A 57,671-nucleotide genomic window follows, 5' to 3' on the forward strand; every position below is an offset into this window, starting at 1 on the left:
CACGTTAAACCTTCATCAATTGCAAAATGAATTGACATTCCCAAAATCAAAAATGTTGAAATTGCTAATGCTGTTCAAGTGTATTTACTTTGACGAGCACGGAAGAAAATTGCACTTCCAACCCCAGCTAAAATAACATTTAAGTTTAATAACAATCCAGGCACTGTTCCATCAGTTTGCCCAAGATGATTAATTGTTAATAACACTGATAACTGGAAAAATACCATCGCAACTGGTCCACCCAAAAATCCATATAAAACAACTAGTCATGTTTCTTTATGATGCAACATCTTAAAAAAATTAATAAAATTTTTTGTTTTATAAAAAATAAACATTACAAACATCGCCATTATTTCTTGGATTGTAACATAAAATGTTGTATTAATTGGTGATGCTAAGTTTCCATAAGGTCCTTGTTCAGGAATCATATATAACATTAGCGGTACAAATGAATATCCAACCGCTGAAATTAATCCATATACAATCCCTAAAATAATTCGGCGTTTTATCCGAATTAAATCTAAATCATTTTTTGTTTTCTCTAATTTTAACAAATGTTCTTCTGCATTATTGCTCTCTTTTGCTTTAATTTTGTCGAAAACTCTTGATATTTATAAAATATACCTAAAATTAGGTATATTTTTAATATATAGAGGTAAATAAATGATGAAAAAAATAATTACAGAATTAATAAATAGCTTAACAGATGATCAATTTTTAGAATTTTATGAAAAAATAAAACAACAAGCAGACTTAATTAAAAAACAAAAACGTTTAAATGAAATTGATCAAAAATTTAGAGATAAAGGCATTATATGTCCTAATTGCAAATCTTTTCATTGTGTTAAAAATGGTCATAATTCCGAAGGAAAACAAAAATATTTATGTAAAAAATGTCGTGCTAGTTTTGATGCATTTCGTCATCATTTTACTTATTGAAGTCATTTAAATTATGAACAGTGAAATTTATTAATTCAAATTTCATTGTTAGGACAATCTAGTAAAATAATTTCTCGTTTTATTAAAACAACCCCAAAAACCGCTTGATATAATCGACAAAAATTAATGCAATCAAAACAATTAGAAAATACACAGTTAAAATTTAAAAAATTAAATGGTCAAATCCAAATGGATGAAACATTTATTAAAGAAATTCATAAAGGCAATTTTAAAGATAAATTTGATAAACGAAAAACTCATCTCGATCCATTTTCAACTGATACCAAATGCTGTATTCAAATGGCAGTTGATAGCAATAATAATATTTTTGTTCAATCCACCAATACCAAAAGATTACAAAAACAATGGATTATTGAAAATATGAATAAGCAACTAATTAAAGAAAAATCAATAATTATTTCTGATATGCAACCACTATATTTATTAGTAGCAAAACAAACAAATTCTACTCTATATTCCACCAAAACTAGTACAAACCCTGATACTAGTTATCAAAAGTTAAATAAGATTAGTAAATTACAATCCAGTCTTAAAGAAGCCTTAATTCATTATCATGGTTTGGGTTTCACTAATATTCAAAATTATTTAAAGCTCTGAAAATGAAAATACCAACACAAAGGTTTAACACCAAACCAACAATCAACGGTATTATATTTTAACGTTTAAAAAATTTAAAGCAAAATCATAATCTTACACAAAATTAGTTTTCAAATTGTCATATTGATGATTTTTTTTATTTCATCAAGAGTTTTCGACAAAATTAAAGCTCTTTTGCATTCATCATTTTTATAACTACCTGATCCCATCTTTTTTACTACATATTATCACATAATTTATAATTTCCTTTAAAATTATTAGTTATATCTTACACCCAATAGCGCTAAATGTTAAATTTTTTCAACTTTTTTTTATTTTTTTTAAAGTAGGAATATAATAATAATGAAAATATATATGATATGGGAGATTCATAAATAATGAAAAATAAAAGACATAAAATTAGTAACTATGAAGAATATGAAATAATTAAAAAAAATATCAAACATGCAGAAAAATTATTAAAACATTATACACAACAAACACACGAATCACGACAACAATTATTAGCAAAATTAGAATGATTAAAAAAACACCCTGATCAAACCAAAGAATTTAAGTTAAAGTTACAATTAGAACAATTAAATTCAAAGGAAATAACAATGGTACATCGTTTTGTTAATAAAATTGTTGGATATGAAGAACAATTAATCAATATTGAAGACAAACTAGGTCTTGATGATGATGTTCGAATTACAAAAATTCGTAACATTAATAAAAAAGAAATAATTAAACAGGAAACTTCTTTAGAGCTTAGAAATTATTTGAAAAAAACACAAGTTAAAGGTTACATTTATCTTATTTTAGCTGGATTCATTTGTACAATTGCTTTTGATTATTTCTTATCACCATCAAAAGTTTTGCCACCCGGAATTGGAGCATTAGGAAGAATTTTTGCGCAATATATTTTTCAACCATTAAATAGCGATAATATTAATAATGCAAACTTAATGTATTATGTTTTTTACATTGTTAATAACATTCCTTTAATTATTTTTAGCTGATTTTTTGTCAGTCATCGTTTTACCATTAATACTATTATTTTTATGATTGCTCAAACAGTGTTTCATATTATTTTAAATGGGGTTGGATCTTATCATGGCATTCCTTATATTAATGCCAATGATTTTCATTTCTTACAAGACTTAAATAAAATTACCGATACAACAGTTCATGATTTATGGATTTTCTTCTTTGGATTAATTGCCGCAATTTTAAATGGAATTGCCTTTGGATTTCTATATACTGCTGATGCTTGTCCTGGTGGAACCGATTTTGTTAATAACTATATTTCACGCAAAAAGAAAAAACCAGTTGGTAATATTTCAATTATTGTTAATACAATTTTAATGCTTATTACTTGAGCAATGAGCTATGCAGTAAAAACACCAACACCAAATCCTTCTTTTGCAACCTACTACTTCTCAGCACCATTCTTTGCGGCCTTTATGGTAATTATTATTTGTGGTATTGTTTCAAATAAAGTTTTCCCTCGTTACAAAAACACATCATTATTAATTATTAGTGACAAACCAGAAGTCATTATTACTCGTTTGAAAGAAAATGGATTTGCTCATAATGCATTATGAAAAGTTACTACAAATTATAATGATAAATACAAAGACAATGCTTATATGGTAATGATTACCATCCCTTTGACAATGTTTAAACGGATTGCAGAAACGATTTTATTAGCTGATAATGATGCCATTATTCGTGCCCAAACAACTTATAAAATTAAACACATGCCGCATAATGATAATTAAATTATTTCTTAAAATAAAATATCACCCGTCTGGGTGATATTTTATTTACTTTAAAAATTACAATAATATTTTAACTATGATCCATAAATTTATAACGGTTAAATAAATAACACAATAATCCCGTTGCAAAAGCATTTACAACAAACAATGTTGTTAATGTTCCAATTAAACTTCTTTTATTATTGGGAGCCATTGTTTTAAAATCATATTCATAATAATTATTGTTTACTTTATGCACATCATATAAAACTTGAGTTGGAAAAGAACCCTGCGCAAATGTCCACAATGTATAAGGATCAATTAGTTGTTTCAATGTAATTTCAAAGTGATCAACAAAATAAACATTTCTAACAATTTTGCTAATATACCCTCCTCATGCATTTCAGGCGCTAGAACTAATATAAACATGTTCTTGTAAGTTTTTTTCTTGTAATTCCGGTTGTTTAGCAAACGCTTCATTTATAGTATTAAAAATATTTCTTAAAAAAGCTGAATGATTAATAATTAAATAGGAGAAATACTGTTCAAAAAATGAAGAATTGTTTTCAATAATTAAATTATTAATTTCTGAAAATTTTAATTTTAATTGTTCCCCTTTTTTAAAAAAATTATTTAACTGGTTAAATTCATTTTCTTTTTCAAAGATCTTTAATAATTGTTCTTTTATAGTGTTGACATAAGTGCTTTGATTTAAAACTAAATCATTATTAATGTAACCATTTCGATATAATGGAATTGATAATTGATTATTTCAGGGATTAATATTTAGTTTTATCCCAAAATCAAATGCTTTTAACCATCTACCTTTAATGAAAACAAAATTATAAATTTTGTTTTCATCACTATATTCTAAATTATTTTTAACATTTTGAACAAATGTATTAATAATATTTTCATTATTAATTAACGGTGAATTAATAATATAACTACTCATTTGATAAAATGCTTTAATATTTTTATCTAAATTATTTTGTTCTAAACTATCTAATAAATCCAAATAATATTTATTTTCTGAAACTAACAAATAATTAATATTAATATAACTTAAATCCAAAGTTTGGAATTCTATCTGTTCAGTCCCACGATAACGTTCTGTATATGGTCGATACTGTTTTAAGAAAATTAAATTACTATTAGTAACATATGGTATTAAAGGTAAAATTCATTATAAAGCAGTACAAAGTAAACTAAGAAAAGTAATAAAAGTTAAAGCAAAAAGTTTTGATGTAATAAAACAAAAGAGAAAAATTAATGGAACTAGCAATATTAAATATAATAAAATTACAAAATAAAATTTTAAATAAACAAAATAATCATAAGCACCAGTAGTCTGCAAAAATAAGGTTAAAACAGTACTCGGAAATAACATTAGAATTGTAAAAAATAAAGCACTAAAACAATAAAAAAAGGTTAGTTTAAAAAATATTAAATTACTTCGATATTTAAAATTAAGCACATAAGAATAAATAATTCCATTATTTTGTTCTTCTTTAAAATTAACAATAATTAAGTACGTAACAAAAATTGGAATAAAAATCAAATATATTATTCGAAAAAAGACCATAATGAGAGTTGCTGCCCCACTTTTGATGACCTCTTGATAATTTAAAAAGAAAAAAGTAAAAAAGTCATAGTGATAACAAAACCAAAAAGTAATCATAATCATATTATTTTTGATTTAAAATTTTTTTTAAATAAAAATAATCATAATCTCATTAAAAAACAACTCCTTTTTCTCATCTTATTTTTTAACTTCTTCAACTTGACTATAATATAATTGTTCAAGATTTTCTTGTTTATAATCAAAATTTTTATTATATAAAACTTTGCCCTTATTAAGAATAACAACATAATTAATTAAAGATTCTAATTCTGACAAAATATGGGAAGCAATAATAATTGTTATTTTAGGATTTCTTTGATGCAATTTAAAAATTAACTCATAAACTTGTTTTCTAGTATCAGGATCTAAATTAGCGGTTGGTTCATCTAAAATTAATAAATCCGGGTCATTAATTAAACTTAAAGCTAATAAAAACTTCTTTTTCATTCCACTTGAAAACTTAACAAAACTTTTGTGTGCATGTTCAGTCAAATGAAAATATTCTAGTACTTTTGGAATTAGTTCTTTTGCTTTTTGATAATTAATTTTTGTAATAAAAGCTTGATAAAATAAAATATCTTTTACGCTTGTATTACGATCAAAAGAACTATTGGCAGGGGCAAAACCAGTTTTTTTTGCATCAATAAAAAAATCATCATATTTTAAGGACTGATCTTTTTTAATCAGTCCTAAAATAATTTTAATTAAGGTTGTTTTTCCTGCTCCATTAGGGCCAACCAACCCAATAATTTGCCCATCATTAATATTTAAATTAATACCACTAAGAATTTCTTTATGTTTATATCCAAAAGATAATGCTTGGCATCTAACTTTAGTCATTTTTTAAAATTCCTTTCTTCTAAATTTTAATTTTCTAATAGTTTTATTTCATTTTCTAATTTGTTAATACCATCAAATACTTTTCTTAATTGCTCTTTTAAATTTGCTAATGTTTGTTCAGTATATTTTTTATTTAAATAAAATCATGTTTTAAAATTTTTAATTTCCAAATATTGATTTCCTCAAATACCAATATCATTTACATTTTCAATAGTAAATCCTTTAATTTCCTCTATTAAACCATTGTTATTTTTAAATTTAATACCGGCATCTTTATATACTCATCAACCACGAGAATTTTTCTCTGTTTCACCTAAATTAATTCAAATTGAACTATTAGTAAAATCATCACTAAGATCATTATAAAAACTTGGTAAATGTCAATAAGATATTGCATGAGAATTATTCATCATTATTTCTACTCATCAGGCTCAGCCATTTTGACCATGATAAACATTATAATAAAAAAATAATTTTTGCAGTTTTGGTTGATAGTATCGTAATCAATTAAAATTAGTTTTTCTCTTTGCATAAAAATCATCTCAATAATAGGACCCTGGTTCTGATACTCCAATTTGCGCAATAGCAATTTCGGCTTTTAAATCTTTAACTTTATTTTGTAAAATTTTAATTTGTTCCAATTTAATTTTAATAATATTATATTTTTCATCACTAGCAATATTAATTAAATTATTTATCATATTAGTTAATTGAATAATAACTGCATCCTTAAATTGAATTACTTCAAATAGAAAACTAATAATACTTTCCTTGTTATCAAGACTAAAACTACTCATGCGGTTAATTAACGTATGACAACGAGAAATTAAATGTGATATTTCTGCTGGGTCTCTTTTTCGCATTTTTTCTAATATCAAAATCATATTTTGCAAATTATTTTTAACTTTATCACGAATATCACTACTATACTTGTATAATGAATCAATCATCATTGCTTTATCATCAGTTCCTATTAACTAACTTTTTAATTCATATAAGCGTGTGATTAATCCAATATTCTTATAATCACCTTCTGTTAACACTTCATCAATCTTACTAATTAATTCTGTTTTAATAGACGTAGTATTAATATTATGATTTTGTAATTTCATAAATGTATTAATATATGTTTGAAAAAACCTAAATCATCATTTGTTAATGTTATCTGCTCCTTAGCGGTAATTATATTATTTAAATCATTATTTTGTTGAGATTGATAGTTCAAAGGAACTACATTCATTGATGTCACCATAATAATGGCTGTTAACAACATCTTTTTCATAATATTTATCCTTTCATTTACTTGTTAATATCGAATATATCTTCATAGTAATTTTTTTAAAGTTAATATTATTGTAAAATTATTTTTTTATTGTTAATTCTAAGCTACATTTAAATTCTTTAAATGGTAATTTAATCTTATCACAAAATTAATATTAGTACTGTTCTATTTAAAATTAGAAATAAAACTTGCCAGTATATTTTTGCTTATTTATTTATATTTAAAAGTTAAAACTAGGAACTTTTTAGTACAATGTTTATACATAAGGAGGTAATTATGCAAAAAAAGGGTTACTGTCATATTTATTATGGTGATGGAAAAGGAAAAACATCGATTTTAAATGGAATGACAATTCGTGCTTTAGGATATCAATGAAAAGTTAAATATTTGCGATTCTTAAAAAATCGTATTTCTGGAGAAATGTTATTTTTTCAAAAATTAAATGACCCTAATTTCGAGGTAATTAATTACTATTCATCAAACACAAAGTTTTTTTGAGAAATGGATGATCAAGAAAAAGAAGTTCTTCGTAAAGAAATGCGTGTTGGTTTTGAAGAACTTAAGAAACTAAGTCAAGATGGAACAGTTGATTTAATTATCGTTGATGAACTTCTTGGCTGTATTTATAACGAATTAATTACCGAAGCAGAATTAATTGAAGTTATTAAAAATAAAAACCCTAGTATTGAAATCGCTTTTTCCGGCCATCATATTACCGATAATTTAATTAATGCTGTTGATTTAGTAAGTCATGTTCAAGCAACAAAGCACTATTTTTATCAAAAAGTTCCGGCACGAAAAGGCATTGAATTTTAATTTAAATACTTATTAAACTAATGTTTTTATAATTAATAATGTTATAAAATAAAACAATTCGTTAAAAACGAATTGTTTTATTTTATCAAAAAGTCTTATACTTTAGCAAATAGTAGTTGTTCTAAATCATCAATCATTGCTGTTAACTTTGTGATTAAAGCACGATAAACATTTGAGTCAGTATAATCAATCCCAATATCTTTTAGAATTAATAATGGTTCTTTTTGGCCACCTTGTTTTAAGAATTTTAATAATTGTTCTGGTTCACCGTTGATAACATCATTATAAAGTTTAAAGGAAGCAACAATACATGTCGCATATTTATAAACATAATATGGTGAATTAAAGAAATGTAAAATTCGTAGTCACCCATATGTTTTTTTTGTTGGATCACGCTTGTCAAAAACAGTATAACCAAACTCATTTGCTTTTTGTTCAAAAAGAACAGCTAATTTATCAGCATCTAATGGCTCATTATTTTCAACCATCTTGTGTGCTGTTCATTCAAAATCAGCAAAATGAATTTGACGGAAAAAAGTAGCCATAATTTCATCAATACGATTTTGTAATAAATAAATTTTTTCTTCTTTACTTGTTGTATGCTTGTATAAGTAATCAAATAATAAATGTTCATTAACCGTTGACGCAACTTCTGCTAAAATAATTGGATAATTATTTAACGGATATTTGTTATTTAGATCTGCTAATAAAGTATGAACCGAATGTCCTGCTTCGTGGGCTAGTGTATTAACTGACCCAATTGTATCATCTCAATTCATTAAAATAATTGGGTCAACTCCCGAACCACCCGATGAGTAAGCACCGCTTCGTTTATTAGTATCTTCAAAATAATCAATTCGGTGATCACTTCATGCTACTTCTAATTGAGTCAAATACTCTGATCCTAACGGTTGTAATGATTCACGAATCATTGTTTTTGCTTTTTCAACAGTATATTTTTTGTCCAATGAAGCAACATTAGTCACTAATTTTAAACTACGATCTGTCGCATAAAATTTTTTAAACTTAAAATGTTTTTTTAACAATTCATTATAACGAACAAATAAGCGACTATTTTCGCGACCATATTTAATTAAACTTGCATAAATTTCTTCTGAAACATCATCACTGCTTAATGCTGCTTGTAAAGTATTTTGATAACCACGTAAACGAACTGCTTCAACACTATGTTGAATAATTCCCTCATAAACACGAGCAAAAGCGTGTTTCTTATCAGTTAAATGCTCGGTAAATAATTGTGCTGCTTTAATCCGAAACTCTTGTTCAGTTAACGGATCAGTTTTTTCCATAATTTCGCTATAAACAGCACTTGTTAATTCCGTATTTTTACCATGATAATCAATAAACACTGGTTTTTTATCAGCATATGCTAATAAATCATATAAATCATAAGCGACACCACGAGAACGAGTAACCAATGCTAATACTTCTTCATCACGTTCTCCTAAAATGTATTTAGCATTTTTAAAAAACTTACGATAACTATATTCATTTACCCTAAGGGTTGAATCATTCTTAATTCACATCATAATGGTTTCCTCACCAATTGCTTTTAACTCCGGGGCAATAAAAGCTAATTGACTTGAAATTTGATTTAAAGTATTTGAATAAATTCCGGCTAATTCTTGATATGATAAATCAGTTGTATCAATATCCCCCATATGCAAGTATTGTCCCATTTTACTAGCAATTAAATCAATTTCTTCGTCCAATAAGACATATTTTTTAAAAATAACTGGATCATTTAACTTTCCTTTAAAAGTAATAATTTCTTCTAATTTTTTTACAATTTTAGCTAAATCAGCTTTTCACGCTTTATTATCTTGATATAAATGGCTAAAATCTCATTTATATTGTGTTGGTGCATCTTTTCGCTTCATTATTTTTTCCTTCTCTCTATCAAAACTATACCTCATAATTATAACGGAAAAACAAAATATTTTTGTCATTATCCTAGTTAATGTTATAATATTACTTATATAATAATCTAAATAGAAAGAGGGAAATTTACAATGGTATTATTAAACGACAAAAAACAAGATTTAACATTAAAAGCAGTTTTTAAAGGGGCTGACATTAATCCATTAGTTATTCAAGAAAATGGTGTTACAACATTAATTTCAGATCAAAAAATCCTTTATGTTTATTTTGAAAAAGCATTAACTTTTAAAACCGCAGAAGATTTTATTAAAAAATTTATGAGCACAATAAAATATAATTTAAATATTGAGGTTGATACTTTTAAAAAAGGCGCTGAACCAAATAGTCATATTTTCAAAGCATTAGCAGAAGGAACATTATATGCTTTAAATGATAGTTATACTTTAAAAACAACCAAAAAAGCACAAAAAACTTATACAATTAACTTAATTCACAATTGTGATAAAGCAGCAACTGTTTTTGAAGAAATTAAAATTAAAATGGAATTTGTTAATTTTGCCCGTATGTTACAAGATACACCACCAAACTTAATGTATCCAGAAATTTTTGCCGAAAAAATTGCAAATGCTGCTAAGGGGATTGCTAATTTAAAAGTTACTATTTTAGATAAAAAAGAAATTGAAAAAGAAAAAATGGGTCTCCTATTGTCTGTCAATGCTGGTAGTTTCCTAGAACCACGAGTTGTTGTCTTAGAATATACTGGTAATAGTAGTAGTAAAGAAAAAGTTGGTTTAGTCGGAAAAGGAATTACTTTTGATAGTGGTGGGTATAATCTAAAACCGTCAACTGCTATGGCCGGAATGAAATTTGATATGTCCGGAGCAGCAATTGTTTGTTCAACAGTTTTAACTTTAGCAAAAGCACAAGTTAAAACAAATATTGCTGCGGTTGCTTGTTTAACTGAAAACCGTATTGGGGGAAAAGCAACCCTAACTGAATCAGTTATCACGTCAATGAACGGGAAAACCGTTCAAATTGACAATACTGATGCGGAGGGAAGATTAGTATTAGCTGATGGAATTACTTATGCAATTCGTAAATTAAATGTTGATAAACTAATTGAAGCGTCAACTTTGACTGGAGCAATTCTAGTTGCCTTAGGAAAATGGTTAACTGGGGTCTTTGCTAATAATGATGGTTGATATGATCAGTTCGCTAATGCTGCAGCAAATGCACATGAAGGAATCTGAAGAATGCCAATCTTAGAAGAACATACTGCTGTAATGCGAAAAACTCCAATTGCTGATTTAACTAATGCTGAGAGTTCACGCTTTGCAATAAGTTCCACTGCTGCTGCTTTTTTATGTGAATTTGTTGAAGAAAAACCATATATCCATTTAGACATTGCTGGAACAGCTGACACTACTGATGGTCGCGGAACTGGTGTTATGATTAAAACTTTATTTGAAATGTTTAAAGGTTAACACCTAACATCTTGCAACTGCAAGATGTTTTTTATTTTATAAAAAATAGATTTACTAATCGTAAATCTATAATCATCGTTTAAACATTTTAATATAAAATACTTTGACGCCTTGACTCATAAAACAGTAACCACCCACTAATAAGGCGAGTCAAGCAAAGTATATTGCTGGTAATGGCGCTAAACTTAATTGTGGTCCAACTGATGTGTATGGTAATGCAATTCCCACTGCAATCACGGCAGCCCCCGCCACCAATAATTGTCATGATGACATTGATTGAAATAATGGAATTTTTCTTGTTCGATATAGTTGAACAATTAAAGTTTGTGTTACTAATCCTTCAACAAATCATCCTGTTTGGAATAAAGTCACTTGTTCGGCAGTAATATGTTGTGGATTGCTTAACACTCCAAAGTAGTAACCCATCACAACGAAAGTTAAAATATCAAAAATTGAGGAGACTGGCCCGTTAATAAAGACAAACGGTAAAATATCTTTTGTTGTCCATGTTTGTGGTTTTGATAAGAAATCAGCATCAACCTTATCAAAGGCAACTGCCAATTGTGACATATCATACAATAAATTTTGAAATAAAATTTGAATTGGCATCATTGGCTGAAATGGCAATCATGCTGATGCTACTAAAATACTTAGCACATTCCCAAAGTTGGAAGCAATTGTAATTTTAATATATTTCAAAATGTTTCCAAAAATTTGTCGTCCTTGGACAATTCCTTTTTCTAATACTAATAGTGATTTTTCCAATAAAATAATATCTGATGCTTCTTTCGCAATATCGGTTGCATTATCAACCGAAATAGCTACATCACTTTGGCGTAATACCGGCGCGTCATTAATGCCATCACCCATAAAACCAACAATATGCTTATTTTGTTTTAAAGCAGTAATAATTTTAGCTTTTTGCAATGGATTTAATTTTACAAAAACATTATTTTGTTCAACAACATCACGAAGTTCAAATTCACTTAGCTTTTCAATATAATCACCCGTGACAACCCCTTTAATTTTTAAGTGAACACGATCACAGATTGCTCGTGTTACTTGTTCATTATCACCAGTTAGAATTTTTAACTGTACACCATTTTTGCGTAACAATTGGATCATCTTTGCTGCTGATGGCTTTGGTTTATTTAAAAACGAAGCAAAACCATAGAAAATTAAATCCTTTTCATCAGCTGGTGAATAATACGTATCAGTGTCATGACCATGACTATATGCCAAACCAACAACCCGCAACCCTTGAGTATTCATTTGTTCAGTTGTTGCATTAATCATTCGTAAATGCTCTGCAGTTAAATCTTCAACTTGCCCATTATATTCAATTTTGGTGCAATTTTTAACAATTTCTTCAATTGCACCTTTGCAAATTAACGTATGATGCTCATCTTTACCACGAACAACTACTGTCAGCTTACGACGATTAAAATCAAACGGAATTTCATCAATTTTTTGATAATCATTTTTAAAATTTGATAAATGATTATCATCAATATAATGGATAATTGCTTTATCTAAGGGGTTTTTTAATCCCGTTTGAAAATAACTGTTTAAATATAAATATGTTAATAACCGATCATCTTTCTTTTTATCTAATAATTGATAATCAACTAACTCAATTTTATCATTTGTTAAAGTTCCTGTCTTATCAGTACACAAAACATCAATTGCCCCTAAATTCTGAATGGCCTCTAGTTTTTTAACAACAACTTTCGCTTTACTAATCCGGCTTGCTCCACGTGCCAAATTAGAAGTCACAATCATTGGTAACATTTCTGGGGTTAAACCAACGGCAACTGAAATTGCAAATAACAATGCGGTTAATCAATCATTTTTTGTCACCCCATTAATAACAAACACAATTGGCACCATCACAAACATAAAAGATAACAATAATCATGTTGTTCTTTTAATTCCACGATTAAAACTATTTTCTGGTGGTTTAACTTGTAATGTTTTTGAAATTGTCGCACAGTATGTATCTTGACCAACCCCAACAACAATTGCAATTGCACTTCCCGAAACAACACCAGTTCCTGTATAACAGATATTTTCTAATTCTAATAAACTTGGTTTATGTGAGTTATAACTAGCATGCTTTTCAACTGGCAGTGATTCACCCGTTAAACTTGACTGGTTAATAAAAAGCTCATTACTTCATAATATTCGAACATCAGCAGGAACCATATCCCCACTTGATAAATAAATTAAATCTCCTTGTACTAATTCATGAATTTCTAATTCCTTTGCCTCACGAATTAAACTAGTATTATTATTAACGGAAACCTCAGCAACCTTTTCATTATGTTCTAATCTAATCACCGTAATGGTGTTACTAACTAAATCAGTTAATTTTTTTGTAACTAAAAAACTACGAATATCTTGAATGTAGGCAATTGTGGTACTAATAATAATCATAATAGCAATAATAATAACACCAATTATTTCAAAGCTATCGCCACCCAAAGTAAAATAACTTACCAAATTATAAGTTGCAATTACTGCTAAAACAATATTAAAGGGGTTTAATAATACTTTTAAAAAATGTTTAAACCAATGAAACTTTGTTTTTTGTTGAGAATTATCACCATATTTTTTTCCCATTTCTTTTGCTTCATCATAATCTAACCCAAAATTTTTAAGATCAAAATGCTCTAAAATTTCCGTTTGCGAAAATTGTGAAATTTGTTTAATTTCATCTGTTTTTAAAAACCCAATTTCCTTTTTTCGTCCTTTAAAGTCTTTATTATCACCTTTAAATTTAGTTATTATTTTCGCCATTACAAAACTCCTTTCTCCGATAAAAATTACATTCAAACCATTATAAATTTAGGACTTTTAACACAATTTAAATTAAATCTGCAAAGTAATAAAATTCCTAAATCCATAATAACTTTCTTTTCATAATTTTTATACATCTGAATAGTTCATACCACAGCCTTTCTTTGTTATTACTTATATATTAATTATAACGAAAATAATGCAAAAAAGTCCAGAATATTAATTAACAAAAAATAAAAAAATGATATTAATTATAAAATTAATATCATTTTTATTTGTTTTTGGAAAATTTTATTAGATTATATATTATTTTGTATCATAACAGATTAATAAATAATGGCCTAGTTTGGCATTCACTAAAAAACTAACATATATTCAGCAATTATGCTTTAGCTTTACTGATTCCTAATAATCGTTTAGTAACTAGGCATTATCCTTTTTCTTAAATATTATAGCAGCATATTATTTTGTTTTGATATCTTGTATAAAATGGCCTCTGCTGGGGGAACATATTTCTTTCTAAACAACAAAATATACTTTGTATTCAAAAAGATACTTCAAAATAAAATTGGACAAAAAGACATAGCATTGTGAATAATAATCATTAGTAACCACACACCTTTAATGTTGCTATTTTGGTACCAGTGATAAAAAAAGAGTTCTAAAAAACTAAAACTCTCATAAATTACCAATAAAACAGGTTAATTATTGTGAAAGCATAGTTGTTTTTGTATAATCACGATAAGGATTATACTTTCATTATTTAATATTTTTTTACTTTAATAAAATTTATATTTTTATTATATCATTAAAAAAAGGAAAGTAACCTTAATTTTGACATTAGTATCACTTATTATTGTTACTCTCTTATAATTCCAAAACTTGTTCGATATCCACTATAAACCGAATAGATAAAGGAACTATCTTTGTCAACACCAAAACGATAATCAAATGTTCAATAAACATTTCCGCCCGATGTCACACCAGGTTTATATGAAGCATTTGGATAAAGCATATTATCATTTCCATCAATATAATATAACATTGCATTAGTTGTTAAAGCTTTATATGACTCATTAAATGCCGCAATAATATTACCAAAATTTGTTAACTTTTTATTTAATCCTTGATCAGACACTTCAACACTAACATTTAAGTTTTGATTGTTATTATCTGCAACAACTCCTGATAATGGAAACCCAGCAACTTGAACTTTTAATAATTTAACATTAAATGACCCTAACTGTAGAATTCCTTTACTTGTTTGAAAAATTGGCATAACTGACCGATAAAAATTTAAAAAGTTTTGTCCCGTTAATTGATCAGGATTAAATCCTTAACCACTTCATTTTGCTGTTGTTCGATTTGCAACCAGGTCAAAAACAGCATTAGAACCGGCCACATTACCGGCCGCCGCTTCCGTAATTGGCGCTGATACTAAATTTAACATTCTTTCTGAATCAACAAAAGTAATTTTATCTTTAAATGGTGCTAAATCATCATCGATTTTAATAGGTTCATTAAGTTTATGCATTACAATTGTATCTAATTCTTCATAGTTATTAGTATAAATAATATCAAAATTATCATATAATTTTTCAAAATCTTGATTACTATCAATTTTAATACTTTTAATTTGGTTAAAATAATTAACAATTGGTTTTGCAACTTTTGCTACAACCCCTGATAATAAATCATTAACAATTTTAGCATTTCCAGTTAAAACATATGAAATTGTAACTGGCACTGTTGTTTCCAAACTTTTAAAGCGAACAACAAAATTAAACCTAAAATCCAATCGAACAGCATTGACATTTGTAACATCAACTCCTGTTATTTTTGCTAATTGTGTTAAGTCAATATAATTTAATTGATAATTAATTGAATTCTCCACAACCGCTAATTGTTCAGCTGTTGGATAATAATTTGGATAATCGTTAATAATTTCACGATTAATATTTTCAAATTCAGCATTAAAACCTGTTCTAATTAATTGTAAAATTTTTGCTACATCAGGATTATCAATAGCAAGCACAACTGATGGATTAGTTAATGTTACCATTTTATATAATTTTTCAAAACTAATATCATAGTTTGTTTCATCAATCATTGATTTTTTTGAAGCATATTTTTGCAAGCTATTTGAAGCTCGCTTTGAAATTTCATTTAAAATTTTTGCATCCTTCGCAGCAGCTGGTTCATCAGTTGGCTCATTATCATCAGTCATCTTATTACTACAACTAATAAGGAAAGTTGTCCCTGTACTTATTAATGTTATAGTCCCCAAAATGCTTAATAGTTTTTTCATAATAAAATATTCTCCTTTGTATTTTTCTATATAATTCTTGATTATTGCAAAAAAAAGCAAGTGGATTTTACATAAAAAATAAACTTTTACCTATTTTAGGGGGTAAACTAAGAAAAACTCCCCCATTCAACAGATTTATTCCCCTACCGAAAAAGGGGGATTTATTAACAATAAAAAAACATATCTTTTAGATATGTTTAATTTTTTTGTTAACTACGTTTCATTATCTTTACTTTCTTCAATATTATCTGTTCTGTTAGCACTAATCTTTCCATTAGCACTATTGTTTTGAACATTTATGTCGTTCTTAAAAGTAATATTTTTCACTTTTGTTTCATTATCTCTCATTCATAAACCAAGTCATGGTAAAACTAAAATTAAAAGTAATCAAACAATTGCTAAAATTGGTCCTGTTTTTTCTAACATTACAATTGCATTTAAGAAATATGAATAAACATTATAACTAATAACTGTTACAATACAAAGCACACTAATCACAGCAGCTGGAATAAAATATCAATTTTTAGCTGTTTTAATCCGTTGGTGATAACGATTTCAAATTCCTAACCCAATAATTGCGCCATACATTAGAAAAGCCACAACAACACCAGCATTACTAATAAAATCATAAAAATTATACGTTTCTTTTGCAAAAATGGTTGGAATTCCCATAATTAACCCTCATAATAATGTTATGATTACTGCTGCAACAAAGTTTGCTAAATTAAGACTACGCTTCGCAACAATTTTATTACACAATTTTGTCCCAATAATAAAATTATCTTCAATTGATGAACGAGTTAATTTTACCATTGAGAAACTATAACCATTTAAAGTTCCAAAAGCACTAATTAAAATAAAGAAGAAAATAACTCGTTCAAAAACTTTATTTGCAACAGGATTATTAAAAATCTTTCCCGCGGCAGCAGCAACGCTTCCACTAGCATCTAAATTTAAAGTTCCAATTGAAACAATTAGATAAAGAATAGTAACTGATGTTAATCCTAATACTAATGCTAATGGAATATTACGTTCTGGTTTTTTAACATCTTTTTGAATATATGTTGTTGATAAAAACCCATCAAATGAAAATAAAATTCCCGGCAAAGCCATTAAAATCATTTCAAATCCGCTTTTGTTTGATACCAATTTATATTTATCAGGATCTCCTAAACCAGATTCACTAAAAGCATTTGGATCATTTTTAAAAAAGAACACTCCAATTAAACCAACTAAAACTAACGGAATTAACTTTAAAACAACGGTTGTCATTTGAATATACTTCCCAGTTTTTTCTAAATAAGTACAAATATACATTAATAAAATAGTATAAAAAACCACAAAAAAGGTTAATATTAACTGATAATTTCCATAACCACCAACCCTTTCACTAAACGCAACTTCGGCCGCTAAGCCACCACCAAAAGCTCAAATTGATGCTTTTGTTGTATAATAAGCCACCGTAAAAGTAGTTAACGGAATGTAAATATGATTCATTGCATTTCGGACAACACGGCCAAAACGTTGACCACCAAATAATTTTGCATATAAAGCAATTCCTGAATTAGAATCTTGTTTTGCCGACGAAATTTCCATAAACGATAATCCAAATGAAAGTGCCATAACACCTCCTATAATTCAAGCAATTAACCCTAAAATTCCATTACCATTCGTTAGACCATAAACCCCCTCGTTTTTAAAGAAGATCCCTGTTCCAACAACTGTTCCAACAACCATACAAAAGCACATAAAAAATCCATATTTTTGAGCAGCCTTTTTCTGCATAATTTAACATCACCCTTTCCATTAATTTATTTTTTTCAGTTCTCAAAATTATAAAACGCTAAATAATAATCTTCCTATATTATTTAATGTCAAAATTTTAACACAAGTATATTTAAAATTTTAACATTAAAATAGTAATTCCATTAAAAAATAAAAAGAATAACCCTTTTTATTGGTCATTCCTTTAAAATATTTCATTATTTTGTTTTATAATCAATTTTTAACCACTTTAATATAACCAACTTTTGATAATTGTGCGGTAATACAATATGCCGCAATGACACCCAACACAATTGGAATATATACCAATGGTGGCGCGGTCATTGGAAAGACATTGTTAAAGACATATGGAATTAAGAATCCTAACACCACAACAAGTGTTGTTGATACATTAACTGGTCAAGTTGGTCTTGATTGAATAAATGGAATTTGTTTTGTTCTAAACATTAACATTACTACTGATTGTGTAATTAATCCTTCAATAAATCACCCCGATTGGAAAATAGCAATATGGTAAGCAGCATTAGCTGAATTTGGATCAGCAGCATATGCATTAAAGACACCAAAGCCATATCCTAAAATAACAAAGGTAATTATGTCAAAGAAACTACTAATCGGACCATTAACAAAGGTAAACGATAACATTCCCTTTGTTCGTCAACGTTGTGGCTGTAGTAAGAAATCTTCATCAACACGATCAAACACAATTGCGAATTGTGAAAAATCATAAATTAAATTTTGGAATAACATTTGTACTGGCAGCATTGGCGTGAATGGTATTCACCAGGCCACAACAATTAATGTAAAAACATTTCCAAATTGTGACGCCATTGTTATTTTAATATATTTTAAAATATTTCCAAATGTTAAACGCCCTTGTTCAATTCCATGTTCAATTACATCTAATGATTTTTCTAATAAAATAATATCTGATGCTTCTTTAGCAACATCAGTTGCATTGTTAACTGAAATTGCAATATCACTTTGTCGTAAAACAGGAACATCATTAATTCCGTCACCCATAAAACCAACAATATGATTATTTGCTTTTAATAAAGCAATAATTCTTGATTTTTCAATTGGATTTAGTTTAACAAATACATTATTAATTTCAACGGCACGTTTTAATTCATAATCAGTTAATTTGTCTAACTCTTCACCAGAAATAATCCCTTTAATTTGCATCCCAACCCGTTCACAAATTGAACGAGTTACAGCAGCATTATCCCCTGTTAAAATTTTTAAATCAACTCCACGAGCTGCTAATACTTTTACCATTTTTGCTGCTGATGGTTTTGGAACATCTAAAAATGTTACATATCCATAAAAAATTAAATCTTCTTCATCACTAACACTATATGCTTTTTTATTATCGCTGACAACTTTATAACCAATTCCTAAAACACGATATCCTTGATTATTTAAACGTGTTACAGTACTAGTAATTTGTTTTTTCATTTCATCATCTAAATCAACAATTTTATTTTGATAATAAATTTTATTTGATACATTAATGATTTCTTCAATTGCACCTTTTGAAATTAATTTTGTTTCTTCTTCGTTTTTAACAATTATTGTTAAACGACGACGTTCAAAATCAAAAGGAATTTCATCAATTTTTTGATATTTATCAGGAGTAAAATGATGTAAACTATCTTTAACATGATCTATAATTGCAGTATCTAGTGGATTTTTAATTCCCGTTTGAAAATAGCTATTTAAGTATAAAAGTTTCAATAAATCTGTTTCTTTTTTATTATCTAAACTTGCATAATTAATTAACTCAATTTTATCATTTGTTAACGTTCCTGTTTTATCAGTACACAAAACATCAATTGCTCCTAAATTTTGAATTGCCCCTAAATTTTTAAAAACAAGTTTGCTGCGGCTCATTTTACGAGCCCCACGTGCTAAATTACTTGTTACAATCATTGGCAACATTTCTGGAACAATCCCAACTGCTGCCGCTGCTGTTCATGTAAGTCCTCCTAGTCAATCATTTTTAGTTCCTGAATAAATTAGGTAAATAATTGGTGCCATAATTAGCACAAACATAATTAACAAAAATGTTACACGTTGTACTCCTGTTTGAAAATTTGTTAATGGACGTTTTTCTTGTAATGCACTTGAAATTGATGAAAAGTATGTTTTGGCTCCAGTTTGAACAACCATTGCAATTGCACTTCCTGAAACAACACTTGTCCCCATTAAACAAATATTTTCTAATTCTAATAAATTAGTATTATCTGTTATTGCATGCTTTTCAATTGGCATTGATTCTCCTGTAAATGAAGCATGGTTAATAAATAAATCACGACTAACTAAAATTCGAACATCGGCAGGAACCATATCCCCGCTTGATAAGTAAACCAAATCACCAGGCACTAGATCACGAACATCAATATCTTCTCCTTTTTTAATTAATTCAAACATATTATTATGATTAATGTTGCCATATCCTTCAATATCACGAATTACCATTGCCCTATTACTAACAATACTAATTAATTTTTTTGTGACAAAGTGGGCTTTAATTGTTTGAATATAAACAACAGTCCCACTTGCAAAAATCATTATTGCAACAATAATTGCTGGTAAAACATCCGTAATTCCCCGTTCTGCAACAGGAGTAGAGAAAAATTCACAAAAGTTTCAAACACTAATTACCATTAAAACTAAGTTAAATGGTCCAAAAAATGATTTAAAGAAATTTAAAACTCAATTAAATTTTGTAGCATCTACTTTATTATATCCATATTCTTTTTGTAAATTTTCTACATCAGTAGTTTTTACACCAAACTGATTATCTTTAAATTCAGTTAATAATTCAGTTTGGTTAAGTTTTGAACATGATTTTAATTTTTTATCATTAAAATTTAGCTTTTTTAATAAAGCTTCTTTTGTTTTATCTCTCCCAAACATATTCTGCTTCCTTTCCTACTTTGTTTCTTGACACAACAAAATAATAAGATAAATTAGCGCAAGCAAAAATATTAATAATTATGCATAATTACGGTGATTATCTCTTTGATGGTCAGAAACAATATTAAATAATGTATTACTCTTATTAAAATTAATACCCTTTGTTAACTGGTCCCTACTGGTTCCGGACTGTTCCTGTTGTCCAAGCATAGAAATATCACCACTCTTTCTTTCGTTAAAAATAATACACATATATTCTAACATAAAAAAATAAATTATATACTTTCTTTAATTTTGTCGAAAACTCTTGATGAAATAAAAAAAATCATCAATATGACAATTTGAAAACTAATTTTGTGTAAGATTATGATTTTGCTTTAAATTTTTTAAACGTTAAAATATAATACCGTTGATTGTTGGTTTGGTGTTAAACCTTTGTGTTGGTATTTTCATTTTCAGAGCTTTAAATAATTTTGAATATTAGTGAAACCCAAACCATGATAATGAATTAAGGCTTCTTTAAGACTGGATTGTAATTTACTAATCTTATTTAACTTTTGATAACTAGTATCAGGGTTTGTACTAGTTTTGGTGGAATATAGAGTAGAATTTGTTTGTTTTGCTACTAATAAATATAGTGGTTGCATATCAGAAATAATTATTGATTTTTCTTTAATTAGTTGCTTATTCATATTTTCAATAATCCATTGTTTTTGTAATCTTTTGGTATTGGTGGATTGAACAAAAATATTATTATTGCTATCAACTGCCATTTGAATACAGCATTTGGTATCAGTTGAAAATGGATCGAGATGAGTTTTTCGTTTATCAAATTTATCTTTAAAATTGCCTTTATGAATTTCTTTAATAAATGTTTCATCCATTTGGATTTGACCATTTAATTTTTTAAATTTTAACTGTGTATTTTCTAATTGTTTTGATTGCATTAATTTTTGTCGATTATATCAAGCGGTTTTTGGGGTTGTTTTAATAAAACGAGAAATTATTTTACTAGATTGTCCTAACAATGAAATTTGAATTAATAAATTTCACTGTTCATAATTTAAATGACTTCAATAAGTAAAATGATGACGAAATGCATCAAAACTAGCACGACATTTTTTACATAAATATTTTTGTTTTCCTTCGGAATTATGACCATTTTTAACACAATGAAAAGATTTGCAATTAGGACATATAATGCCTTTATCTCTAAATTTTTGATCAATTTCATTTAAACGTTTTTGTTTTTTAATTAAGTCTGCTTGTTGTTTTATTTTTTCATAAAATTCTAAAAATTGATCATCTGTTAAGCTATTTATTAATTCTGTAATTATTTTTTTCATCATTTATTTACCTCTATATATTAAAAATATACCTAATTTTAGGTATATTTTATAAATATCAAGAGTTTTCGACAAAATTAAAGTATACTTTTTATATAAAAAATATTTTTATTTTGTAAGAAAAATAAATAAAAAGTTTGATAAAAAATACTGTCTAAAAATAAAAAATAATGCAAAAGTAGTCTTTTACATTATGTTACTTAATCTAATCAGATAGTGTATTAACAAAATTAATGATTCCTTCTGAATCATTGTTAATATATAATTCAGATGGTAAAACAACAACTTTACTATTTTTTAGCATAGCTGTTATTTTTGTTGTTAAATATTCAACTTGCGGGGCTAATAAAATAATATCATAATCATCATATTCTAATTCTTCTGGTGTTATTGCAAAAAATTGCATATCATAGTTATTTTTTGCAATAACATCATTAATCTTATCTAAAATTCGATTAGTACTAATCCCCGCTGAACAAATTAAACTAATCTTTTTCATATAAAGCCTCCATTTTTTATTATTTATAATTATATTAAATTATACTGGTTATAAATTAAAAATGCAATAATTCAAAAAATGACTTTAGTATTATTACTAAAGTCATTGATATTTATTGTTTATCCCTTGTTTCACTTAAAAGAAATCTATAGAAACTTTGGAAAAAATTATTAACCTAAAATGTTTCAGTTAATATCTGGAATAAAAATCATATGTAAATCTTCATTAGTTGTTTCAAATAAAATTGTTTTATCATTAATTGCTTTTACCGTAAAAGCAATCCCTCCAATATTAATTCACATATCAAGCGCTGATACTAGATCATCAACACCCTTCGCTAATTTTCATTCCCCATTTGGTTCATCTTGATATTCAATCTGCAATTTACCACTAGTTAATTTAACTTCACTATCAGCAATTGCTGCATCACTATGACCATTGATTTTCAACATTGTTGGAATCAATTGTTGAATTTGTGTGTTAAGTGAAATTGGAAAATCAAAATCTCACTTAACAATATGCGCTGTTAATTTTAAATCAGAATTTAAATCATAATCAAATAATTGATTAACAAAAGATTTAAATTGTTGAACTGGAAGAATATCAATAATCCCTTCTGTTCCTGATGTTACTTGGTATCAACGTGGTGGAACTTGTTCATATTTAATATTAATAGTTGTTGTAACAAAAAGTACTTTAACAGCAACCACAATTGAAATTGGGGTTCTAACCGCTGATCATTCATTACTTTTGTTTTTTCAACCATCAAATAAATTATGTAAAATATGCTCTAAATTAGTATTAAATTTAATTTTGCCACCCTTATTACTATTAATATCTTTATTAACATCTAAAAAACCATCATCGTTAATATTTCGTGGTGCATCAAATAAATACTGAATTAATAGTAATAATAAGTTTTGTGATTTTTGTTGTTGGCGTTGTTCAATTATAAAATTACGAAAATGAATAATATCTGGTGCCAAACTATTTAAAATATCAAGATATTTTGCTTTAATTGTGATTGTTGCTGTCGTTCCAATAATAACATCCTGGTTAATTGTTTTATCAATTGCCCCATCTTTAAGAAAATCACCAACAAATGGTAAATTAGTTAATGAATTAATAAAATTTTGTCATTTTTTTCAATTTGAATCACTATCATCAAATTTTGTTGGAATAACGGTTGGTAAATTATTAAATAACCCAACCTGCGCAACTATATCTAAAATATTTTCAATTGGCAAATTACTTCCTGCAATTGGCAAATTCATTTTTGAAAAAATAATTGTTAAACTTTGATTTAATTTTTGAATTGTTTCATTTGTTAATTTTAAATCATTAGTAGTAACCGCAACAGCAAAATTATTATCTTTTGTTTTTGGATTAACTAATTCTTCTCCTTTAAAACTAGCATTTACTTCTAATTGCCCACAATGCATTACTGATTTATCAACAATCTCAATTTTACTAAAACTAGTTTGTGATAATGTTAAATCATCACCAAACTCAGTAAAATTATTTTTTAAAACATCAAAAGCATTATCCGCATTAACGGTCTGAAAATCATTACTATCAACAATCATTGGTGTTAATTCAAAAAAACGATTTAATTTATTAATAATTTTATTTTTTGCCGCTTGAATAGGATCTGTCGCTGGCGTTGGAACATCTTGCCCATGCTCATCTGGATCATCTGGTGGCTTTACCGTAGAAGGTTGGTTTTGACAGGCTGTAACACTAAAAGCTGATGAACTAGTTAAAACAAGCGTACCTAAAATAGTTAAAAGTTTTTTCATTTTTTATCTCCTTTACACTCTCTACATTAATAAAAACTTTTATTTAATCAAAAATAACTACCTAAGGGAGCATTCTAATTTAATAACTCCCGTTGATAACCATTAACAACAATTTTTAACTCCTTATCACTACGTTTATTAACTAACATATGCATTTGTAATCATTTAATAATATTATCTAAGTCAATTAACAAAACAAAATTAAGGTTTTGTTTAATATTATGTTTTTTAAAAATTAATAAAATCTTACGAATCATAATTGAACTATCAACTGAAAAAGCAATTAAAAATAGAACAAAAACACTTTGTGAAAATAACACAACAGATAAATTATTTTCAAATAAAACACTATGATTTGCTTTCATTGCATTAATGTAAGTTAAAATCTTATTAATTAAAATCATTTTTAAATATTTTGTTCACAGTTGTCTAAAAAAATATAATGTTACAATAACTGAAACAATTCCTAAAAAGCCAAAAATAACAGCACTATCTGGTGTTTTAACTTTGACCTTATCAACGGCATACACTACAATTAAGATGAGTTCAAACACAATCGAAATAGCACATATTATTGAATCAGTATAATAGTTTGGGAAATGGTGCTTACCGATTAAAACTCATCAGCTAATAAGGAAAGCCATTAAGTGTAGTAAATTATGAATAATTAGTAATCGCGACATATTTAATAAAAAATAAAAACTAATTTGAATTACAACTAAAAAAACAATTGCCAAGGTTTTTTTCACTTTTATTTTTAAAACAGAAAGATTAGTAATATATGAAGCAAGATAAAGAACCGCAAAAAAACTAAGATTTTAGCAGGAATTATGTAAAATGAAGTGCAACAAATCTTATTAGTCAAATAATACAATAAAAATCATAAAAAATCAATTATAAATTTTTAAAAATCAAAATATTTATAGTTTTTATTTTATTTTAAGGAAAATTAAGCACACTAAAAAATAATTTATTAAATTACTTCAAATAAACCTATTTAAAATTATCTGAAAATACCTCTTTTGCTGTTTTTCAATTAAGAACAGGCCTTAATTTATCATTTATAACATTAACTACTCAATTTATTTTTTGTTGACTAACATTATTAAAATCAGTTCCCTTAGGAAATCATTGTCTAAGTTCAGAATTCATATATTCAATTAATGGTTTTTTTTGTGGTTTACCAGGGTCACAAAAATAAACTTGTGTTTCAGCAAATATTTCTAATTATCTTCATTTACTAAATTCTTTTCCTCTATCAGTTATTATTCCTTTAATTTTCCCAAATAAATTATTACTTATAACAATATCTTTAAACTTTTCCACAACTTCATTAGCAGTATGATTTTTTAATTTCATAACAAAATAACTTTTACTATTTTGTTCAACTAAAACCAAATTACTAGATTGATGCTCTTTTCCAACTATGGTATCCATTTCAAATCAACCAACATCAGTCTCTTTATTCTCAATATCTCATATTGATTTAAAATTAATTAATTTACCACGATTATCAAATTTTCCTTTTGTTTTATATTTTTTACCACAATGACGTAAATTATGTTTTAAAAAACCATAAAAACCCAAACGAATTCATTTATACAATGTTTTAACACAAACAGGAAATTTAATACCAAACTTTAGAAAATAACGATGAATAGGTTGTGATGGAGAATCACGATAAACATTAAATCTTATATTAATAAAATTTAATTGTTCTTCTGTAAACTTATATCTTTTATTATTCTTTTTTCTTTTCTCATAATACATTTTATCTGACTTATAAGCACTATATTCATCAATAGTTTTAAAACGCTTAATTTCTCGCAAAATAGTACTACGATTTCTGTTCAAACATTTAGCAATTTGTGAAATATTTATTTCACCATTCTTTTTTAAAAATAATTTTGATAATAATAATTTTTCCAATTTAACCTTATCAATAAAACTTAAATGACTATACATAACATTTATATACCTTTCATTAATTTATAAATTTAATATTAAAATTATTTAATACATTATTGATATATGATAAAATCAATTATAGCATTCAAGTAATTTTAATAAAGGAGAAGTAAAATATGAAAAAGTTACTAAGTATTTTAGGAGTAATCGGATTAACAGCAACAAGTACAACAACATTAATTAGTTGTGAAAAACCAAATAATAATGAAAACGGGGGGGTAATAAACCTACACCATAACCACAACAACTACCAGAAAATAGCAAATGAACTAATATTCCTAGAACACAGGCGCCTAATAAAGAATTTTTAACTGCTACTAATAAATGATATTTTTATATAAATAAATATGAAAATAATTATATAACGACAAAATTTTATTTTGATAATAATTTTATTAATAATCAAAACACTTGATGACAACACTTAAAAAATGATTCAGATTTTATTTGAAACTATAATTTAGTATATCGTTGAAATAAAAACAATGAACCACAAATACCAGAAATTAATAAAGACACAGGACTAATAATTGATTGAAAAGAATAAAAGGACTAACAAGTCCTTTTTTAAATTAATCGAACAAACTTCATAAAGATAATTAATAGGAATATATTTGTTATTGTATTATATAATGCTGGACTAAATTTTCATACCTCAAATGTTTGACTAAAAAAACTATATATTGTTTGAAATATTTTACCAACACCGCTTGCTAATTCGTTTACTTGTTTAACACCGGGAATATTATTTACAATTCAAATTGCAGCATTTTTTATATGACACGCTAAATTATATCAACTACAACTTTCATATTGGGCTTGTCATCATTGTCCATCAGGAAACAACCCGCCATTATTTATTTCTTGTCAGTTATAAATTCCAAAATTAAAATCATAATAACGGTACATATCATTTTCTTTTTGGGCTTGTAATTCAAAAACATTATAACCGATTTTTTGTTCTTCAATTTTTTTGTATTTTAAACCGTATTTATCTTTTAAAGCACCTTCAAAAATATAACCTTCATTTTGATTAATATTATAATTATTTGCAACTGAAAAATCATAATTAAATACATTACCATAATTAGTATTATAAAAACGATTTTTAAATGCTGAATACAATTTAATGTCTAATTGATTTTATTTATCAGAAAAATAAAAATAACGAGGATAAATTTTAAAACCATTATTTGCTAATAAACCATATTTTTTATTATATCCTTGTACATAAGTATCATTTTCTAAATCAAAAATGGTACGTAAATAATCTTTATAAAAATTTTGGGAAACCGTAAACATACTATTTAATAGTTTTTCAAATTGATTTTTATTAGTATTAGTTTCATCAATTAAAACATCTCTAAAATTAATCAATTTTAAACCAAAAAAATTAATTAAAACAGTATCATACTGTAAATTATCAATATAACCACTTTCAATAAAATTACTGCGATTTTGAAATACAGGTACCAAAGCATGGGTAAAAAAGGCTTTTAAAAATTTATTAATATCAATTTGACCTTTCATCTGTTCAAAAACCATTTTACCAATATTAGGAGAATTACCTTGATAATAATTATAAGTTTCAGCACTAAAATTAAAAGTATCTTCTTTTTCTTTTATGAAAGAAAATAAAAAACCTAAATCATCAGTATACCAATAACTATTTGCATTATTACCATCCCAATATTGTTTAAAATGTGTTAATTCTAAACTACCAGCAATAATATTTTTATTTTCATCAATTGTTAAAATCATCCGATAAATTGATTTTCTAGTTAAAATAACATCAGGTTTTCAATCTAATTTTTCCATATTATTAATAATTTCAAAATCAAAAATTATTCTTTCACTACCCAAATTTGGGTCATCATAGTTTGGATTACCACCTTGCTGAATTCGGATATTTTCTTGTACAATAACATCAATATATTTAAGCAAAAAAGAACGAACATTTTGATAATATTCAGTATATAATTTTAATTTGCCATCATTATCAACAACTGGTAATTCTGGTTCACCGTTTCCATCTCAACGATATACTAAATTATAGTTTCAAATAAAATCTGAATCATTTTTTAAGTGTTGTCATCAAGTGTTTTGATTTTTAATAAAATTATTATCAAAATAAAATTTTGTAAGCAAATATTGACCATTTCTTTTTTCTCCATAAAAATATCATTTATTAGTAGCAGTTAAAAATTCTTTATTAGGCGCCTGTGTTCTAGGAATTTGTATTCAAAACTCATTAATCATTTTAACTAATTGTAAATTATCAATACCTCTTTCTAATTTATTAATAACTTCCACAGTATTAAAATACTTAGCAAAAGAATAAGAAAAATTAGTTAATTCTTTTAAAAATTGTTTTTTATCAACATCATAGAATTTATCAATATTATATTGTTTAGCATAAGTATCTCAATTTTTATATAAATCCATAAACTCATCACTAGGCTTATCAAATGAAATTCCCGTTGAATAACTATCCTTTAAAAAGTCTAAATATCATTTATCATTATAAGTTAATGTTTGTGATGTTTTTAGAGTTGGATTAATAAAGTAATTTGTTTCAGACCAGTTTTCAAAAAAACTACTGCGTAAAAACATTGTATTAATAAAATCAGTTTCATTCATTCCCATTGTTTGTTAATTAACAGTATAATTCTGCTGATTTAAGGGTTTAAATGCTGTTAAAGTAATAAATGGAATAATTAAACCTAAAATACCTAAAATAGATATGGCAAATAAAGATAATGATTTTTTCATATTTATAATTCAACCCCCAACTATACAATGTTTTTGAAACAATAAACCCAACAATATATAAACTTGATATTGTTAACATTAATGGATGACTAAACAAAATTGCCATTTTACCAAACAAAGAAAGTAAAAAAGTATCTGAGTTATATAAATCCATAATGATATTTTTTGCTGATGTTAATTGATTTATAATCACCGTAATAAAACTAGTACCAAAAATAGCAATTGCAGCAACTAATAAAACTAATCTAATCATTAATCTGTTTCCTTTCACCGACCATTTTTATTAGCCTTATGTGCTTTTTTAACACCACGTACTGTTGAAGCATACAATTTTGATGTATTGTTTTTAACAGTTGAACCTAATTCATTATATTGTGTTCTTGTTCCGTGGATAGCATAAATTGATAACTTAACAACCATAAAAAAGATAATAAAATAAGCAATAGTTGTATTTGTCATTGGTAATTTAGTATTTCAAATTACATCAAAAATAAACAAAAATACATCAAAAATCAAACTAAAAATCTTATCTCAATTATTACTTTCTGATAATAAATTAATCATCTTTATCACTTCCTTTTTCTTTTTTAGGTTTTAAATTTTTTTTCAAAATATCAATATCAAACAATGCTAAACGCTCTTTAACACTTAATTTAGTAATTTCTGACCAATAATATTCTTTATAATTAACTATTTCATCATTTTTTAAATCACGAACAAACTTTAATCATTTACTATCATATTTCTGTGCAAATTCTAATGGAATAATTATTTTAAAAAACCGAATTCCTAACCCAACATCCGACTTATGTTTTGCTCGTTTACCTTCGGCTGTTCGTTATACTGATTTTGTTTTTCAAATTTCATAATCTGTAATATCTTGAAAAATACCAATTCGCATAATAAAGAAACGATTAAAAAAATTAAATCCTTTTTAGCAATAGGTTTTTTCAATGAAATTGGAATAATAATACCACTTGCTAATTGTCGAATATTATTTCAAATCATACCCTCACGCTGAGCAGTAAATAAAGCACGATTACCAAAATGTCTTGCTAATACAATTCACGGAATTTTACCACTACGAACTTTTTTCTCATCGTGGGGACTAGTTCCATCAATATATAAATAACTTTCATCAAATAAAATAACACTATCATCTGGGGGAACTGGTTTTGTTCTATCTGTAAAATCTAAATTTTTAAATGTTAAAACTTTAACTTTATCATCTTCTAACGGATAATTACTATAAATCTTATCTGTTAATAGTTTCATAGTTTGTGATAAATAATTTAAAAGTAAAGTTTTTCCCGTCCCTAACTTACCAATAATTACTGATAACGGATTATCTCAAACAAAATTAACTAAACGAAAAGCACTCAACTGATAAAATATGTTTTTTCAAACTCATCAGACAAAATAAACACATTGCAAAGCAAACAATAATCAAAATACTAAACCGGTATAATTTAATGAAATTATTCAAAGTAATAAATCAATTAAACTAAACAAAATCATTGAACCACCAATATAACAATAATTTTTTAAGAAAAATATAAATTTTTTCATTACTTAAAATACCCAACTATTTTAAAAACCATTCACAATAAAAACCACGTTAAAAATAAAATCACAATTCAAATACCAATCATAAGAGTTAAATATTCATTTTGATTTAAATTTCAAGTTGTAATAATTTCAACATTAGTTTTATCTATAAACAAAAATACATAAATAAAAAACTCTTTTAATTTTTCTCAATCATTTTGCATATTTAAAAACTCCACATTTTCTGAATAAGTTTAAAAAACATCCCCAAAAATAAAACGATAAATAATACAAATGATATGACATATAAAAATTCATGAGCATTTGAACCAATAATATAACTAACAAATTGAACTCAATAATCATATAAACCCATTAATTTAAGTCCTTCAAGTCATTAATTAATTTATCTACTTTTTCATCACTTCAATTTGTTAAATTATTGTTAGTTGTTTTTACTTTTTGAGGTTCACCAGGAAATATTGCTTTTTTCATTTGTGTAAAATAATTTTATTTGTATTGATTATACAAATTGATTAGTTCTGCTCCAGTTAAATATTTTCACACATGACGTTTTAAATTTTCATCATATTTTACAATAGGATAAGAATTATCATAAATCAAACCGATTGCTACTTGTTCTGAGTGTTTTTCACTCAGATAAATAAATTTATTACTCAACCAAAAACCAATATGACGATTATGATTAGGTAAATTTATAAAAATTGCTTTTTCTGTTTCAAAAACTATCAACTCTTTACGAATAAAATAATTTTCTATATTTTGATTTTTCTTAACAAAATTACTCAATTTTATCAACTCCTAACTAAATATTTATTTAATAAACAATGTTATATTTAATGTTTATATATTGTTTACTTATTGATAAAAACACTGATTATTAACAATGTTATACATAATGCTATATATTGTTTATTTAATGTTTAATAAACAATGTTATTAACAATGTTAAATATATAAAATAATAAAAATTGACACACTGAAAAATACTATTTAATTTTTAATAATAGTCTTTAATTTTGTCGAAAACTCTTGATGAAATAAAAAAAATCATCAATATGACAATTTGAAAACTAATTTTGTGTAAGATTATGATTTTGCTTTAAATTTTTTAAACGTTAAAATATAATACCGTTGATTGTTGGTTTGGTGTTAAACCTTTGTGTTGGTATTTTCATTTTCAGAGCTTTAAATAATTTTGAATATTAGTGAAACCCAAACCATGATAATGAATTAAGGCTTCTTTAAGACTGGATTGTAATTTACTAATCTTATTTAACTTTTGATAACTAGTATCAGGGTTTGTACTAGTTTTGGTGGAATATAGAGTAGAATTTGTTTGTTTTGCTACTAATAAATATAGTGGTTGCATATCAGAAATAATTATTGATTTTTCTTTAATTAGTTGCTTATTCATATTTTCAATAATCCATTGTTTTTGTAATCTTTTGGTATTGGTGGATTGAACAAAAATATTATTATTGCTATCAACTGCCATTTGAATACAGCATTTGGTATCAGTTGAAAATGGATCGAGATGAGTTTTTCGTTTATCAAATTTATCTTTAAAATTGCCTTTATGAATTTCTTTAATAAATGTTTCATCCATTTGGATTTGACCATTTAATTTTTTAAATTTTAACTGTGTATTTTCTAATTGTTTTGATTGCATTAATTTTTGTCGATTATATCAAGCGGTTTTTGGGGTTGTTTTAATAAAACGAGAAATTATTTTACTAGATTGTCCTAACAATGAAATTTGAATTAATAAATTTCACTGTTCATAATTTAAATGACTTCAATAAGTAAAATGATGACGAAATGCATCAAAACTAGCACGACATTTTTTACATAAATATTTTTGTTTTCCTTCGGAATTATGACCATTTTTAACACAATGAAAAGATTTGCAATTAGGACATATAATGCCTTTATCTCTAAATTTTTGATCAATTTCATTTAAACGTTTTTGTTTTTTAATTAAGTCTGCTTGTTGTTTTATTTTTTCATAAAATTCTAAAAATTGATCATCTGTTAAGCTATTTATTAATTCTGTAATTATTTTTTTCATCATTTATTTACCTCCATATATTAAAAATATACCTAATTTTAGGTATATTTTATAAATATCAAGAGTTTTCGACAAAATTAAAGAAAAATTTTTTTTAAAAAAATAAATGTTATAATTAAAATGCGGTTGATAATTTAAAAAATTATTAACATTAAAAGGATTCAGGAGGTATAAAAAATAAATGTTACCAGAAAAAATTGATATTTTTATTGACGAACATATTGATAAACCTTTATCAGAATATATTAAAGAAAATCCACGGTTTATTTTAGAGTTTGTTAATAATTTAAACTGAGAAGAAAAATTTGAATTAATTTCTGATTATGTTGCAACAAACGAAGAAATTGAAAAAGCAATTAACACATTAAATAAATATATATCTTTATTTATTGAAGATGAAATTAAGGAACGTGTCATCCAAAATATTTCAGAAGAAGAATATTTACGCCATAAAGCAATTGTCGAAATATATGAAAAAGCTAAAAATGAATTAGAATTGAGTAAAAAAGGGAATTCTAATTAATAAATAATACTAAATGTATTATTTTTTATTTATTAATTTAAGATAATTACAACCGATTGCTTTTAAATTTTCTTCCAAATAACTAAATTGTATAATTAAAAATGAGAAAAAATCTCATTATAATGCACAATTATTTAGTTTTTATTTTAAGCAAATAAAAACTAAATTTAATTAAATTAAGAAAAATAATTTAAAAATTAAAGAATAAAAGACATAATTTTAGATTTTTAAGTTAAAATAATACTAAGTGTATTTTACACAGATATAAATGGTCAAACATACCAGAAAGGTTCTAAACATGAAAAAAACTGAGAAAAGAAAATTAAAGTTATGACATAAAATTACAATCTGAGGAATATTAAATGCTTATGCTTTAGCAATGTTAATTGCTGTTTTAGCATTACCACAAACACCTTGACATTGTCGTTTATTTGCATTTATTAATATCTTTGTTGTATTGTTAATCCAAGTTGTTTATTATACTCGTCTTTATGTTAAAAATAAAAAGAAATCTATCAAAAGTAAAACCGTTGAATTAAAATAATTTTGCACCATAAAAAAACACACTTATAAAAGTGTGTTTTTTTAATTTTAAATACTCAACTATTCACAAGAAATTAAATGATATTTTCGTTTTCCACGACGAACAATTAAATATTTATTAAATAAAAATTTATCTTTTGTAACAGTCCGTGTTTCTTCATTAATAACAATGCCATTTACGGTGATTGCTCCTTGTGTTAAAAACTCCCGCCCTTCTCGTTTTGATGAAACGATTTCTGCTTGAACTAATAAATCAAGAATTGATAAATCAAAAGTTGATAATGAAAAAAACGGTAAGCTAGTTTGTAACTGATCCAACTGTTGTTCTGATAACTGGTGCAAATTACCATTAAATAATGCTTCACTCACAATTTGTGCTGTTTTCAAACCGTCTGCTTGATGCACAAATAATGTTACTGCTTCAGCTAATTTTTTTTGTGCAATTCGCTTTGCTGGTTCTTTTTGGTGTTCTTTTTCAATTGCAATAATTTCTGCTTCTGTTAACATTGTCAAATAACGTAATAATTTCCCGGTTTCTTGATCATCTTGATTAAAGAAAAATTGGTAAAATTCATATGGTGATGTTTTTTTTGGATCTAACCAAACGGCTCCTGATTCTGTTTTTCCAAATTTTGTCCCATCAGCTTTTGTTAATAAGTTCATTGTTAAACCACAAGCTAAATTATCTTCGCCAATTTGTTTATGAATATAGTATGTCCCTGAAGTAATATTTCCTCATTGGTCACTTCCTCCGGTTTGAACAGCACAATCATAATTAACATATAATTGATAAAAATCATATGCTTGTAATAAAGTATAAGCAAACTCAGTATACGATAAACCAACTTCAATTCTTGTAGCGATATTTTCTTTTGCCAACAAATAACTAATATTAAAATCTTTTCCAACAGTTCGTAAAAAATCAATTAAAGTCATTTTTTGTAATCAATCAGCATTATTAACCATTCGGACATTTTTTCCAATTAATTGTTGCATTTGTTTACTTATTGCTTGGACATTGTACATAATTGTCTCATCATTTAATAATACACGTTCTGCTTTCTTACCACTTGGGTCACCAATCATTCCAGTTCCGCCACCAATAATTGCAATTGGTTGAAAACCAAACATTTCAAACCGTTTTAATAACATGATTTGAATTAAATGCCCAACATGTAATGAATCACCTGTCGGATCAAAACCACAATAAACCCCTTTTTTTAAAGTTTGAGCTTTTAATAATTTTGTCTCATTAGTTACTTGTTTTAATAGACCTCGTCATTTTAATTCTTCTATAATATCTTTTACCATCTTTTATTTCCTCTACTATTTAAAAAACTCTAAATTGTTAGAGTTATTCTTTATCGACTTTTGCGATTTTTTTAAGTTGATTAGGTTTTTCCTCTTCAATAATTTTTTCTGAAATTGACGCTGATGTTTTTTTCAGATCTTCTGTTACTTTAATTCCCGCATCAATAGCAGAAACTGTTATTTTAGCTAAGTCTTTCGCAACAGCACGAACATTTGGTGATTTTGCGGCAGCTTTAATTAATTTTACTGTCCCAACATCAATTTTCTTTAATGCTTTATAAGCCACTTCTTTTGTTGAAGCAGAATCTAAAATTTCTACCGCACCCTTAACATCTTTGATTCGTAATTCAATATCAGCTGCTACTTCGTCTGATTCAATTCCTTGTGATTTTTCTCACACAATTTCAATTTTATTAACCATTTTTTTCAATTGTGGATTATATTTTTTAACTAAATTAATAAAATCTTGGCGTAATTCTGATCCTTTTTTAGGGGCAATAAGCATCCCCTCTACCATAATTGCTAATGTTTTAACAAATTTAAAAGCCATAATTATTCCTTCTCATCAGAATTAGCAAAATCTTTTAATTTATCAACAATTCGATAAGCAATATCTTTATTACGGGCAATAACTTTTACTTATGCTTTAACATTCCGTTTCGCAAAAGCTTCAAAAACATCAATATAATTTGAAACTTTAACAACTGTATCAACAGTCGAGTTTAACATTTCTGATTTATAAGTTAAGTCTTCAACAAAATAATCAAATTTCTTAGCAGCAATTGCAACTTTCCGTGCAGCAATAATTCCATAACAACAAAATACAATTGCTAAACATAATAAAACAATAATTAAAATTGTTTGTGAAATTAATAATTCGTCACTAGTTGCTAAGATATATATCATTTTTTCCACCCTTTTTTCTAATCAAATTAAATATTACTTTTACATTATAACTTATTTTATTTAATATCAAAATAAAAATCCTCTTTAATTTTGTCGAAAACTCTTGATATTTATAAAATATACCTAAAATTAGGTATATTTTTAATATATAGAGGTAAATAAATGATGAAAAAAATAATTACAGAATTAATAAATAGCTTAACAGATGATCAATTTTTAGAATTTTATGAAAAAATAAAACAACAAGCAGACTTAATTAAAAAACAAAAACGTTTAAATGAAATTGATCAAAAATTTAGAGATAAAGGCATTATATGTCCTAATTGCAAATCTTTTCATTGTGTTAAAAATGGTCATAATTCCGAAGGAAAACAAAAATATTTATGTAAAAAATGTCGTGCTAGTTTTGATGCATTTCGTCATCATTTTACTTATTGAAGTCATTTAAATTATGAACAGTGAAATTTATTAATTCAAATTTCATTGTTAGGACAATCTAGTAAAATAATTTCTCGTTTTATTAAAACAACCCCAAAAACCGCTTGATATAATCGACAAAAATTAATGCAATCAAAACAATTAGAAAATACACAGTTAAAATTTAAAAAATTAAATGGTCAAATCCAAATGGATGAAACATTTATTAAAGAAATTCATAAAGGCAATTTTAAAGATAAATTTGATAAACGAAAAACTCATCTCGATCCATTTTCAACTGATACCAAATGCTGTATTCAAATGGCAGTTGATAGCAATAATAATATTTTTGTTCAATCCACCAATACCAAAAGATTACAAAAACAATGGATTATTGAAAATATGAATAAGCAACTAATTAAAGAAAAATCAATAATTATTTCTGATATGCAACCACTATATTTATTAGTAGCAAAACAAACAAATTCTACTCTATATTCCACCAAAACTAGTACAAACCCTGATACTAGTTATCAAAAGTTAAATAAGATTAGTAAATTACAATCCAGTCTTAAAGAAGCCTTAATTCATTATCATGGTTTGGGTTTCACTAATATTCAAAATTATTTAAAGCTCTGAAAATGAAAATACCAACACAAAGGTTTAACACCAAACCAACAATCAACGGTATTATATTTTAACGTTTAAAAAATTTAAAGCAAAATCATAATCTTACACAAAATTAGTTTTCAAATTGTCATATTGATGATTTTTTTTATTTCATCAAGAGTTTTCGACAAAATTAAAGAAAATCCTTATTTATTCTCATCTTTATCAAAATTTTTACTTTCATTAATTTGGGTTTTAATTCGTTCTTTGCGTTTTTCCTCAGCTTCTCGCGCAGTTCGTTCTTCCATTTCTAACATCCGTGATAAATATGGATTGCGTTTAGTATAATAGTCATTAACATGTTTTGTTTCTGAATCGGAATCTTCTTTTCGCAAATCATACAAGTTTTTATGATACTGTGCAATTGGTTTTGAACGAAGCAAAAATTGATTGTTTACATTACTTTCTTGTAAATTAAGTAATGTTTTAAATCTAACTGCTCCCGCTTTAGTTGAGTTCTGTTGAATCAAACGACGGCGTTGATCTAATGGCATATCCTCGGAAAAATTATCATCAATTTGATTGGCTTTTGCAATCGCTTGGCGAATTTGTTCATTAATTAGTTTTTGTTCTTCTATTCCTTCAAACAATGCTGTTTGTTCATATTCATCAACTTGATGGCGTGGTTTTGGGTTACTAATTTTCTCTTTAATTTGTTCTAATTCTAACGTTAATTCATTTGTTCGCTCCCCAAAAATATTTTCCCCATTTTTACGTGGTTTAAATAAAAATGACACTGTTTGAGCTGCTTGTTCTGATAATTTATTGCGATTTTTTAAAGTTGATTTAATTTTGTTGCTATCTGTCAATGGATCATATTTTTTAAAATATTGTTCAACATTAGCCTTTTCAGCATCTGAAATTTTTTCTTCCACAACATGAATTTTTGCTAATTCAGCTTTTTTCTCAACAATTTTTTGTTCAATAATTTCATTAATTGAATTTGAAGCAGCATTTTCGAGTTCATCATGTAAATTATCTTCATAACTACTTATTGTGTGTTTAAATTCATTAGCTCCATCAAGTTTTTTCCCATACAACGGTGAAATAACTTCTCCTAATGGATTTAAAGGAGGCTTTTTCTCAACCCGATGCTCAACACTAGTTGTTTCTGGTATTTCTTCTTGTTGTTGCTGTGCTTTTTGTTCACGTTTTAGATGAGGATAAGCATCATCATGATTATAATAGGATTCGATTTTTTGGTTTTTATTTTCACTCATCATGAAAACCCCCTTTATTTAACTATATTATAAAACATTTCTTACTTTTTAACTAGTCGATTTGAAATAATGTTATGACGACCAACTTTGGCTTGATCAATACCATTTAATTGTACAGCATCACCAGTAAAACCAATATTAATTTTTGCTAAAGATTGACCAACCCCATAGATATCTACTGGCACCCCTTCCGTCTCAAATTCAATAATTTTTTGAACATTAAATCCTGAAGAAACAATAATTTTAACATAATCATAACCTTGCTGATTTAACGCTTGTCGCAGGGCCCAAACTAAATGTTTATTGACCCCCCTAATTTCATCAACGGAGTATTGTTTTTCTTTTCCAAGAAAATATTTATCAACCAAAGCTTGCGATGTATCAACACGAACCGCATATAAATTTGGAAATTCACTAGCAACTTTTAAAGTATCGGTAATAACATCATTATTATAATCAACTAAGGCTACTAATTTATCGGTTGGATAAAAACGTTGGTAAGCATGTAATGCAGCAATTAAGTCACCATTAAATGCTTGAATTAAAGCATGCGGCACCGTTCCCATTGGTTCATAATTACCAGCTAGTTTTGCTACTTGAGCTGTTGTTACAAAATTGGTAATGCCCCCAACCTTAGCAGCATAACCATCATTTTCTTGGTTATAATAATAATCACTACGATCATTCATATAGATAATTGGCTTGTTATTTACTACTTGTAAAATTCGATGGCAATTAGTGGCAATACTAGTTTGTCGCGCTAAAATACCATCAATAATTCCTTCTAAATGACCAAATTGATAATAATGTCCAACAACTTTTAACACAGGTTCATTTGGTTGAATTACGTCACCATCAGTCAAAGCAGTAATTTCAAGTGTTTCTGGATTAAAAGCTTCTGTTTTTAATAATTCTATACATTCATTAACCCCTGCTAAAATAACATTTTCTTCACGCTGAAAAAATTGCATTTTTACGATATCACTTGGTTTCTCATTTTTTAAAATATTAGCTGTTTTTAAAAAATAAACGGCACTATAATATCCTGCTTTAATTTTGCTCATTATAATATTCCTTTCAAAAACTACTTCCAAGATGATATTGTTTTGGTGATAATAACACAATTTTTTTCCCAACACTAGAAACTGGTAATCCTAATTCTTGTTCCGAACATAACATTCCGTTTGACATAATACCACGTAATTCACTAGGAATAATTTGTAATGTTGATGGCATAATTGCTCCAACGCGAGCGAAAACAACTAATTGACCAACATCACAATTATCTGCGCCGCAAATAATTTGAAGGACTTCCGAACCAATCGTAACTTGACAAATATTTAGTTTATCAGAATTAGGGTGTTGCTTACGTTCCAAAATCTGACCAACAATAAATTGTGGTCTATTATTAATATTATGAAATAGACCCCCTTGTTTTTTAAAGTTTGTTGCTAACTCTGTTAATAATAATTTATTATCACTATTAATACCTGGTTTTAATTTTGTTGTTAAATGTTGACTAGCATTTAATAAATTAAAACCATAACATTGTTTGCTTTCATCATGAAAGAAAACCCATTCTTTCTTAATTATATGTTCTCCTTGCGTAACAGTTGGTTCATATCCAACTAAAACATCAAAGACTGGATGATAAAATAAACCAATTGATTTTGTTTTCATTTTTACCTCTTCTCACTTCAATTAAAATTTTTAATCTTTATTTCATCTAAATCCTCAATAATAGTTGTGACCAACTTAATTGTTTCATTAAAATCATCTAAATCAATAATACCACTAATTGTATGTAAATTACGAGCAATTAGACAAGCCTGAATTGTTGGAATTCCATAATCTGCTAAATGAACACGTCCAGCGTCAGTACCACCTGGTGAAATATAAAATTGGTATTTTATTTGATGCTGTTGCATTAGATCAAGTTGATATTTAATCAAATCATAGCGAGTAACATAACCATTGTCCATTCCTCGTAACATTACACCTTGTCCTAATTGCCCAAAGGTACTTGTTGATTCATAGTCTTGCCCTGGCGAAACATCTGTCACAATTGCAAAATCAGGTTTAATTAAAGATGTTGCAGTTGCTGCCCCACGAGTTCCAACTTCTTCTTGGGCACTAAAACCAACATATAAATCAAAGTCTAATGCTTTATCTTTAATTTGTTCTAATACTTCTAACCCCAAAATAAGACCCATTCGGTTATCAATTGCTTTCGATAATAACCGTTTGTCATTTAAAAAAGCAGTTGGTCCTTCACAAATAACAAAATTACCTTCCCGAACGCCAGCCGCATATGCTTCTGCTTTTGAAGTAAACCCAAAATCAACTAGCATATTAGCAATTGGTGTTGGTTTTGAACGTGCTTCTGGTGATAACAAATGCGGAGCAATTGCTGAAATAGCGCCTATTATAAAAGTTCCATCATCTTTTAATAATCTTAACCGTTTTGCTAATAATGTTTGTTCTCAAATTCCTCCTAATGGGTTAATTCTAATTAACCCTTTTTCATTAATTTGGCTAACCATAAAACCAATTTCATCACCATGGGCCATTAACATTACCTTTTTAGCATTTTTAATTCCTGTTTGATTACGAATAACTGCAAAACAACTTCCTAAATTATCTTGAATTATTTCTGATGTATACTTTTGATAATATTGCTTCATTAATATCACAACTTGTTCTTCGCATCCCGATGGACCAAATGCTTGCAAAATGTTTTCATACATTATTTTCTTTTCATTAGTAATTTTCATTTTTATCTCCCTTTCGTTCTTGAAATTATTATATCAAAGTTTATAATTATTATATTGTTAAGAGTTTAACAATATAATAACTAAAATTCAATGATAGCTAAATTTATAGAAAATAATGGAGGGCAATTATGCGTAAAGTTGCATTAATAATAGACTCATCGTCAGGAATTAATAAGGACGAATTAAAAAAATATGAAGACACCTATTTATTACCGTTATTATTAAATTTCCCAGATGGGAGTGAGGTTGAAGATGATGAAGATATTATTTCATTTAATGAATTTTATGATATCTTAGAACATCAAGTAATTAAAACAAGCCAAATCCCAATGGGAAAAATGTTAAATACTTGAAATGAACTATTAAAAAAATACGATAATATTGTTTTTGTAGGACTATCGAAAGGTTTATCAGGGCAACACGAAAATATTTCAATGTTAGCCCAAGGTGAAGAATATAAAGAAAAGGTCTTTATTATTGATACTGATGGTGTTAGTGAATTATTAGTTTATATGATTGATCTAATTTACAGTTGAATTAAAGAAGGCGTAGAATTAACAGAATTTCAGACAAGAATTGATGTAATTAAAACAAAATTTAGTGCATTTATTATCCCAAAAAGTTTAGAAACTTTAAAACGTGGCGGGCGAATTACTGCTGCCGCAGCAGCATTAGCATCATTGTTAAAGATAACACCAATTTTAAGATATGCTGGTCGAATTGATAAGTTTGACAAAACAAGGACATTCAAAAAAGCTGTTTCAACAGCTTTTCATCAAATTAAAAAAGAACGTCAAAATTGAAAAAATATTATTCTACTACATTCCAAAACAGATAAAGAAACTTTAGATAAAGTTTATCAAATAATTACAGATGTGGGTGCTATAATTACTTCAACATACATTTTAGCAAACGTCATCGCTGCTCACACTGGCCCTAATACCGTGGTCTTGGTATGTTGAGATAAATAAAGGAGAATTAACTTTATGAATAAAAAAATTGCAATCCTAACTGACTCATCAGCTGGTTTTACAACAGCAGAAATTAAAGAATTAGGAATCCACGTTATTCCATTGCACATTATTTTAAATAACGAAATAGATATTTTAGATACCAAAGAAGAAATTAAAAAGTATCACTTTTATAATATTGTTAAAACAGGAACTACTAAAACAAGCCAAGCTTCAACAGGAGAATTAATGGCAAAATGAGATGAAATTCTAGAAACATATGATGAAATCATTCACTACCCTATTGCCGAAAAACTATCAAGCCAATATGCAACAGCTTATACTTTAAGCCAAGATAAACAATATCTTGGAAAAGTTCATGTTGTTCGTAATCATACTGCCGCTTTTGCTTTAAAAACATTAATTATTTATGCCAATGAATTAACAAAACAAAATTTTACTGTTAAAGAAATCATTGCAAAAACAAATGCCTTAGAACAAAAAACATATATGGCAATGATCCCTGGTAGCCTAGAACGTTTATCAAAAGGTGGGCGTGTTGGAAAAGTGCTGCTATCATTAATTAACTTATTTAAAATTAAAATCTTAATCCAATGAGGAGAATATCCTAAAAAAATTGCTTCATCACGAACATTAAATAATTTAATTGAAGCATTAGTTGAAACATGAGATAAATTTAAAAAAACAGTTAAAGAAAAATTTCAGTTATTTGTTTTAAAAACAGATCAATGCGCTGACAAAGTTTGAGATAATGTTACACAAAAATTAAATGAATTAAAAGTCGATTATCATACTGAACAATTAGCTAATATTTTTGTTGCTCATGCTGGCTTAGATACAATTGCTTTTGTTGCAATTCCAGAAAATAAATAAAAGGAAAAACCATTTCTAATTTAGAAATGGTTTTTTTGTTTTCTTCTAATGGCGGAAGTAAAGAGATTCGAACTCTTGCATGGATCACTCCATCTAACGGTTTTCGAGACCGCCCCCTTCAACCAGACTTGGGTATACTTCCATCTTTATTATCCTGGCAGGGGTGATAGGACTTGAACCCACAACGTACGGTTTTGGAGACCGCTGTTCTACCATTAAACTACACCCCTAAATTCTTTTAAATCATAACATAAATATTACAAAAGAATCCTCTGGTTTTAAAATAAAAAAAGTATCTACATACTTTCATCTTATAAAACATAATGGCAGGGGTAGCAGGACTTGAACCCACAACACTCGGATTTGAAGTCCGATGTTCTACCACTTGAACTATACCCCTAAAATAAAAATTAAGTATCAAAATTGACACTTAATTATTTTAACAAAATAATTTAAAATAGCAAATAATTATATTTGTTTTCTAAAATTACAATTTGTTACATAATATTTAATTCTAATTTTATTTTATTAATTTAAAATTAAATGAATAAAACAGATAGTTTTTTAATCCGCCGCACTTATTATTTCAAAATCAACATTCTCCTCACTATTAGAGGTTGGATTTGATGCAAAAGAATAATATAAACCAGTATCCAAACTGTTACCAAATGTAAACATAACTGCCCATTTGTCTTCTATTTGTCGGTCTCATTCCAAATGAGTTGATTCATTTAGTAGTCCATGTCCTTTTGACTTGTTAATAAAGAATTTGTCATTAAACTAAATAAATCAATATCTTCTAAACTTTTTGCCTCATCTGAATCCTTAAAACTATCGAACATAATTTTAATAGCCCCTTTTAAACCATCCTTTTGATTTTTCATTGTTATTTTTTTAAAATCTTGGATAGAGGCTTCTAAACCAATACTATCATCCGCTGTAATAATACCAGAACCTGAATATTTTAAAAATTGAACAATTATTTTTCCTCAATTAGTTAATTTTTTATCAATTCCATCTCCAGATAAATTTAATGCAATTGATAAATCCTCATTATTTTTATCTTTCACATTGCCAGATAAACCAAGACCAAAAATATTTAAATAATTTAAGCTAATTTCAAAAGTACCTAAATTTAAAGAATAATTTTTATCAACATTAAAGACAGAACCAACTTTTGTTTTATAAAAATCAACAAAATTTTCAGCAGTTGCATTAGATAAATGTTTTCATGGATTATTTTTACCAGCATTAGGATCAACTCAATTTGCTAATGATAACTCAGTTGCTTTTTTGGTTTTAGATATTCCCATAAAGCCTTTATTTTCAGCAGTTAATTGACCATCTTCCACTTTTTTAATTAAATCAGTATCATTATAAGTTATACTAAGGTTTTTAAATTCTTTTTTACTAGCAATATATTCTTTAAATTAATTTTTTAAAGTACTATTTAACTCAGTTGTATCTTTTGAAAAATCTCAAATCATTTGATTATATAATGGTTTTAAAATTTCATTTTCTGAAAAATCAACAGTTTCTAATTTTATAAAATAGTCTTTAATATTTTCAATTAAAAATCCTACTGCCTTATCAGAAAAAGTCCGTAAAGCAGCAACGTTTTCACTAACATTATAAATACTTGATAGTTGGAAACTAGCATACATTTTTTTAAATTGTAACTGAATTGTCGCTGTATAATCAACTCGAACAGCTGAAAATGGTTAGGGATTAATATCTGTTGGAAACTTACTACGTAAATTTTCAACATCAATATAACTTACTTTTACAACATTTCTTTCATCATCTAACGTTAATGGCACTGTATTAGAAAAATAATTTGAATATTCGTTTTGTAATTCATGATTAACATTATCAAAAATTTTTGTAAAATTGTTAATAAAATAAGTCGCTAATTTATTATCTTCTGAATTGCTTAATTTTAATTGATAAGGTTCAGTATCACCCTTATTTACTTTAGAATAGATTTTTGATAAGTCATTTTTTGTGCTATCGACATATGGCGTATCTTTAATTTTTTGATTAATTTTTTCAGATGCTTTTACTTGAATTTCATTAAAGACTTTAATGTCTTCTGCTGTAATACTTTCGTTGCTAAGATTTTTTTTGTTATGACAGGCAACAACATTTGGCGCAACAGTTCCAACTAATGTTATTGTCCCTAAAATACTTAATAGTTTTTTCATTGTTTTTTCCCTCTTTGCTTTTAGTTATATTTATTTAAAATTTAAAAACTAAAATTTAGGCGGGATATGTGTCTTACGAAATAAACATAAACATTTTGTATGCAAAAAAATAATTAGAAGAATAATTTTACAATAACACCTAATTTTACAAATACTTAACATAATTTTTTCATCTCTATTCTTTTTATTTTTTCATAGTTAATAAAAGGAAAAAATACGTAATTATTATATCAAATTACTTGGCTTGTTTTTAACAATTAATCATAGTATTTAATTAGGGGGTGTTGCAAATAAACGGGTATTATTTAATTTAATTAAAAACAAGAAACTTTTTTTCTTTTATAAAAACATAATAACACAAAAAAATAAAAATACAAAAAATAATTTCATATTTTAAAATACTAAAAAATAGTTTAAAAACTAAAACTAAATTATTTTAAATTAACTAAAATTAAATCTCATAATTTTTAAATCCAAAATATTTTTAAATATTGAAAATGAAAATGTTTTATTCCCATATCCTAAACAAGATTTTACAACTCTTGAAACATCACTTTCAGCAGATACGCCAATATTTCACTCTTTATTTTGATTTAAAATAACATTTTTTAAATTAATAAAATACCTTAATTTAATTCTTTCATTCTGTAATGATTTTAAAAAAGTTATAAATTCATCGTATTTTCCTTGTAAAAATAATTCCTTTGCGTGTAAATAATTTTTAAATGATTCTTTACTACGATTACCACAATATATATTATTCTTTAATTCTCTTATTGTATGAAACCTATCAAATATAAACATACCATCTAAAATTTTAGCAGTTTTTTTAATTCATTTAGCACTATCCCCACCAATAATTAATTTAATATTTTCATAATTTTTAAAAAATTTTTGAATTTGTTTTTTAATAAAGTAATTAAATTCTGCTCCTCGAGTTTTCTTATTAAGAAAAAAAAAACAATATTTTTTATTTAAAGATTTATTATTTTCTTTTCCAGTATTAAATGAAATTATTCTAACAGTTTGCAAATAAGATTTATTATTTTTATTTTTTAAAGTTATATGTGCATCATCTAAATTAATATATAAATTTTCAAAATTTTTTAAATCTATTCTTTTATCTTTTCTTTTTATTAATGCTTTTCGTAAAATACGCGAAACAGATGAAAAATGCAATTTACAATTAAACATATCTAATATATCGCTATATCTTTTATTTTTTGCTATTTCAGCAATTATTTTTAATTTTAAATCATTAATTATTCTTTGTCATTTTCCAACTCCAAATTGTTTGTCAACAATAGGAACATGTTTTCACTTACCCTTATAAAAATATTTGTAAATTCTTCGCTTATAAATCAATATTCCAAATTCTGTTTTAATTTTTCTAGTTTTTATTTCTTTTACAAAATATTTTGTTTTATCTCGTTTTTTAAAAATTATATTATCAATTCTTTCTATTTTTTCTTTTAACTGATTTAAAGCATTTTCATAAATATTTACGCTAAATTTATTAAAATTAAACATTTTATTATTTCCTTTCGTTGTTAAATTAAAATTATTAGTTAATATATTTCATAAATTTACACCTACTTTAAAAAATGTATAGTATAATTAAGAAAATTATAACATTTCACAGAAAGGGATAAAAATATGAAAAAATGACTAAGTATTTTGGGAACAATCGGATTAACTGTAACAAGTACAACAACATTAATTAGTTGTGAAAAACCAAATAACAATGAAAACGGGGGGTAATAAACCAGAACCTTGAAATCCACAACAACCGCCAGAAAATAGTAGTTGAAAGTTAATACCATTAGATAAATTAAATAGGAATCCAGATAATAAATGATATATTGGAATTGTAAAAAAGAAACAAAATGATAATTTTTCTATTATAAAATTTAATTTTTCAAATAAATCAATTTGAGATAATAGTGGGGTACCTTATCATATTATTAATGGTGTATGATATCTTTTTAAATCATATTATTGTTGAGATGGTTTAAATGAACCTCAAACACCTGAAATTGATACAAATACCGGTAAAATTACAGATTGAAAAGAATAAAAGGACTAAAAAGTCCTTTTTTAAATTAATCGAACAAACTTCATAAAGATAATTAATAGGAATATATTTGTTATTGTATTATATAATGCTGGACTAAATTTTCATACCTCAAATGTTTGACTAAAAAAACTATATATTGTTTGAAATATTTTACCAACACCGCTTGCTAATTCGTTTACTTGTTTAACACCGGGAATATTATTTACAATTCAAATTGCAGCATTTTTTATATGACACGCTAAATTATATCAACTACAACTTTCATATTGGGCTTGTCATCATTGTCAATCAGGAAACAACCCGCCATTATTTATTTCTTGTCAGTTATAAATTCCAAAATTAAAATCATAATAACGGTACATATCATTTTCTTTTTGGGCTTGTAATTCAAAAACATTATAACCGATTTTTTGTTCTTCAATTTTTTTGTATTTTAAACCGTATTTATCTTTTAAAGCACCTTCAAAAATATAACCTTCATTTTGATTAATATTATAATTATTTGCAACTGAAAAATCATAATTAAATACATTACCATAATTAGTATTATAAAAACGATTTTTAAATGCTGAATACAATTTAATGTCTAATTGATTGTATTTATCAGAAAAATAAAAATAACGAGGATAAATTTTAAAACCATTATTTGCTAATAAACCATATTTTTTATTATATCCTTGTACATAAGTATCATTTTCTAAATCAAAAATGGTACGTAAATAATCTTTATAAAAATTTTGGGAAACCGTAAACATACTATTTAATAGTTTTTCAAATTGATTTTTATTAGTATTAGTTTCATCAATTAAAACATCTCTAAAATTAATCAATTTTAAACCAAAAAAATTAATTAAAACAGTATCATACTGTAAATTATCAATATAACCACTTTCAATAAAATTACTACGATTTTGAAAAACAGGTACCAAAGCATGGGTAAAAAAGGCTTTTAAAAATTTATTAATATCAATTTGACCTTTCATCTGTTCAAAAACCATTTTACCAGTATTGGGAGTATTACCTTGATAATAATTATAAGTTTCAGCACTAAAATTAAAAGTATCTTCTTTTTCTTTTATGAAAGAAAATAAAAATCCTAAATCATCAGTATATCGATAATTATTATAATCACTACCATTTCAATATTGTTTAAGATGTGTTAATTCTAAACTACCAGCAATAATATTTTTATTTTCATCAATTGTTAAAATCATCCGATAAATTGATTTTCTAGTTAAAATAACATCAGGTTTTCAATCTAATTTTTCCATATTATTAATAATTTCAAAATCAAAAATTATTCTTTCACTACCCAAATTTGGGTCATCATAGTTTGGATTACCACCTTGCTGAATTCGGATATTTTGGTAGTCGGAAAAAAACTTAGGTTTTATAAAAAATATAAATAAAGTAATTAAATACAAATTAAATTAATCGCTTATTAGAGCGATTTTTTTATTTGCATTATTCATCAGATAGTATCTTTAAAATTAAAAATTAACCTATTTTGCCCTACAAACTAGTTAATTTTTATAATTTCCTTTCTGTGATTTATTATATTTTTTCGGTTTAACAACTAATAATATCATTTTTAATAAAGGTACTACCTGATGAATAATGCAATACTAAAACTTAATATTTTGATGCTTAAAGATGGATAACTCATCTATGGCACGAAGCCTTAAAGAAAGTGTGAAAGCGATTGGATTTACTCTCCTATTTATTTCTTTAATTCTCGGCAAGATTAATCCCTTGCGAAATGTCAGAGCACGTGTTTTTTGGCTTGTTTTCATAAAAAGAGTGTTGTTAAACCTAAAAAAACAATATCGGACACTAAAAAAACAAGAGGGTTGGAACTCCAAAAGGTTATTTTCTTTATATAAAGTTGTCTAGGGATGGATGAAGCGTAATTAATAACTGGGTAAACTGTTTTTTGTTTATTTCCGTATGGGGGTAAACTCTATCAAAATATCCTATCCGCCCCCGCTCACCTTCAAAGTGAAGCGGGCGGCGAAGTAATTAAATACTAAAATAAATTATTTACTAAATATCAAAATATTAACCAATAAAGGAATATTATGTTTTTTTACAGAAAGGAAAATATTTTATGAAAAAATGAAATAAAAAAATTAAAAATAAATTACAAGAATTAATGATACGAGCTTATCCAGTAACGGTAAATGATATTAATGATGAAATTTGAGCAACAAATAAAAAGAATTAAGGAATATAGATAAATGACAGAATATAAAAGTTTGTATATTAATAAAACTTGAAATGAAATAACAACATCTTTTGAATGAGCTAATTGTCAGCCTGTTAATTGTCGTATTTCACATCATAAAAATCATTATGATTTGCAATGTTTAGAATGAGCCAAAATGTACTTAAATTTATTTAAAGACAAGTGAGATGTTATTGCTTCTTATATGCAATATTATAAAATTAACGATATTTTAGATTTAGCATCAGATGGATGAAAAATATTACAAATTGACAAAAAAATAAAACAAATAAATTAAAATATATTATTGTAATTGACCCTGCTGGAATTGGACAAACTGGTATTATTATTTATAATGTTTTGCAAAAGAAAATAATTAATAATATTACTTTTAATTCCAAAAATGAAGAAGAAGCAATAAGTAATATATATTTAATATTAAATGAATTTAAAAATAAAATTTGTTCTTATTTAAATAAAGTTATTGTAATAATTGAAGATTATCAACTTCATAAAGGTTTAAAAATAAAAAACCCATTATCTACTCCTAAATTTATTGGTGGTTTAAAAGTTTTATGCAAATATCTATTTAATTTAAAATATATTTTACAATCACCAGTCATTAAGAAAAATTATATTTATAAAGGAAATATTAAAATGTCAGAGCACGAACACGATGCTTGAAAACATTTACAGTATTTTTTAGCAAAAGGAGTTGATAAAAATGGCACAATCAAAAAGTAATTTACCTAAAAAATCAGTAACTAATAAACCTAAAATAAAAAATAAAAAAATTAATAAGTTAGAATTAACTGTTAGATTACATGAAAATCCGATTAAAACTAAAATTAAGGCACTGGTTGCTGGGGGTGTTGAAGTTGATGCTTGTTCGGCTAAATGTCAATGAGACGGATTAAATTATTCAACATTATCAATATATAACCCATCTATTTTAACTGAGTTTTTAAAATTAAAAAAAGATGATGAGATAAAAATTAAAGGCTCAGTATTTAATCAGTTAAATATAAAAACTAAACGCTATTTTTTATCTTTTAGAGTAGATAGTTTTGAAATTATACAAAAAGCGATTAGAAAAAGAACAAATACAAATATTAAAAAATAGGAGGAAAAATCAATGGCATTAAAAAATGTAAAATATGTTCTTATTGATGAAAATAATGAACCTATTAAAAGCGAAGATGGTAGTTTAGATATTAAAACTGCTGAAATTATTTTAGAAAATACTGCTGAAGTTGAAGAATTTAATGCAAGTAATTTAGAAAATAATAATCAGCAAATCAACGAACTACAAACAAAAAATACTGAATTAACTTCACAAATTGAACAACAAACAATTCAATTAAAACAAATTGAAGTAATTGACTTTATTAATTCTTTAACTGATAATGAAGAATTTAAAAATGTTTTATTAAAGTCTTATGATATTACTGATGATATTGAAATCATTAAAACACAATTGCAGAGTGTTTATGATGAATTAATTAAGGTACAAACAGTTAATACTGGTGGCGTACCAAAAGTAGAAAACAAAGAAAACAATATTTTAGATACAGACAATGTATTTAATAAATAGAAAGAAGGAAGTAAATTATGGCACAAAACCCACAAAGAATTTTCGGAGATATTGCTAATCAAGCAACAAAACGAGACCGAGAAACATTTGAACAATGATATTTACAAACTTATCAACAAAAATTTAGTTGAGAAGCTTTATTTGCATGAAAAGAAGTAAATAAGTTTGGTTTAACATATAAAAGAAAGAAAAATATTAAATACAATGAAGGTCTAGGAAACGAAGGACAAGTATTTAATACTGATGATAACCTACTAAAATATTCAACAGTGGAATTTGAAGATGGAACTGTTGAATTAGATACAATTTTAACTTTTGCTCGTAAATTAGACCCCGTAGAAAGTGATTTTAATCCTAATCTTTGGGCTGCTGATATTGAGCAAGCAATGGATACTGAGGTTGCTTATAAACGCAATAAAATTTTAGAAATTATTAATAAAGGAACAGTTACAACTATTCAAGGACAAAAAGCAGATGATACAAATGCTTTACAAATCCACGATGAAATTATGGATAAAATATATGAAAACGGCTTTACCCCATCAGAAACAGTTGTATTAGGTTCGGCTGATTTTATTCGTGGAATTCGTAATAAATTACAGTTACAACTTGGAGCAAACGACCAAATAAATAGCGTAATTGAAACGAGTGGAGCAATGAAAACTGTTGAAGGAACAACATACTATATGGTTCCTAAAAAATTACCAATTATTAATAAAGATGGTTCTGAAGGAACAATTACTCTATTACCAGATGGTGTTAATGCAATTGCTTTTAAATTTAGCAAAAAATATGACCCGCTTATTTTACGCAAAAAAGATCATACTCCGTTAAGAGTTGGTGCTGCTGCGTTAGGTACTGGAATGGGTAATACTTTGATTATGGAAAGAGTTTTATATTTAGGTGGAGCAGTAGTTGAACCCAAAGGAATTATTAAACATATTGTTACAAAAATTGATATTAGTAAAATTAATAAATTAGATAAACCAACTATTCATGTTACAGATCCAACACAAGCAACACCAGAACAGTTAAAACCACAATTTAAAGCTGTTGTTTTAAAAGCAGTTAAAGCCGTAAATAGTTCTTTAACTGAAAGTGATTTTGATTACTTTATTGAAAGTAAAGGTGAAGATTGACCAATTAATATTACAAATGAAAAAACTGTTGAAGTTCAAATTGAAGGTAAAAACAACGCTACTGGTCAAACAAATCCGATTGATGTTAAAATTAAAAATTCTTAATAGTACTAAAAAATAGTACTTTTTCGTTTGATAGATATGCCAATTGGAACATCTAAAACAGCCCTTATTTATGCTGTTAAAAAAAATCCAACTAGATTGTCAATCCAACAACAAGAAAAAAGTTTTGGTTTACAGTTATTAGAATTTTTAGGAATTCAAGTTTTAGCCCTTGGTTTATCAGTTTTAACTGGTGGTGTAGCATCTACTGTTGGTCTTGGTGCGGGATTATCTAATTTTGCCGCAGCATTTATTTCGTTTGGAGTAGAAACAGCAACCGATTTTGCTGTAAATCAAATATACGATAAATTAACATCAGAAGTGACAGTAAAAAGTACTGCCTTAAATTTATTACCAGCAATTGGTGGAATTGGTAAATTAACGCGTGCTGCTCGCACAACTAGAATTTTAAAATTAGCAAAAGAAACTAAACTACTTGAAAAATTAGGTGTAATAACTGCTAATAATTTAGAAGATGTTGTAAAACAAGTTACGGGTAAAAAGGTTTTATCTGATAAATTAATATTTGATTTTACAAAGCAGGCTAATAATGAAACTTTATTATATACAATTGGAAAATTAGCCCGAAATGATTTTTATAAAGGTTTTAAAGTTTCTAATTTAGAAACAATTAATAATTTATTAAAAATTGAGAAAAATATTCAAAAAATAAGTCCTAAATTAGTTCAAAAAATACCACGCGTAAATGAAAAAAATGCTAATAAATGATTGTCTGAATATGGATTAAATATTGATAAAATAAGCAAAATTAATACTAATGATTGATATAACATTATGACTAATCTTCATAAAAAAGGTGTTGGTAAAAACCTACTATTAAATGCTAATTTAATGCGGGGTAGTAAAATATATAATAATAAATTATTAAATCTTTTACATCAAACACCAATTAAATTAAATAAATTATTAAATCATTTAAACCCAAATTTTTATATTCAAAAAGTAACTAAAAAATTATTAGCCCCAATTGAAAAACAAATAATTACTATTAAACAAAAAGTAATTAGTAAAATTACTGATAAAACTAAAAAAATATTATCTAAATTTGAAACTAAGGTTATTAAAAAAGGCCAATTATTACCTTTTGCTTATGGTTCTGATGTTTTTTTAGCAGTAAAAATTGTTCCTTTATCAGTTGCAGGTGAAGTTGCTTTAACAATATATTATAAAAATCCTAAATATGCCCCTATTGTCGTTATGACAACTTTAATCAAAGCAGAACAGTTTGTTTTGGCTCCTGAACCCTTTAAATTCTATATGAACAGTGAGTGGTTTATTGGTTGAGGATTTAAAAAAACAAGTTTGTTTAATTTAGTTTCTTTTGCCCCACTTGCTTATCAGCAAGTAGTAAAAGATAGTTTTAAAATATGTTGGACAATTGCTAAGATATTAAAAATGAAAGAACAATTTAAAAATAACTTTAATAAAGATAAATTGTTAAATACGCTAGAAGATAGTGTGGTTACTAGTTTATTGGGTAAAGGATTAGCATTTCAAACATACAAACAACTCAGAACAAAACAAGATTTAAACAAAACAATTAAAACAAAAACATTACTAAATAGTAAAAAATTTATATTAAAGAAAATATATTCTAAAAAAAGTAAATGATAAGGAGATGATTAAATGTTAAATGAATTATGACCAAATGTTACTTTGGAAAATTATAATAATTTTATTCCAATGACAGGTAAAATTACACAAGTTCCAGTTCGTTATAATAAGTTCTTTAAAGGTGATTTAGAATTATGATTTAAAACATTTGCTTTAAGAGCCCAAAATATGATTAATTCCTATTTGAATTATCCATTTTCAAAATTAAAGTTTGAAACATTTAAAGACCCATTATTAAAGAAAATTTGTATTAATATGGTGTTTATTACTATTGAGCATTGAATATTTAACCGTATTCCAATTGAGTTTTTTACTTCGGCAAATATGAGTGTTGGTGATATTAATTATTCATCTCAAAATGACCCAATGGCAACATGACAAGGTTTATTACCTAGTTATGCAAAATCACTGGCTAATTTAACAACTTTAAAGAAAATGTTTCGTACTTTTCAAGAAGAAGGTATTGATTTAACTATGATAGATTTAGAAGCATATTATACTCAGTTAGAAGTTGATGCATTATTAGAAAAAGAAAAAACTAAGATTGATAATAAAAGTATTATTAAAAATAACAAAAATGAAATAGGTGTTCCATTTGATAATAAAAGTATTATTAAAAATAGTGATGGTGAAATTGCGGTTTCAGATTTAAAACAAAATAAAATTACTTTAATGCCAAATGCTAGTAAGCGTAATAATGCTGATTTTAATGCTGAAACTGGTGAATTAAGAATATGAGACCCAATCTTCCAAAATAATGACCAAGTTGCAGATTTTAGTGTTATTAAAACAAACAAAACGCCTGGACTAGAAGCAACAGATGACACATTACCAACTACTAAATATATTAATGAACATTATGCTTTAAAAGAAAGTATCGAGCAGTGAAAAGAAGTTGGAGAAAGAGTAAATGAAAAAGTAATTAAATATAAATTTATTTTAGGGAAAAAATATAAAGTTCATTTTATTTGAGAACGACCAACTGCAGATTTTGTTATAACAACTTGTTTTGAATGTAAAGATAATCATGGTGGTTTGCAAACTATTTCAACTAGTTTAGCATTGGGAAAGAATGGAGCAACAAGAATTGGTTTTTTAAGTGCAGATAATTCTCTTAATAATCATAAAGTAGTAATTTCAATGACAGGTGATGAATATTCGCCAACAATTCTAAAATTAGAAGAGTTACAATAAATTAACGAGGATAATTATGGTTAATAAAAATATTATAATTAAAAATAATAATGAATTAATTACAAATGAATGCTAATTTATTAAAAGAAAAAAATAATTTAGAAAGAAAGTGGAGTGTTATAAATGAATTTAAAAGAGTATAAATCAGAAATTTTATTATTAATTCGCAAAATATTTATTTGAGGATTAGGAGCAATTTTAATAATAAGTGCAATTGTGTTATTTTTTTGCAAAGCATTTAAAGTAATTGAAATTTCATGACCAGAATATTTTTATATTGGCTTATCATTACTTATTAGTGGTGTTTTGGTCTATTTAATTGATAAAATTTTTGAATTTTTTAAAAAAGATAAAAAACAAGATAGCATTGAAGATGTTATTAAAAAAGATGAAACAAAATAAAGAGGTGTTATAAATGGGATTGTTACCTGCCAAAAAGAAATTAAAAAAGAGTTATGATATTGATAGTTATTATCTTAATTTAGCATCAACTATTACTAATCGTAAAAATGTTACTGTTCAAAAACATAATGAGATTTTAGAAAAAAGAATTTGTGAAGATAATGCTAATTTTTTAAATCCACGAGATTTAGAAATTAGCATTTATAATCCACTTATTAATAAACAAATAAACTCTCAATTAATTAATAACTTTTTAAAAATGCAAGACTTTACTAATAAGAATTGATATAACGAATATAAAATTAATAAGAATGGTAAGGGTGCATACTTTATTTTTGCTAATAATTCAAAACTTAATTTTATTACTATTGATTTTTACAATGACCAGTATGATGAATTGGGTAATTTAGTATCTTGTACTTTTGATTATGATCCTTATATTAAAAATGACCAGAGTGTTTTTATTACTGAAAAATTAGAAATTGATTATGTAACTAAACAAGTAAAAGTTATTAGAAAGTTAAAAACACAATTATACAGTACTATTACCGACTTATATATTGATGATACTAAATGAAATAACTATACAACATTACAAAGAGAAGAAATATTACCACTTAATTTTATTCCAATTGAAATTATTCCTAATAATCCTAATTTTGAACCTTCTGCTCGTTATGGTAAGCAATTTGCTAGTATTTTAGATATTATTGCTGAAAAGATAATGTTAGACCCATTATTAAATAGTGGTAAATTTACCATTAATACTAATGGGGTTACTGGTGTGGTTGACCAAGAAATTAGTAAAATGTTAGCTTCATTTATTGAAAATGACTTGTTATTAGTTGAAGGTGACCCTGATAGTAATTTTCAACCAGTAGACTATATCGCTGGTAATTTTAAAGGTGAGCAATTAACCAAAATATATGATTGATTATTAACTAATTATTATAAAATAAATCGCCATCATATTCCCGCTATTGCTAAGGGAGCACAACAAACACAAGCTGAAGTTGCTGGTGTAAATATTCAAACAAACGCATCATACGAACAAATGATATATATTAGAGAAATTAAATTAACTGAATTCATTATTAAGTTAATTAAATATGATAACGCCATCTTAAACAGTAGAACATTTAATATTAAAAATATTGATGAGTTAATTATTGATGTTCATTTACCAGTAAATGCTACTTTAAATAGACAACTAAAAAATAACGAAACTATTATCAATATGCCTAATGAAGAAGAAGGAGAACAAGAATAATGTTAAAACCATCTGAAAAAATGTTAGCACAATTAGCGCAAAATGATGAACCAATTGATTATTCAATTGATAGTATTCCGTTAGATTTTGCTAATCAATCACAATATAGCGACCCCGACTTAGAACAATTATTTACAGAAGACCGTGCCAGAACCTTATATATTTATAAAATTAATAATCTTGTTAAGACAAAAGAAAAACCTACCTTAAATTATTCTCAAAATAGCGTTAAAATAGGTTTTATTGATAAAGACGAATATATAAAAATTACTGGTTATGAAATTAGCGACTTTAATTTTAAATTACAAATTCAACAAAATACAACAATTCAAGACAACAGTACAAGTTATATAATGATTGATGAAAAAGATATTTTAATTAATGATATGGCAAAACAAGATAAAGAATTTTTAGAAACATTAGACTTAAAAATAGTATCTATTAATGAACCAATTAGTGAAGACAATAAAAATGAATGTTATATCATTGAAGAATATAAATGCCCTTATTCACCAAATGGTGTTGATATTATTAAATC

51 protein-coding genes, 3 tRNA genes and 6 pseudogenes (2 of these 60 cut by a window edge) are annotated in these 57,671 nt (G+C 26.1%); 22 read left to right on the forward strand and 38 right to left on the reverse strand.

Features of this window, described 5'->3' with window-relative positions; genetic code table 4:
- On the reverse strand, positions 1-554 hold the 5' portion of the coding sequence (locus ACOBME_RS04490; RefSeq protein ID WP_419334430.1) for a hypothetical protein. The gene continues 235 nt to the left of window position 1, outside the view; the window shows 554 of its 789 coding nt (coding positions 1-554); it begins with the start codon at positions 552-554; the stop codon falls past the left edge of the window.
- 109 nt (positions 555-663) lie between these two features.
- Between ACOBME_RS04490 and ACOBME_RS04495 the strand changes: the two genes are divergently transcribed.
- Both ACOBME_RS04495 and ACOBME_RS04500 read left to right on the forward strand, forming a co-directional pair.
- Positions 664-1,626, forward strand: a complete 963-nt coding sequence (locus ACOBME_RS04495; protein ID WP_338963247.1) for an IS1/IS1595 family N-terminal zinc-binding domain-containing protein — start codon at positions 664-666, stop codon at positions 1,624-1,626.
- A 308-nt stretch (positions 1,627-1,934) separates the two neighbouring features.
- On the forward strand, positions 1,935-3,320 hold the full coding sequence (locus tag ACOBME_RS04500) for a YitT family protein (protein ID WP_338964300.1): 1,386 nt from the start codon (positions 1,935-1,937) through the stop codon (positions 3,318-3,320).
- A 70-nt stretch (positions 3,321-3,390) separates the two neighbouring features.
- Here ACOBME_RS04500 and ACOBME_RS04505 read toward each other — a convergent pair whose 3' ends face one another.
- From ACOBME_RS04505 to ACOBME_RS04515, 3 genes are all read right to left on the reverse strand, one after another.
- Positions 3,391-4,374, reverse strand: a complete 984-nt coding sequence (locus ACOBME_RS04505; protein WP_419334433.1) for a hypothetical protein — start codon at positions 4,372-4,374, stop codon at positions 3,391-3,393.
- Between the two features lie 687 nt (positions 4,375-5,061).
- Positions 5,062-5,763: an ABC transporter ATP-binding protein gene (locus ACOBME_RS04510; protein ID WP_419334436.1), complete on the reverse strand. Its 702-nt coding sequence runs from the start codon at positions 5,761-5,763 to the stop codon at positions 5,062-5,064.
- A 26-nt stretch (positions 5,764-5,789) separates the two neighbouring features.
- Positions 5,790-6,716: a hypothetical protein gene (locus ACOBME_RS04515; protein WP_338964306.1), complete on the reverse strand. Its 927-nt coding sequence runs from the start codon at positions 6,714-6,716 to the stop codon at positions 5,790-5,792.
- 605 nt (positions 6,717-7,321) lie between these two features.
- Between ACOBME_RS04515 and ACOBME_RS04520 the strand changes: the two genes are divergently transcribed.
- Positions 7,322-7,861 carry a cob(I)yrinic acid a,c-diamide adenosyltransferase gene (locus tag ACOBME_RS04520; protein WP_338964307.1) on the forward strand — a complete coding sequence of 180 codons (540 nt, stop codon included), beginning with the start codon at positions 7,322-7,324 and terminating at the stop codon, positions 7,859-7,861.
- 95 nt (positions 7,862-7,956) lie between these two features.
- Here the strand turns inward: ACOBME_RS04520 and pepF are convergent, their stop codons facing one another.
- On the reverse strand, positions 7,957-9,762 hold the full coding sequence (gene pepF / locus ACOBME_RS04525) for an oligoendopeptidase F (protein WP_338964309.1): 1,806 nt from the start codon (positions 9,760-9,762) through the stop codon (positions 7,957-7,959).
- Between the two features lie 132 nt (positions 9,763-9,894).
- On the opposite strand from pepF, the gene ACOBME_RS04530 reads away from it, so the two are divergent.
- The gene (locus ACOBME_RS04530; RefSeq protein WP_338964311.1) at positions 9,895-11,247 is read left to right on the forward strand and encodes a M17 family metallopeptidase; all 1,353 of its coding nucleotides are present in this window, start codon (positions 9,895-9,897) and stop codon (positions 11,245-11,247) included.
- A gap of 66 nt (positions 11,248-11,313) precedes the next feature.
- Here the strand turns inward: ACOBME_RS04530 and mgtA (ACOBME_RS04535) are convergent, their stop codons facing one another.
- The 11 genes and pseudogenes from mgtA (ACOBME_RS04535) to ACOBME_RS04585 form a co-directional block, all read right to left on the reverse strand.
- A complete protein-coding gene (gene mgtA / locus ACOBME_RS04535; RefSeq protein ID WP_338964313.1) occupies positions 11,314-14,046 on the reverse strand; it encodes a magnesium-translocating P-type ATPase in 2,733 nt (910 codons plus the stop codon).
- 859 nt (positions 14,047-14,905) lie between these two features.
- Positions 14,906-15,325, reverse strand: a complete 420-nt coding sequence (locus tag ACOBME_RS04540; protein WP_419334439.1) for a hypothetical protein — start codon at positions 15,323-15,325, stop codon at positions 14,906-14,908.
- Positions 15,326-15,382: 57 nt separating this feature from the next.
- A complete protein-coding gene (locus tag ACOBME_RS04545; protein WP_419334441.1) occupies positions 15,383-16,354 on the reverse strand; it encodes a lipoprotein in 972 nt (323 codons plus the stop codon).
- 213 nt (positions 16,355-16,567) lie between these two features.
- The gene (locus ACOBME_RS04550; RefSeq protein WP_338964317.1) at positions 16,568-18,103 is read right to left on the reverse strand and encodes an APC family permease; all 1,536 of its coding nucleotides are present in this window, start codon (positions 18,101-18,103) and stop codon (positions 16,568-16,570) included.
- A 243-nt stretch (positions 18,104-18,346) separates the two neighbouring features.
- The gene (gene mgtA / locus ACOBME_RS04555; RefSeq protein WP_419334443.1) at positions 18,347-21,061 is read right to left on the reverse strand and encodes a magnesium-translocating P-type ATPase; all 2,715 of its coding nucleotides are present in this window, start codon (positions 21,059-21,061) and stop codon (positions 18,347-18,349) included.
- A gap of 78 nt (positions 21,062-21,139) precedes the next feature.
- Positions 21,140-21,271: a hypothetical protein gene (locus tag ACOBME_RS04560; RefSeq protein ID WP_338964322.1), complete on the reverse strand. Its 132-nt coding sequence runs from the start codon at positions 21,269-21,271 to the stop codon at positions 21,140-21,142.
- 176 nt (positions 21,272-21,447) lie between these two features.
- Positions 21,448-22,410, reverse strand: coding sequence for an IS1/IS1595 family N-terminal zinc-binding domain-containing protein (locus ACOBME_RS04565; protein WP_338963247.1), 963 nt, complete (start codon positions 22,408-22,410; stop codon positions 21,448-21,450).
- Positions 22,411-22,612: 202 nt separating this feature from the next.
- On the reverse strand, positions 22,613-22,906 hold the full coding sequence (locus ACOBME_RS04570; protein WP_338964325.1) for a PTS sugar transporter subunit IIB: 294 nt from the start codon (positions 22,904-22,906) through the stop codon (positions 22,613-22,615).
- A 170-nt stretch (positions 22,907-23,076) separates the two neighbouring features.
- Positions 23,077-24,705, reverse strand: coding sequence for a lipoprotein (locus ACOBME_RS04575; protein WP_338964328.1), 1,629 nt, complete (start codon positions 24,703-24,705; stop codon positions 23,077-23,079).
- Positions 24,706-24,779: 74 nt separating this feature from the next.
- Positions 24,780-25,454, reverse strand: a complete 675-nt coding sequence (locus ACOBME_RS04580) for a hypothetical protein (protein WP_419334446.1) — start codon at positions 25,452-25,454, stop codon at positions 24,780-24,782.
- Between the two features lie 244 nt (positions 25,455-25,698).
- Positions 25,699-26,670, reverse strand: a pseudogene (locus ACOBME_RS04585) (IS30 family transposase).
- 119 nt (positions 26,671-26,789) lie between these two features.
- Here ACOBME_RS04585 and ACOBME_RS04590 point away from each other — a divergent pair.
- Entirely contained in the window at positions 26,790-26,984 is a 195-nt protein-coding gene (locus ACOBME_RS04590) for a lipoprotein (protein ID WP_338964334.1), read from the forward strand.
- A gap of 256 nt (positions 26,985-27,240) precedes the next feature.
- Here the strand turns inward: ACOBME_RS04590 and ACOBME_RS04595 are convergent.
- The 7 genes and pseudogenes from ACOBME_RS04595 to ACOBME_RS04625 form a co-directional block, all read right to left on the reverse strand.
- Positions 27,241-29,445 (reverse strand): annotated as a pseudogene (locus ACOBME_RS04595) (spiroplasma phage ORF1-like family protein).
- The gene (locus ACOBME_RS04600) at positions 29,360-29,698 is read right to left on the reverse strand and encodes a hypothetical protein (protein WP_338964619.1); all 339 of its coding nucleotides are present in this window, start codon (positions 29,696-29,698) and stop codon (positions 29,360-29,362) included. Before ACOBME_RS04600 ends, ACOBME_RS04595 begins: the two are co-directional and overlap by 86 nt.
- 50 nt (positions 29,699-29,748) lie before the next feature.
- A pseudogene (locus tag ACOBME_RS04605) lies at positions 29,749-30,009 on the reverse strand (hypothetical protein); the annotation flags it as partial.
- Positions 30,002-31,014 (reverse strand): annotated as a pseudogene (locus tag ACOBME_RS04610) (hypothetical protein). The pseudogenes ACOBME_RS04610 and ACOBME_RS04605, both read right to left, overlap by 8 nt.
- Positions 31,014-31,217, reverse strand: coding sequence for a DUF2649 family protein (locus ACOBME_RS04615; RefSeq protein ID WP_338964616.1), 204 nt, complete (start codon positions 31,215-31,217; stop codon positions 31,014-31,016). Before ACOBME_RS04615 ends, ACOBME_RS04610 begins: the two are co-directional and overlap by 1 nt.
- 151 nt (positions 31,218-31,368) lie before the next feature.
- A pseudogene (locus tag ACOBME_RS04620) lies at positions 31,369-31,803 on the reverse strand (DUF3627 domain-containing protein).
- Positions 31,804-32,125: 322 nt separating this feature from the next.
- Positions 32,126-33,088, reverse strand: coding sequence for an IS1/IS1595 family N-terminal zinc-binding domain-containing protein (locus ACOBME_RS04625; RefSeq protein ID WP_338963247.1), 963 nt, complete (start codon positions 33,086-33,088; stop codon positions 32,126-32,128).
- A 178-nt stretch (positions 33,089-33,266) separates the two neighbouring features.
- On the opposite strand from ACOBME_RS04625, the gene ACOBME_RS04630 reads away from it, so the two are divergent.
- Together ACOBME_RS04630 and ACOBME_RS04635 are read left to right on the forward strand one after the other, a co-directional pair.
- Complete coding sequence (locus ACOBME_RS04630; RefSeq protein WP_338964337.1) at positions 33,267-33,608, forward strand: hypothetical protein; 342 nt, start codon at positions 33,267-33,269, stop codon at positions 33,606-33,608.
- Positions 33,609-33,906: 298 nt separating this feature from the next.
- A complete protein-coding gene (locus tag ACOBME_RS04635; RefSeq protein ID WP_040092631.1) occupies positions 33,907-34,152 on the forward strand; it encodes a hypothetical protein in 246 nt (81 codons plus the stop codon).
- A 59-nt stretch (positions 34,153-34,211) separates the two neighbouring features.
- Here ACOBME_RS04635 and tyrS read toward each other — a convergent pair whose 3' ends face one another.
- From tyrS to ACOBME_RS04650, 3 genes are all read right to left on the reverse strand, one after another.
- Positions 34,212-35,462 carry a tyrosine--tRNA ligase gene (gene tyrS, locus ACOBME_RS04640; RefSeq protein WP_338964340.1) on the reverse strand — a complete coding sequence of 417 codons (1,251 nt, stop codon included), beginning with the start codon at positions 35,460-35,462 and terminating at the stop codon, positions 34,212-34,214.
- A gap of 43 nt (positions 35,463-35,505) precedes the next feature.
- The gene (locus ACOBME_RS04645) at positions 35,506-36,012 is read right to left on the reverse strand and encodes a hypothetical protein (protein WP_338964342.1); all 507 of its coding nucleotides are present in this window, start codon (positions 36,010-36,012) and stop codon (positions 35,506-35,508) included.
- An 89-nt stretch (positions 36,013-36,101) separates the two neighbouring features.
- Complete coding sequence (locus ACOBME_RS04650) at positions 36,102-36,368, reverse strand: hypothetical protein (protein ID WP_338964345.1); 267 nt, start codon at positions 36,366-36,368, stop codon at positions 36,102-36,104.
- Between the two features lie 162 nt (positions 36,369-36,530).
- Between ACOBME_RS04650 and ACOBME_RS04655 the strand changes: the two genes are divergently transcribed.
- Positions 36,531-37,493 (forward strand): IS1/IS1595 family N-terminal zinc-binding domain-containing protein, encoded by a 963-nt coding sequence (locus ACOBME_RS04655; RefSeq protein ID WP_338963247.1) that lies wholly within the window; start codon positions 36,531-36,533, stop codon positions 37,491-37,493.
- A 107-nt stretch (positions 37,494-37,600) separates the two neighbouring features.
- On the opposite strand, the gene ACOBME_RS04660 is transcribed toward ACOBME_RS04655, so the two are convergent.
- Genes ACOBME_RS04660 through ACOBME_RS04675 form a run of 4 tightly spaced genes read right to left on the reverse strand, consistent with a single transcriptional unit; the run spans position 37,601 to position 41,448 of the window.
- The gene (locus ACOBME_RS04660) at positions 37,601-38,674 is read right to left on the reverse strand and encodes a hypothetical protein (RefSeq protein ID WP_338964348.1); all 1,074 of its coding nucleotides are present in this window, start codon (positions 38,672-38,674) and stop codon (positions 37,601-37,603) included.
- A 41-nt stretch (positions 38,675-38,715) separates the two neighbouring features.
- Positions 38,716-39,738 carry a nicotinate phosphoribosyltransferase gene (locus ACOBME_RS04665; RefSeq protein ID WP_338964351.1) on the reverse strand — a complete coding sequence of 341 codons (1,023 nt, stop codon included), beginning with the start codon at positions 39,736-39,738 and terminating at the stop codon, positions 38,716-38,718.
- On the reverse strand, positions 39,725-40,354 hold the full coding sequence (ytpR, locus tag ACOBME_RS04670) for a YtpR family tRNA-binding protein (RefSeq protein WP_338964354.1): 630 nt from the start codon (positions 40,352-40,354) through the stop codon (positions 39,725-39,727). Before ytpR ends, ACOBME_RS04665 begins: the two co-directional genes overlap by 14 nt.
- A gap of 2 nt (positions 40,355-40,356) precedes the next feature.
- Positions 40,357-41,448, reverse strand: a complete 1,092-nt coding sequence (locus ACOBME_RS04675) for a M42 family metallopeptidase (protein WP_338964356.1) — start codon at positions 41,446-41,448, stop codon at positions 40,357-40,359.
- Between the two features lie 128 nt (positions 41,449-41,576).
- Here ACOBME_RS04675 and ACOBME_RS04680 point away from each other — a divergent pair, with 128 nt between their 5' ends.
- Together ACOBME_RS04680 and ACOBME_RS04685 are read left to right on the forward strand one after the other, a co-directional pair.
- Positions 41,577-42,419: a DegV family protein gene (locus ACOBME_RS04680; protein ID WP_338964358.1), complete on the forward strand. Its 843-nt coding sequence runs from the start codon at positions 41,577-41,579 to the stop codon at positions 42,417-42,419.
- A gap of 15 nt (positions 42,420-42,434) precedes the next feature.
- Positions 42,435-43,292 carry a DegV family protein gene (locus ACOBME_RS04685; protein WP_419334454.1) on the forward strand — a complete coding sequence of 286 codons (858 nt, stop codon included), beginning with the start codon at positions 42,435-42,437 and terminating at the stop codon, positions 43,290-43,292.
- 49 nt (positions 43,293-43,341) lie between these two features.
- Here the strand turns inward: ACOBME_RS04685 and ACOBME_RS04690 are convergent.
- The 7 genes from ACOBME_RS04690 to ACOBME_RS04720 all read right to left on the reverse strand — a co-directional run bounded on the left by ACOBME_RS04690 (position 43,342) and on the right by ACOBME_RS04720 (position 47,026).
- Positions 43,342-43,434, reverse strand: a tRNA-Ser gene (locus ACOBME_RS04690).
- 13 nt (positions 43,435-43,447) lie between these two features.
- Positions 43,448-43,522 (reverse strand) — tRNA-Trp (locus tag ACOBME_RS04695).
- 94 nt (positions 43,523-43,616) lie between these two features.
- Positions 43,617-43,692, reverse strand: a tRNA-Trp gene (locus ACOBME_RS04700).
- Between the two features lie 331 nt (positions 43,693-44,023).
- Entirely contained in the window at positions 44,024-44,644 is a 621-nt protein-coding gene (locus ACOBME_RS04705; protein WP_419334457.1) for a hypothetical protein, read from the reverse strand.
- Between the two features lie 78 nt (positions 44,645-44,722).
- On the reverse strand, positions 44,723-44,956 hold the full coding sequence (locus ACOBME_RS04710) for a hypothetical protein (RefSeq protein WP_338964364.1): 234 nt from the start codon (positions 44,954-44,956) through the stop codon (positions 44,723-44,725).
- A 57-nt stretch (positions 44,957-45,013) separates the two neighbouring features.
- Positions 45,014-45,496, reverse strand: coding sequence for a lipoprotein (locus tag ACOBME_RS04715; RefSeq protein ID WP_338964367.1), 483 nt, complete (start codon positions 45,494-45,496; stop codon positions 45,014-45,016).
- A gap of 441 nt (positions 45,497-45,937) precedes the next feature.
- Positions 45,938-47,026: an Mbov_0401 family ICE element transposase-like protein gene (locus tag ACOBME_RS04720; RefSeq protein ID WP_419334460.1), complete on the reverse strand. Its 1,089-nt coding sequence runs from the start codon at positions 47,024-47,026 to the stop codon at positions 45,938-45,940.
- A gap of 126 nt (positions 47,027-47,152) precedes the next feature.
- Between ACOBME_RS04720 and ACOBME_RS04725 the strand changes: the two genes are divergently transcribed.
- Together ACOBME_RS04725 and ACOBME_RS04730 are read left to right on the forward strand one after the other, a co-directional pair.
- Positions 47,153-47,257 (forward strand): lipoprotein, encoded by a 105-nt coding sequence (locus ACOBME_RS04725; RefSeq protein ID WP_338964373.1) that lies wholly within the window; start codon positions 47,153-47,155, stop codon positions 47,255-47,257.
- The gene (locus ACOBME_RS04730; protein ID WP_338964375.1) at positions 47,241-47,573 is read left to right on the forward strand and encodes a spiroplasma phage ORF1-like family protein; all 333 of its coding nucleotides are present in this window, start codon (positions 47,241-47,243) and stop codon (positions 47,571-47,573) included. The genes ACOBME_RS04725 and ACOBME_RS04730 overlap by 17 nt, the downstream gene beginning before the upstream one ends.
- 20 nt (positions 47,574-47,593) lie before the next feature.
- On the opposite strand, the pseudogene ACOBME_RS04735 reads toward ACOBME_RS04730, so the two are convergent.
- Positions 47,594-48,940: pseudogene (locus ACOBME_RS04735) on the reverse strand (spiroplasma phage ORF1-like family protein); the annotation flags it as partial.
- 870 nt (positions 48,941-49,810) lie between these two features.
- Here ACOBME_RS04735 and ACOBME_RS04740 point away from each other — a divergent pair.
- The 10 genes from ACOBME_RS04740 to ACOBME_RS04785 form a co-directional block, all read left to right on the forward strand.
- Complete coding sequence (locus ACOBME_RS04740; RefSeq protein WP_040092454.1) at positions 49,811-50,095, forward strand: hypothetical protein; 285 nt, start codon at positions 49,811-49,813, stop codon at positions 50,093-50,095.
- On the forward strand, positions 50,050-50,541 hold the full coding sequence (locus tag ACOBME_RS04745; protein WP_338966353.1) for a hypothetical protein: 492 nt from the start codon (positions 50,050-50,052) through the stop codon (positions 50,539-50,541). Before ACOBME_RS04740 ends, ACOBME_RS04745 begins: the two co-directional genes overlap by 46 nt.
- Positions 50,522-50,920, forward strand: coding sequence for a hypothetical protein (locus ACOBME_RS04750; protein ID WP_338966354.1), 399 nt, complete (start codon positions 50,522-50,524; stop codon positions 50,918-50,920). Before ACOBME_RS04745 ends, ACOBME_RS04750 begins: the two co-directional genes overlap by 20 nt.
- 12 nt (positions 50,921-50,932) lie before the next feature.
- A complete protein-coding gene (locus ACOBME_RS04755) occupies positions 50,933-51,391 on the forward strand; it encodes a hypothetical protein (protein WP_338966357.1) in 459 nt (152 codons plus the stop codon).
- A 17-nt stretch (positions 51,392-51,408) separates the two neighbouring features.
- On the forward strand, positions 51,409-52,635 hold the full coding sequence (locus ACOBME_RS04760; RefSeq protein WP_338966359.1) for a hypothetical protein: 1,227 nt from the start codon (positions 51,409-51,411) through the stop codon (positions 52,633-52,635).
- A gap of 36 nt (positions 52,636-52,671) precedes the next feature.
- Positions 52,672-54,267, forward strand: a complete 1,596-nt coding sequence (locus ACOBME_RS04765) for a hypothetical protein (protein WP_419334465.1) — start codon at positions 52,672-52,674, stop codon at positions 54,265-54,267.
- A 12-nt stretch (positions 54,268-54,279) separates the two neighbouring features.
- A complete protein-coding gene (locus ACOBME_RS04770; protein WP_419334467.1) occupies positions 54,280-55,461 on the forward strand; it encodes a hypothetical protein in 1,182 nt (393 codons plus the stop codon).
- A 123-nt stretch (positions 55,462-55,584) separates the two neighbouring features.
- Positions 55,585-55,863 (forward strand): hypothetical protein, encoded by a 279-nt coding sequence (locus tag ACOBME_RS04775; protein WP_338966369.1) that lies wholly within the window; start codon positions 55,585-55,587, stop codon positions 55,861-55,863.
- 13 nt (positions 55,864-55,876) lie between these two features.
- Positions 55,877-57,133, forward strand: a complete 1,257-nt coding sequence (locus tag ACOBME_RS04780) for a hypothetical protein (RefSeq protein ID WP_338966371.1) — start codon at positions 55,877-55,879, stop codon at positions 57,131-57,133.
- Positions 57,133-57,671: the start of a hypothetical protein gene (locus ACOBME_RS04785; RefSeq protein WP_419334470.1), read on the forward strand. Its footprint extends 1,879 nt past the window's final position; 539 of the gene's 2,418 nt are visible here — the first part of the coding sequence; the start codon lies at positions 57,133-57,135; the stop codon falls past the right edge of the window. The genes ACOBME_RS04780 and ACOBME_RS04785 overlap by 1 nt, the downstream gene beginning before the upstream one ends.

Source organism: Spiroplasma endosymbiont of Sarcophaga variegata (genome assembly GCF_965178695.1).
Classification (GTDB): Bacteria; Bacillota_I; Bacilli_A; order Mycoplasmatales; family Mycoplasmataceae; genus Spiroplasma; species Spiroplasma poulsonii.